Here is a 57,671-nt window from a genome sequence, read left to right on the forward strand (position 1 = left end):
TATTAAAGAAGGTGAAGAGAAGAGCTTCGCTATTGTTGATGCCGCTATGAATGACCTGCTTCGACCTGCACTTTACTCTGCATGGCAAAATATTATCCCAGTTAAACAAGAAAGTACGGCCACAGCACGCAATTATGACGTGGTAGGCCCGGTATGTGAAACCGGTGATTTCATCGGTAAAGACCGTCAACTTGCTATTGAACCAACCGACCTGTTAGCCGTTAGAAGCGCCGGTGCGTATGGTTTTGCCATGGCATCGAACTACAATAGTCGCTGCCGTCCAGCAGAGATTATGGTAGATGGTGATGCCACAATTGTGGTGCGTGAAAGAGAAATTCTAAAAGATCTCTGGAAAGGTGAGCACAAACTTACGTAAACTAGGGCTAAACTCATAATAAAGATGCGCGGTTAATGCAGGTTCAGTTTTCAAAAATGCACGGTCTGGGGAACGACTTCATGGTGATTGATAATGTCACCCAGAACGTCTTTTTCTCGAAAGACAAAATACAGCAGTTAGCAAATCGAAACTTCGGTATAGGTTTCGATCAATTGCTTATGGTTGAACCGCCTTACGATCCTGAACAAGATTTTCACTATCGCATTTTTAACGCTGATGGCTCGGAAGTAGAACAGTGTGGTAACGGTGCGCGCTGCTTTGCGCGTTTCGTAAAGCAAAAAGGCTTAATTAACCGCAATAAAATAGTGGTGAGCACCAAAGCCGGAAAAATGGTGTTGTACTTGGAGAAAGACGGCCAAGTTACCGTGAATATGGGCAAGCCTGAATTCGAACCGGCTAAAATTCCACTTAAAGCGAACAAGCAAGAGAACACCTATATATTACGGGTAAACGATAAAACTTTGTTTTACGGTGCCGTATCTATGGGTAACCCGCATTGCGTCATGGAAGTGGAAGATGTAGATACCGCTCCCGTTAAAGAAATAGGTCCACTCGTTGAACGCAACGAACGCTTTCCAGAAGGCGTGAATGTGGGCTTTATGCAAATTATTAATGAATCGCACATTCGATTGCGCGTATTTGAACGTGGCTCGGGTGAAACCTTGGCATGTGGCAGCGGTGCATGCGCAGCTGTTGCAATCGGTCAGATTCAAGGTAAATTAAGCAAAGATGTTCGGGTAGATTTGCCCGGAGGCAGTTTACGGATCCGTTGGCCAGGCCCAGATAATGTATTAAAGATGACAGGGCCCGCCGACCATGTGTACGACGGACATATAAATTTATGAGTGATTTATCAGGACAAGCTAGCGCATCGTCGGTAGTAGAAGTGTTTTCAGGCGACAGCGATGTTTCCTCAGAGCAGGTTCGCGCTTTTTTGTTAGAAAACCCTGATTTTTTCGCTCAACATCCCGAACTACTCGAAAAACTCAAAATTCCTCATTCGCACAAGGGCAGCGTCTCGCTAGTTGAAATTCAAAGTGAGCAGTTACGCAAAAAAGTTCGCCAGTTGAATTATAAGCTTACGCAACTGGTGAGCATTGCCAAGCAAAACGAAAAAATTTACCGCGTGTACACCGACCTAAACGTACAACTGCTGCGTTGCGAAAGTGTGGCAGAAGTTCAGTTTACCCTTGAAGACGTATTGCAAGAACGCTTGCAGTTATCTTCTGCAGTGATAAAAAGCTTCAAAGGCCCCCACGCCATACCTGAATTACAACGCAGGCTATTTACCGAAAAGCGCTTTAAGACGTCGAACTTCTTTTTCGGGCGATTATCGCAGCACGAACGTCAGTTATTGTTTGGTGATAGCAGCGCAGAATCTGTTGCCCTCATGCTATTGGGCGACAACCAAGAGATTGGTATTTTGGGTATCAGCAGCAGTGATGCAAGCCATTTCACACCTGATATGGATACTTTGTTGTTACAACAGTTGCAGCAGGTGCTTAATATTATATTGCCTGAGATGATGGGGTACTAGTTTTCGTGACAGCGGAAACCGCCCTTAGCGAACCCTGTCATCTGTGGCTTGAAAAATTCCTGCTTCACCTACAAGTCGAACGCGGTTTATCGCCGCTTACTATTAGTAACTACCGTAGACAACTCACCAGTATTGCTATCACTTTAGGGCTTTATGAGTGGTCGGGTATGACGCCCTCTGATGTAAAACGTGTAATGGCCGCAGCAAAAATGGACGGGCATAAACCCCGTAGCATAGCATTGCGCCTGTCTGCTTTACGTACCTTTTGCCAATACCTGATTGATAACGAGCAGCTCTTCAGTAACCCCGTGGAAGGCATTCAAGCACCTAAACAAGGTAAGCCATTACCTAAACAGCTTAGTGTTGATGAAATGCAGCAGTTGTTGGCAAATGAACAAACCGTTAGCGGCGATATCGATGAAGGCATTATTTGTCGTGATGTAGCCATGTTTGAATTGCTCTATGGCTGCGGACTACGATTAAGTGAACTAACCGGCTTAAACTTAAGTGACTATCCTAAAGATGGCACTATTAAAGTGACCGGTAAGGGCAGTAAACAACGGATTTTGCCCCTAGGCCGACAAGCGCAAAAGGCGCTCCATGCTTGGCTTAAAGTTCGCCCTGCTTATGCGTCTCCCTATGAACCCGCTATTTTTGTTAGCAAACGCAAAACGCGCATATCAAATCGCCAAGTGGCCAATCGGCTTAATCAAATGGCTGAATTGCAAAGCCTGAGTCAAAAAGTTAGCCCCCATAAACTGCGCCATTCTTTCGCCACCCACGTATTAGAGTCGAGCGGCGATTTACGTGCGGTGCAGGAATTACTCGGCCATGCCAATCTATCAACCACGCAAGTGTACACTCATTTAGATTTTCAGCATTTAGCCAAGGTTTATGATGCCGCGCACCCCAGAGCACACAAAAAATAATCATAATTTGAAAATAGGCCTTTAACTATTATGCAGTTCTTCAGAGCTATTAGTTCCGTGAAGGCAATGACCTTCGATCTTGACGACACCTTATACAACAACGAACCTATTATTCGCCAAGCAGAAGCGGCCTTAAATGCGCATTTAAAGCAGCATCACCCTAAAACGGCTGCCTTACCCCCTTCTCACTGGCAGCAACTAAAGCGCGACGCCATTGTAGCCAATCCTACTTATTCATCTGATATGGGAAAGTTGCGTTTAGCAGTGTTAAATGCGGCATTGATTCACGATATTCCAACCCACGACAGCCATGCATTAGAGGCTGCTGTGCAAGCATGTTTCGACTGTTTTTACCATGCCAGAAGCGAGTTTGAGTTGGCTGATGATGTGCATAAAACCTTATCGATTTTAAGTGAAAATATGACTCTAGTGGGTATTACTAACGGCAATGTAAATGCCGACCAAATAGGCATTACGCCCTATTTCGATACTATTTTACATGCCAGCACTAGCCGCCCTATGAAGCCTTCACGGGCTATGTTTGATGAAGCAGCAAGCTTTATAGGAGAAGCGCCTAAACACATACTCCACGTGGGCGATAACATTATTAAAGATGTGTATGGGGCAATAAATGCAGGGTTTCAGTCAGCGTGGTTTGCATGCAATCGAGAAATGCATCTACCCCGAGAGAGAGCGTCTGTACTCCCTCACGTGGCACTAGATTCGTTAGACGAATTAGCTTACTTCTTATAAATAATGCAGTAAGTAGCGCTGGCTCTTTTGCTATGTAATCTTAAAGTACTAGCACTTAAGGCTTTTGCGAATAAGGCTGGTTGTCTTCCAATACGTTTTGACGCATAGAATCGCAAGGGCGCTGGCATACCGGGCGCCCAACTACTTTTGCAGGTACACCCACTACAGTAACGTGAGGTGGAACGTTGTCTAGCACAACACTACCCGCGCCCACTTTAGACCCTTCGCCAATTTCAATATTGCCAAGAATTTTAGCACCCGCGCCAACTAACACGCCTTGGCGAATTTTAGGGTGACGGTCACCCGACTCGTTACCGGTTCCGCCAAGGGTTACGCTTTGCAAAATAGACACGTTGTCTTCTATAACAGCAGTTTCACCCACTACAATACCGGTGGCGTGATCGAACATCACGCCTTTGCCTATTTTAGCGGCAGGGTGAATATCTACGCCGAAGGTAGCCGAATTACGGCTTTGTAAGAACAAGGCGAGTTGATGTCTACCATGCAACCACAAGTAGTGCGCCATACGATGAACTTGCACGGCATGAAAGCCTTTAAAGTGCAGCAATGGCACTAAGAAGTCATCTACTGCCGCGTCTCGAGCACGAATCGCGTTAATATCTGCCATTGCCGACTCACTAATCGACGGCTCTAACAAGTAGGCCTCATCGAACACTTCACGAATGGCAATAGCTGGCATCACTTCATCAGCCATTTTGCTTGATAGTATAAAGCTTAACGACGACTCAAAATTATGATGGGCTGAAATACAGGCGTGAACATAGCTTGCTAATAGCGGCTCGCTTTCTGCCACAGTTTGCGCTTCTTTTTTTAACGATAACCAAAAGTCAGTCGATGGAGAGAGTGCGTGCATGAGGCAGTTCCTGTAAAAGTAAAGTTCAAACCCCGTTTGAAAACGGGTAAACGGCGCAAGATGGTAAAAGGCCTAGATTCTCGTAGGCAGCTTAATGGCTCGAAGTGTACATGAGCCATACTAAAAACAACACCTATAGACTACGCTTCAAGCGTGAAAATTGTTCAACTTATCGATAACCCGCCTTTGAATACAGCCGGTATCACCTAAACAGGGCAAAATTCATCGCAAAAGTTACCCCCTAGCCGCTAAGCTTCATCAAACAAGCCTGTATAAATTCACAGTCAGCTGGCATAATGTTGCAGCATTGAAACTAGACAAATTAGGTTGACCATATTATGGATGTATCCCGACTGCTTGACGAGCTTAACGACAAACAACGTGAAGCGGTAGCAGCCCCTCTTTCTAACGCCCTCATATTAGCTGGCGCAGGAAGCGGTAAAACTCGGGTGTTAGTGCATCGCATAGCATGGTTAATGGAAGTGGAAAATATTGCCCCCTTTTCCATTCTGGCCGTAACCTTTACGAACAAGGCCGCCAAAGAAATGCGTGGCCGAATAGAATCGTTGATGGGCCGTGGCCTTAATAGCATGTGGATTGGTACTTTCCACGGATTAGCCCACAGGCTGCTTCGCGCCCACCATGCAGAAGCTAATTTGCCTGAAAACTTCCAAATTCTTGATTCAGACGACCAATACCGTTTAATCAAACGTATCTTAAAAGCCATGAATTTAGACGAAAAGCACTGGGTGCCCCGTCAAATTCAGTGGTATATCAACGGTAATAAAGACGAAGGTTTACGTCCTCAGCATATTGAAACCCACAACGATCAAACACAACAAAAAATGCGTGAAATTTACGCCGCGTATCAAGACGCGTGCGACCGCTCAGGGCTTGTGGATTTTGCCGAGTTGTTGTTGCGTGCTCACGAGCTTTGGGCTAAAAACCCCGAAGTACTCGCCAACTACCAGCGCCGCTTCCGCGCTGTATTAGTGGACGAATTCCAAGATACCAATAACATTCAATACGCGTGGCTACGCATGTTGTGTAGCGGCAATCAAAACAACATTATGATTGTGGGCGATGACGACCAATCTATTTACGGCTGGCGAGGCGCGAATGTTGATAATATTCAGCACTTCTTAAAAGACTTTAATAACCCCACAACCATTCGATTAGAACAAAATTACCGTTCTACTGGCACCATCTTGAAAGCCGCCAATACGGTTATCGATAACAACACCGGCCGATTAGGCAAAGAGCTTTGGACAGACGGCAACGATGGCGAGCCTATTTCTGTTTATGCTGGGTTTAATGAGTTAGACGAAGCCCGCTTTATTGTGTCGAAAATTAAAGACTGGCTGAATCAAGGCAATGCGCTAAAAGACACCGCGATTTTATATCGCAATAACGCCCAGTCGCGGGTATTAGAAGAAGCCTTGCTTCACCAAGGTACACCGTACCGCATTTATGGTGGCCTTCGATTCTTTGAACGCCAAGAAATTAAAGATGCACTTGGCTACCTTCGCATGATGAATCACCCTCATGACGATGCCGCCTTTGAACGTGTGGTGAACACACCTACTCGCGGCATGGGTGAGAAAACCCTCTCACAAGTACGAGAAGCCGCCAGAACACATAATTGCTCTATGTGGCAGGCTAGCCAACTGCTTATTAACGAAAACGCACTCAAAGGCCGTGCACTTAACGCCCTTCAAAGTTTCGTGCTGTTAGTGACCGAGCTTGAACAAGCTACCGTAGACGAGCCATTAGAGAAACACGCCGATGTGGCCATTAGGCAGTCAGGTTTATACGCCATGTATCAGGCCGAACGCGGCGAAAAAGCCCAAGCGCGCTTAGAAAACTTGGAAGAATTGGTTACCGCTTGTAAACAATTTACGGTACCTGATGAAGCGGAAGAAATGACGCCACTTTCAGCCTTTTTAGCTCACGCCTCGTTAGAAGCAGGTGAAACCCAAGCAGGTACCGATCAAGACGCCGTACAGATGATGACCATTCATACTGCGAAGGGCCTAGAATTTCCTATGGTGTTTATGGCCGGTGTTGAAGAAGGTATGTTTCCAAGCCAAATGACCAATGATGAACCTGGCAGAATGGAAGAGGAACGTCGCTTATGTTACGTGGGCATGACTCGCGCCATGGAAAAGCTGTATATTACTTACGCGGAAAGCCGCCGTTTATACGGGCAAGACAAATATCACACAGCTTCTCGCTTTATTCGTGAAATTCCTGCTGACTGTGTTGAAGAAGTAAGGCTCAAGTCTACTATTTCTCGACCGATACATAACCGATTCAGCCAAGCAACATCACATGCCTCTTTTGAAGAGACCGGCTTTCAGTTGGGCCAAAAAGTGGCTCATCGCAAGTTCGGTGAAGGAATTGTATTAAACTACGAAGGCAGTGGTGAACACGCTAGGGTACAAGTTAATTTTGACGAATTTGGTACAAAATGGCTCGTTCTCGCCTATGCTAAATTGGAAAAAGCATAGTCATCTGGCAAGAAGCCTGAACCCAAGTAGAGAAATATGCCGCAAAACGTGCTGGTGATAGAAAACAGCGATAAAAACTTAGACGTTGTATCAAAACTCGTCAGAAAATCAGGGTTAACCCCTGTTGGCGCTCACTCATTAACGGAAGCGAGCGCACGTTTTGCGCTTATGATGCCAGAGAGTTTTTTGTGCGCCATTGTTGCTCATAACTTACCGGATGCCCCGAATGGCGAAGCCATCGACTTCGCTATTGACGCCTTCATTCCGGCCATCGTTACTACCGATACGTTAGAGGCGAAAACCCGAGACAAGGTCTTAGAAAAAGACGTCGTTGATTATATTCCCAAAGAAAACGCACAAAACTACGATTACTTAAGTCGGCTTCTCTTTAGATTAGAGAAAAATAAATCGACGGGCGTTGTGGTAGTGAGTACTCACCGGTCATCTAGACGAAAAATGCTATCACTACTTTATCGACACAACTTTGTGGTTTACGACTGCCCTACTGCCAGCGATGCTATGAGCATATTGGCTGAGCATGCGCATATCAGGTTGGTTATCACCGATAACGCGCTTCCAGATATGACGGGCACGCAGTTTATTTCAGGCCTGCGTAAAGCCTTTTCAAAAGAGCAGTTAGCCATTATCGGGCTAGCAAGCGACCAACGCCCGCTTATGTCTGCGCATTTCATAAAAAGCGGCGCGAACGACTTTTTGCATTTACCTTACTGTCATGAAGAGTTTTTATGCCGCGTGATGCAGAATATTGAATATATCGAAAGCGTGGAAGCCATTCGCCGCGCTGCCAATACGGATTATTTAACAGGGCTGCCTAATCGCCGTCATTTCTTTTATACCGTTACCGTGCAGTATAAGAAGCTACCTGAGCAACATACGTTAGCGCTTATCGACCTTGATCATTTTAAGCGCATTAACGATACCTACGGGCATGATGCGGGCGATCTTGTGCTCAAAGCAGTAGCTAACCTATTGCAAGTGCATTTTAACGATACGCTGGTTGCACGTTTTGGTGGGGAAGAATTTTGCGTTTACTTGCCTAAAATCGACATTTATAACGCACAAGAGCGGTTAACCAGATTCAGAATGGCATTAGAAAAATTGCCCATTCAACTGGGCGAAGACACTGTGAAGGTAACCTGCAGTATTGGCCTTTGCAATACACCGACGCAAAATATCGAAACCTTGCTAAGTAGCGCTGATAAGCTTTTATACAAAGCAAAACATGCAGGTCGTAATCAAGTTACCCTTAACAGTGAAACTCAAGAAGTTTGAGTTTCACTGGTTTCCTTCGCCGTCTGCAGCGATGCCTTTTGGGCTTTTCGCTGTTTTTTGTAGGCGATAAGAGAGTCGACACTAAATACTGCCAGTGCTAACCACACAAAGCCAAAGGTGATTAGCCTAGCTTCATCTAACGGCTCATCGTACAAGTAAACCGCCAACACAAACATGAGCGTTGGCCCTATGTATTGCAAAAAGCCTAAGGTTGAATACATGATACGCCGTGCCGCTGCGGTAAAGCATAACAAGGGGGCAGTGGTTACAATACCGGCTGCTAAAATAAGCATGTTTAAACTAGCGTCGTTATTGAAAAGGTTGCTGAATTCTGATCCAAATAGCAGCCAATAGCCTAAAGCCAAGGGTGATAGCATTAAGGTTTCGATGAAAAGGCCCGGCAAAGAATCTACCGCGACTTGCTTGCGTAAAATGCCATAAATACTAAAACTGCCCGCCAATACAAGTGCAATCCAAGGCACATGACCGTAAGAGAAAATCAAAATAGCCACGCCCACGATGGCTAATACCACCGCCACTCGCTGAAACGTTCTTAGCCTTTCACCTAGAAAAAGCCGCCCAAGAAACACGTTAATAAGCGGATTGATGTAATAACCTAAGCTTGCATCCAGTATGTGATCGTTATTCACTGCCCAGATGAACAGTAGCCAGTTGGCGCCTAATAAAATGCCAGCGACCAATAACACCTGCATCACCTTTTTGTTGCGAAAGGCAGCCATGACCTTGGGCCACTGATTTAACGCCGCAATTAACCCCACAAGCACTAATACCGACCAAATTATCCGGTGCATTAAAATTTCTGCTGCCGGCAGTACAGTAAGCTGTTTAAAGTAGATTGGCGCTATGCCCCACATAGTGTAGGCCGCAATGGCAAAAATCACTCCGACTTGGGCAGCACTGGCTTGCTGAGCGCGCATAGTTAACTATCACTTTTTAAGGCTGAAAAAAGGCGCACAGTGTTCATTACCTTGCCTAAAATAACAAGCCTATAACGCCCAGAATGGGGTATTTTTCGATAAAGTTTGTTTAGGTAAGTAACTTACTTATATTTCCAGCTACAACAGAAACAGCGTACCCAAGCCTAAGAAAGCAACAAAGCCTACAATATCAGTTACGGTGGTAAGAATAACCGAGCCAGATAACGCTGGGTCTATTTTTAATCTATCTAAAATGAAGGGGACAAACACACCAGCTAGCGCTGCAGCCACAATGTTAAAGAGGATGGCAAGACAAATCACCATACCAAGTAGCGCATCGGCAAACCAAAAATAGGCCACAATGCCTATCACCAGTGCCCATATCACGCCATTTAGCCCTCCCACTTTCAGCTCTTTCATCATAAGTGCACGTAAGTTCGCAGGCGTGACCTGGCCTAGCGCTAACCCGCGCACAATTAGGGTAAGGGTTTGGCTACCGGCTATACCGCCCATACTGGCAACGACGGGCATAAGTACCGCAAGCGCAACAACTTGTTGCAATGTGGCTTCAAACAACCCAATAAACCAAGATGCTAAAAACGCCGTTAGCAAGTTGATACCCAGCCATAACGCACGGTTTCGCGCACTCTTTGCTACAGGCGAGAATAAATCTTCGTCTTCATCCATACCCGCCGAGGCCATCACTTGACGTTCGTAAGATTCATTCATTAATTCACTGGCCGATGCAATGTCTAATCTGCCAATCAGCTTGTTCGATTCATCCACCACAGGTAATGAGGATAGACCTGAGCGCTGCACCTGTAATGATGCTGCGGTAGACTCGTCGGTGCCTACTAGCATAGTGACATTTTCTTCGGCCATGCTAATTAGTGAGCTGTGTTCCTGCGCTGAAAAAAGACGATGAATCTTCACCAGTGCAGTGAATTGTCCCGAACGATTCACTAAGTAAATGCTATCGCAATGCTGAGGTATGTCTCGTCGTAAAAGGCGTAAGCCTTCTTTGACTTTTGCATTGGCCGGGAGTACAAGCAATTCATGACTAACCCAGTGACCTACTTGTTCATCGGGGAACTGAGTTGCTTCGCGGAAATACTTACGCTCTTGGCTATCAAGTGCTTCGTACGCGACATCAACTAAGCGTGTGGGTAATGAGTCGAGGAGTTCAAGTAAGTCTTCTGCGTCTATATCTGCGAAAATTGACGCCCACTCGTTATGGGGGGTGGCGTCGATGAGAATTTCACGAGGGTCGCTTCGCATTTCCACCAGCACGCTAAGCTTGCGGTCACGTGGAATGCCTTCCCAAACGACAAGACGTCGCTCTAGGGGTAACGATTCTAATAAGGAGGCAATGTAGACAGTATCCTGCCCACTTAATGCGGTAAGAATAGACGCTGGGTCATCACCCATACCATCTGTTACAAACTCTTCGATAAGATCGGGTAATGGCTCCGCCACTCAACACCTCCAAAATACGTTTTCTACCGGCTACCCCAACATATAGGTACCCGTACCAAAGGCAATATGATCGCCTTTTTCATTGTGAAGCTCCATCCTACAAACCGCCAGCTTGGCACCACCGCGAATTACCTTGGCCGTAGCGATGAATTGCTCACCACGACCTGGCCGTAAATAATCAACGCGCATATCTACGGTGCCCATTTTCGGTAAACGGGTTTGCAAGCTTGCTAGGTCGGCATCGTTAGTTCGTTTAATCGCTTCAATAATAGCGACCAAGCCGCCTATGGTATCTAGCATAGTGGCTGTTACGCCGCCATGAAGAATTTTTTGCAGTGGATTTCCGGTTAAGGCTTCACGCCAAGAAACATGAAGTTCTATGCTGTCACTTTCTAACCCTTCATTCGAGCGAATGAACTCTAGCCCTAATAACTGGTTAAACGGCATAGTATCACGAAATAAACTAATAACATGTGCAATCATATCGTTGCGGCTAGGCATATTTTTATTGTCTGAAATGCGCATATTGCATCCTTTCTTATGAGTAGCATTACTTCGACGTTAGCCTACTTTAAAGGGCTGCACTGTTTTTATTTGTTATACCTTTTCATATGACTTCTGAATTTTAGTCCAGTTTTTGCGTTTGTTTCGTGAAGAACGATGGAAAAACGCGTAAAATCCCCCGCCATGACTACTGTAATTGCCGACACCACTATTAGTTCTCCCGTTTGTGATGCGCTAACCCCTGAAAACGTTTTAAAAAATGTGTTTGGGTACGACGAATTTCGCGATGGACAAGGAGACGTCATCCACCATGTGTGCAAAGGTGGAGATGCACTTGTTTTGCTACCTACCGGTGGTGGAAAATCAATGTGCTACCAAATACCAGCGCTGATCCGCCCGGGTACCGGTATTGTGGTGTCGCCGCTTATCTCGTTAATGCAAGATCAAGTAGAACAGTTAAAGGCCTTAGGGGTAAAAGCCGCTTACCTGAATTCAACACTTAGTCAGGAAGAGCAAGCCAACATTTCCGAGCGACTGGTATCTAACCAGTTAGACTTGCTGTATGTATCTCCTGAACGCTTGCTTCAATTTGGCTTTCAGCAAACTCTTCGTACTACTGATGTCGCCTTGTTTGCTATCGATGAAGCGCACTGCGTGTCCCATTGGGGGCACGATTTTAGGCACGACTACCGTGCCCTCGGCCAGATTAAAGCCCGCTTTCCTGATATTCCTGTTATTGGGTTAACGGCTACAGCTGACATCGCCACGCAAGGTGATATTCTCACCCAATTACAACTTAATGAACCCTTGGTTTATAAAGGCAGTTTCGATAGACCGAATATTCGCTATCGGGTGATGTCAAAGTACAAAGCCTTTGAACAAGTCGTTACCTACGTTAAACAACAAGAAGGCAGCGGGATTATTTATTGTAATAGTCGCGCCAAAGTAGACGACTTACATGCCAAGCTATTCAAGCAAGGTTTTCGCTGCGCGGCTTATCATGCGGGTATGGATGCCGATGAACGAGAACTCGTACAGCGCCAATTTTTGAACGATAAAATTGATATTGTGGTGGCCACCGTCGCCTTCGGCATGGGTATTAATAAGTCGAACGTGCGTTACGTTGTGCACCACGATGTACCTCGAAGCGTTGAAAGCTACTATCAAGAAACAGGGCGCGCAGGACGAGATGGCCTTGAATCAGAAGCCATGCTACTGTTCGACGAAAAAGATGCAGCGCGGGTACGTCAATGGATAGAACAAGGTGAGCAGGCCGATAGAAATGCCATCGAACTTCAAAAGTTTGCGGCCATGGAAGCATTTTCTGAAGCGCAAACTTGCCGTCGACAAGTACTGCTTAACTACTTTTCTCAGTTTAGTGATAGCGCGTGTGGCAACTGTGATATTTGTTTAGATCCACCCACCATGATTGACGGCTTGGTCATTAGCCAAAAAGTGCTTTCTTGTATTCTTAGGCTTTCGCAGCAAGCATCTACGCAGTATCTTATTGATGTACTGCGCGGCAAACAACTAAAGCGCTTGCAAGAAGCCGGGCACCACCAGCTTTCAACGTATGGCATTGGTAAAGACAAGTCAGACAGCTACTGGCACAACATGATTAACCAGCTTATTCATAAGGGGTTAATTAGGGTAGATATTACCGCTAACGCAGCGCTTCGGTTAACCGAAGCGGCACGCCCGGTGTTGAAGGGTGAAGTGGCGGTACAACTCGCGGTACCTAGATTAGAATTCAAACCAGATAAAAAGGCCAAACAAGCACCGGCTAACTACGACCGCACTTTATTTATGCGCTTGAAGCACTTACGTAAAGTACTAGCAGAGGAAAACGAAGTGCCGCCGTATGTGGTATTCAGTGATGCTACGCTGGTAGACATGGCCGCTAAGCTACCGACCACCCGCGACACTATGCTAGATGTCAGCGGCGTAGGCCAAACCAAACTATCCCGCTATGGCGACGCCTTTATGCAGCTGATAAACGATTACATTCATCGCGAGCAGTAGCGGCAGTACTTGATTAGCTCTAGCGTGTCGCATTAGGCATATGCGTACTCGCCGCCTTTTTCTAGCGCTTGCTTATACGCAGGCCGTGCATGTACCCGTTTCACGTATTCCCGAATAGCAGGGAAATCTTTGGCATTCCCACTTGCCACTAATGACTCTAGTGGGAATATCATTTGTACATCAGCACCCGTTGGTTGTTCACCCGCAAACCACGTGTGATGAGCAAGGTAAGACTCTACGTAGCGCAAGCTCTGGGCTAAGTTCGGCCCATAATAGGCATTCAAAATACCATCAATTAACTTGTTCGTGATGGGTTTAATAAAGAAAGGCTTAGCACCTTTTTGACGGGCTTTTTCCAGCACTAATCTGGCTACCAAGGGTGGCATTAGCGAGCCTTCAGCAAAATGTAACCAAAATAAATACTGCTGCAGATTTTCACCACTCTCAGGAGAGGTAAAGCTTGTTTGCCCGTATTTGCGTACTAAATACTCAACAATAGCACCGGACTCAGCAATAGCACCATCTGGGGTAGTCAGTACAGGCGAGCGACCTAATGGATGAACTGCTCGCAACGAATCTGGTGCAAGATTAGTGGTGCTATCTCGCTGATAGTGTTCAATATTGTAATCAACGCCTAGCTCTTCCAATAGCCATAAAATACGTTGAGATCGAGAATTATTTAAGTGATGTAACGTGAGCATAATGCTTCCTTTAGACCCAAATAAGGCCGTTTTTTATTATTGCTGGCTTGCGTCTTTTATACACCCTTTGTAGAGGGGAAGTTTAATTTTAATCTGTGATAAGTTGCACTGTGTCTCACTGATGTAAATGACACTTTTATTAGCCCTCACATTTTGCTACTTTCCGCCCTATAGATTGTGACACGCTATCGGGAAACAAGTAACAAATGGGTTTATTAAATCGTTATGCTGAAACCCTATCGGAACTGGGTAGTTTTGTACTTCCAGCCCCGCTTAAAGACATGCGAGTTGGCTTGTTTAACACTACGCTAGCTAAGGAGCTTGCGCTTCCAGAGCCCTTGATGCAGTCTCAAAGCCTGCTTGATTGGCTACACTCCCCTGTTACGCCCCTTACACAACGGGCATTTGCGCAAAAATACGGTGGTCATCAGTTTGGTCAATGGAACCCTGAATTAGGCGATGGACGAGGGCTACTTTTAGCCGAAGTTATCGATTTAAACGCGCAGCCCCAAGATCTTCACTTAAAAGGAGCAGGCCCGACGCCCTACTCTAGGCACGCTGATGGGCGAGCCGTACTGCGTTCTACCCTAAGAGAATATATTGGCGCTGAGGCACTGCATTATTTAGGTATTCCTTCTAGCCGTTCGCTGTGTCTTTTTACCAGTGCTGATACCATATACCGAGAACGCGCCGAAACCGGTGCCATGATGATAAGAACAGCCCCTAGTCATATACGCTTTGGTCACTTTGAATATTATTTTTATGCTAGCCAAACTGATAAGCTACAACGCTTGCTCGATTTTACCATTGAGCATCATTTTGCCGAATGCAAAGAGGCGACAAACCCTTATGCAGCGTTACTAGGCGCGGTAGTAAGGCGTACCGCTAGATTGGTCGCGCTGTGGCAAACCCACGGTTTTGTACATGGGGTAATGAATACAGATAATATGTCTATTCATGGCATTACCTTTGATTATGGCCCATTTGCCTTTTTGGATAGCTACGAGTCTGGCGCGGTCTTTAATCACTCTGACCATCAAGGCCGTTATGCCTTTAATCAACAGCCAGGTATTGCCCTTTGGAACTTAAATGCCCTTGCCCATGCCTTTTCAGGTCATTGTTCGGTGGATGAAATAAAAGCCGCTTTATCTACCTTCGAGCCCAATTTCATTTCACAATATCAACACCTGATGCTCTCTCGTATGGGTCTTGAAACTAGTGAACAAGAGCAAAGCCTTGCGCTAATGCAGTCTTGGCTACAAATACTTGAAACCGAAAATCAAGATTACACTTACAACTTTCGTCACTTGGCATTAGCAGATGTAAGCTGTATACCGTGTCCTTTTCGCGATACATTTGTTGACAGAGAAAAACTAGATACATGGTGGGAAAGCTACCGGCAACTGCGTTTGGTAAGAGAAGATGAGCCTCAGCTATTATCGCTAAACCCGGCGGTCATACCTCGTACACATTTGCTGCAGCAGGCGATTGAATTAGCCGAAAAGGGCGACTTTTCACTTTCTGAAGCCTTGTTAGAAGCCACAAGCACACCTTTTGATACAAAATGGGATATACATCCATTTTCAAAACCACCGTCATCATCAACACACACGAGCTTGTCATGCAGCAGTTAACTATTCAAAATCTTAAAGCGTTGTCTAAAATAAATGGCCACGCTTTGTTTATCGATACCTCACTTCCTAGTACGCCTTTAAAAACTCAGCAGTGGGAGCAAACCTTCTGTTCACTTTTTAATTTAACGGCGACAAATCAAGAGTGGGGCGCCGATCGCTATCAAGTTACTTTAAGCAACGGCGGCTTCAGCTGCATGTTATTTATTGAGTGGCTCTGTGAAGCCATTTGGCTTGAACCAATAGGAAGTAGCGAAAGTGCGCAAGACCTTCATGATTATCTATTTAATGGAAAGTGAGTGAGTTTTTGTTATTTCTTTCCCCAAAATCAAAATCTTCCGTTACTATTAGTTTACTGATCTTTGAGAATTTACGTTAATAAGGTAGCTATGCCATTCACAAGAAAAGGAATGTTGGCATTCTTCATTGCTTGTATCACCTTATGTACATGGGCGTTAAGTGACGCTATCCAAAATTCAGCTGTTGCGTCAGAGCTTACCATTGACCAGTCTTTTCGTGTTGCCACTATTAACGAAAGTAGTTCTTTTTTTGTCGCACATAAATCAATGACGTACTTAGATGTACTCCACCCTTCTAGCCCCTTAACCAGCAGTATTCCGCTTAATAGAAATAATAGTCGACTCTGGATTTCCAATGAATTGACGAACGAGGGATTTAGCACTATTCCCCTAGTGCTAAATATAGACAGGCTCAATATTAACGACCTGCAAATCTACTTGCTTGATGGTAACGCCCGAATAATAAAATCTTACCGTTACCAAGCAGGTAAAGGGGATTTTTCTTTAAAAAAACCCTTCTCTGCAATTCGCTTAAACTTCTCACTCACGCCACAAGAAAATGTCAGGCTTGTTATTGGCGTGTATGACGATGGCCTTCGATACTTCCCTATTTCGCTATGGGAAAAAGAAGCGATTCAACAGTACGATGAAACCATGTTGATTCTGCTAGGTATCGTATTAGGTATGCTCACGGTATTGACTGGCTATTTCCTGTTATCGTACTTATACCAGCGAACCCCTGCCCGCTTCTGGTTGGCTGCGACTAATTTTGTTTTATTTGCGTTGTTCTTTATGGCCCAAGGTGGACTTGCGACATGGCCTTCCTTAACCAACGCAAGCGAAATAACCTTTGCTGTGCTCATTAGCCTTAGCTTTGTGACGCTCGCGAAAGTCACCCATAGTTTGTTTTCTCCCATTCCATTAGTGCTAAGAATACTTACCTTTGCATTACCTATTGGTATGGCTATCGCAGCATTGGCAACTAGTGCATACGATGCAACCCGCATTCTTTTTGCCGCCAGCCCGTTTATTGCGGCGTATCATATTGGCTTAGCCTTCATATTTAAGGATAAACAAAATTTAGCATCGAGTCGGCTATTCGCTTTTGCCTGGGTGTTCGTATTCATGCTGTATGCGGTATTTGTTAAAATCGCCTTCGACGATGCGTTTTATACCGCGCCCATTGTCATGATTATTCTAACTCTACTGACCTTGTCTTTGCTTTGCATTGGCTTTGCCGTTGAATTAAAAGAGCGGAACATGAGCAGGCTACAATTGTCTGAAAGTGAAGCTACTATTAGTAGCCTTCATCACTTTTATGATTTGTTTAGAAATTCCAGTGAAGGTCTATACACCTCAACCTTAGACGGTGAATTAAAAACGGTTAACCCTGCCATGTGTGCCCTCTTTGGCTATCCAGATGAAGCGAAAATGTTAGCCCAGGTGAAAAACACCAAGCAGTTTTACGCCAACTCAGAAGACCGCGACGTATTGGTAGGAGAGCTACTTCATAGCGGGCAGGTAGCGGCGCGGGAAATTAAAGGTATGCGCGCCAACGGCAGTGCATTTTGGTTTTCTATATCTTGCCAAGTACGAGAAAACGACAGTGGTAGCTTTTTGTATGGCTCTATTATCGACGTAACCGAGAAAAAGCAGTCAGATACTAGCCTACAATTTATGGCTACTCACGACTCGCTAACGGGGGTTTATAATAGACGACAGTTTGAAACTACGCTTACCGCTAGGCTAAGCGAAAAGTCTCCCATTCCGCCGTGCGTGCTGTATTTGGACTTAGATCGCTTTAAAATTGTTAATGATACCTCTGGTCACAAAGCCGGCGATGCCCTGATTAAAGACATTGCCCACTTGCTAGAAAAGTCACTGCCCAATGAGGCAATGCTGGCGCGTATCAGCGGCGATGAGTTTGGCGTAATATTTGAAAATCAGCCTGAAGAACAAGCTTATTTGCAGGCAACCACATTGTTAAATGCCGTTCAGGCTTTCCGCTTTTCTTGGGAAAACCGTATTTTCAGCTTAGGGGTTAGCATTGGTATGGTAGTGTGTACCGACCCAGATGCCAGTGCCGAGCAATACATTTGCATGGCTGATGCCGCCTGTTATTACGCTAAAGATCAGGGGCGTAATCAAATTCATAAGTACAGCAAAGACGATGAAAGTACGCTGCGCTACCAAAATGAGCTTGATTGGGTAAACAGCATTCATTCGGCATTATCAGAAGACAGGTTCCTACTTTACTACCAGCCGCTTAGACCATTAAGCCGACCTAATGACGGCCATTATTATGAAGTACTTCTGCGCATGAAAGAAACCGACGGTCGCATTGTTGAGCCCGCCGCATTTTTGCCTACCGCTGAACGTTTCGAGATGAACGTTAAGATAGATAAATGGGTCATTGTTAATACCTTTAGTTGGCTAAATGAGCACCCCGAGCATTTGGCTGAATTAAAGCGCTGTAGTATTAATTTAAACTGCCATTCCTTAGCCGACAGAGACTTTAAGCTCTTCGTGCTAAATGCGTTTGAACGTTACAACATTCCGTACGATAAAATTTGCTTCGAGATGATTGAGTCTGTCGCGATTATTAAAATGGAATACACCATCGACTTCATGCGTACCTTCCATCGTTTGGGCTGCTCCTTTGCATTAGACGATTTCGGCAGAGGGTTTGCGTCATACGGTTATTTGAAACATCTACCTGTAGATATTGTCAAAATTGACGGTACTTTCATTAAAGACATGCGAGCAGATCCTGTTGATGTGGCTATGGTGTCTTCCATTAAAGATGTGGCAAAAGCCTTAGGAATGCAGACCGTAGGTGAATTTGTAGAGTCTGATGCCACTATGACGCAGCTAGGTAATATGGGCATCGATTTCGCCCAAGGCTACGGTGTAGCTGAGCCCGCTCTGCTTGACGACTTCAAACCGTTATAACCTAAAACCGATTAGGCTATGGTATTGCTACACTTTAAAAGGGGTATATTGTAACATTCGCGGATTAATGAATGGGGAGCTGTACCTGTCTTAAGTCCTTGTAAAAGGCAAGAACACCCCCACATAACGCTTATGATCCAGGTGTAGAAGTAACATGAGCAGCAAACAACCTAAATACGAATATGTCAGTTCCGCAAAATTACCTACTCGTCATGGTAATTTTAAAATCCATGGTTTCGTTGAAACCAGTGGACAGGAGCACGTGGCGCTTTCCTATGGTGAATGGAAAGAAAACGATGTGGTACCCATCCGCATTCATTCTGAATGTCTAACGGGAGATGCCCTTTTCAGCACCCGTTGCGATTGTGGTTTTCAGTTAGAAAAAGCCATGCAGAACATTGCCGAAAATGGTTTTGGCGTTTTACTTTATCTTCGTCAGGAAGGTCGAGGTATTGGGTTACTGAATAAAATTCGCGCTTATAATTTACAAGATAGCGGCATGGATACGGTTGAAGCCAATGAACATCTAGGTTTTGATGCCGACTTACGTAGCTATGATATTTGTAAGCTAATGCTCGATACCTTAGCTGTGCATCGCGTTGAGTTGATGACCAATAATCCTAAGAAGCTAGCGGCATTAAAATCGTTAGGCATTGATGTAGTGGCACGTAAGCCTATCGATCACGGTATTACGGAAGACAATAAGAACTACATCAAAACCAAGACTGAAAAGCTTGGTCACGCATTCGACCCCCACTCTTTCAAATAAGTCACTTTTCCATTCAATCTATTCCAACCTGAATGACAATAATTCAGGTTGGTTCAGGTTACGTTAATAACCGATGGGCTATAACAGATACAGACTTTGTGACATTGCCTGTAAAAGTGCTTAGTTTAAGCACTCTCATGCAGAGTAATGTAAGGAGAACGTATGAGAAAACTGACTTTAGCTTTACTCGTAGCCATGGGAACTCTATCAACATCATTCCCCATGCTCGCATCGGCAACGGTTGAGCCAGAAACTAGTGTAGATAACTACCAGTATTCAGACGCTGAGCTAGATAGCCTACTTGCGCCCATTGCGCTCTACCCTGACACCTTGCTTACTCATATTATGATTGCGGCCACCTACCCTCTTGACGTAGTGGCAGCAGACAGATGGCGTCAAAGCAATTTGCACCTTACCCCTGAACAAATAGAGCAAGCGCTAGATCCGGTTACTTGGGATCCGAGTGTAAAAGCCTTGGCTGCATTTACCGATATTCTGCACACCATGGCCGAAGATCTAAACTGGTTACAAGCGCTTGGTGATAACGTGCTAATTAGTGAAGCCCGTGTACTGGATAGAGTACAGTTGCTTCGCCAACACGCCCTTAACACCGGTAACTTACAATCGAATGATTACCTTGAAGTAGAGCGTGAGATAGAACAAGAACGTAGCGTGATTGTTATCGCACCTCGCCATAGAGATGTGGTTTACGTGCCTTACTACGACCCGCTTATTGTATTTGGGCTTTGGTCTCATGCCATAGCGCCTGTGCACTGGCATCATAGGGTCAGCTACCGTCATCGCGGGAATTTTTTCTGGGCACCGCAGGTTAGGCTTTCAAGTTTCTTCTATTTTGGCGGTATTCGTTGGAGCAATCGACATGTAGTGATCCACAGAGAGCCAGTGCGTCACTATTACAGAGGCACCCCAAATAAACGCGTTTATAGCAAAGGTTATCAGCGCTGGCAGCATAATGCTGACCACCGTAGAGCTCGCTATTCTAACCGCGTGGTACATAGTGCGCCTAAACGATATAGCGCCACTCGCTCAGTGAAAGTAAGAAGCCACGAGCGTGGTAACACTAGGGTTATCAACGCTAAGTCTTCAAGGCACACGCAGACAAGCGTCTCTCAAAATAATCATCGAAACATACAACACAATAACCAACTTAAAGGACAAACTTCGCGCAATGTAAATGTGGCAAACAAGCAGTTAAAAACACCACGAACGGTGACTCCTAGACATAGCACTACGACGCGAACAGTCACGACCACTAAAACCGTGAAGCGTGAGAGTAATAAGGCTTCAGGGCAGAAGTACCAGCAAGGCGCTTCTACCCATGTAAAGCGGACGCAAACTAGCGCTAAAAACACGCAAGCTAGGGATACTCGTACAGCGTCTAACCGTCCGTCAATGTCGCAACAACGTACTACACGGAATGTTGATCGCAGCGCGAGTCGCGACAGAAGTGTAAGCCGTGAAAGGAGCGTAAGCAGGCAAAGCAACGTTAACCGTAACAGAAGCGGGCAAAGTAAATCTCATTCACAGAAGTAGGTTGAGACTAAATCGGTTGGGGCAAACACGCCTCTAACCTAAAAGCCAAACGCGCCTTGTTCATACAGGCGCGTTTGTTTTTGATGGCAAGCGGCTATATCTGTGCGTAGTATGAGTTAACTTTTTCTGATGGTAATGGGTTATATGCACGCAGCCACACCTCCTCAAGCCTTGTTATGGGCTTATTTACTATCTCCCAATGGTGACGTTACAACCATTGAAGCGAAGGCTATTCCCGACGCCTTAGCACAGTGTGCATCCAGCGATAATTACCTTTGGCTGCATGTACAGTCAGATGCTGAAGACGCTGGCGCCTTGTTGCATTCTAGTGGCTTACATCAAACCGTGATAGACAGCTTACTTGCGTTAGAAACAAGACCAAGAGCCATGACGCTGCATCAAGGTACCTTAGTGTATTTGCGAGGCATCAATAAAAACCCTGATGCCGACCCAGAAGATATGGTGTCGCTACGTACATGGTACAACAGCCGCATTATCGTAAGTGCTCGACGTAAAAACAGACGATTAGCCTCCATTCAAAATCTTCGCGATGAAATAGCCTCTAAACAGGTGCCAATAAACCCACCCGCCCTTCTGCTTAACATGATCACAAAAGTTGCTGATACCATTTTAGACACCGTTGATGAAATGGACGAGAGCTTAGTAGGATTTGAAACCCGCGAACAACTGCGAAAGGAAGATAGGCAAAATCTATCTATCATAAGACGCCAAGCTGCATCTATCAGGCGCTACCTTGCGCCACAGCGAGATGCGTTAGATGCCCTACACCGCTTACCTGATACCCTGTCTCAAAACCAAAGCTTTGAACTGCGAGAGCAGACCGACCGCATGAGTCGGTATGTAGAAGATATGGATTTGTTACGTGAAAGGGCAATTGTGCTTCAAGACGAATTACGAAACCGAATAGCAGAGCAACAAGGCGTGCGTATGTACGTATTATCGATGGTAACGGCGATTTTCTTGCCCTTGTCGTTTTTAACGGGAGTGTTTGGCATGAACGTTGGCGGATTACCTGGCACAGAATCTGCCAATGCTTTTCTATATTTAATCCTTGGAATGGGTGCACTAAGTCTCTGCATGTTGGTCGCAATGCTATGGAAGCGATGGCTTTAATAGCGCGTATCTATCCTATCAAATTCATTAAAAATAATTAATTTTCAAGGTATTAGTATAAAGGCTAATAGATTTTAATTTTTTTAATCGTATGATTGGTCAAAATAGCGCTCTTAGCATTTTTTGCCTACACTTAGGCAAACTGCTTTAGTGGAGAGAAAACAATATGCAGTACCCTTGGATACAAGAAGGACACAAGATCTTTCGAGTAGTTATACTTATTCAATTAGTCATTTCTTTTATCATAGGCTTTGTGACAGGCGATATCATCACAGCCGTGGTGCTTGGCATTCCTATCGCTGCTCTGCCTCTATACTTCAGCTTTCAGCAGCCTCAGTCAGTTATCAGCCGTCATGCAGTAGCCATTGGCATACAATTACTCACAGCGCTGCATATTCATCAAACCTTCGGGCTTATTGAAATGCACTTTGAAATATTCGTGACATTGGCGTTTCTTTCTTATTTCAGAGACTGGAAGGTAATTGCGACAGCCACTGCCGTGGTTGCGGTACACCACATCAGCTTTTATATTCTGGCTACGCAAGGTGCTCCTGTATTTATCTTCCAAGAGGGAGATCTAACGTTCCCTATTTTATTAATGCACGCGGCTTTTGCATTAGCGGAAGGCGGCCTTTTGATGTACATGGCCAAACAAGCCCATCAAGAAGGGGCTGGCGCCGCAGAATTACGTATTGCTATAGAAAATATGCAGAGAACTGAAGGGCAAATAGATTTATCAGTATCCTTCGAGCGAGAAAACGAGATACTTCGTCCATTTGGCGAACTTATTGACCAGGTTAAAGACTTAGTTGCTTTAGCGTCTTCATTAATGAATGAGGTCGTTAAAGGTTGTGAAAAAATGGAAACTGCGGCGAGCAATATGTTCGAAATTAGCCGTAATACCGACCAAGAAATTGCCATGGTGTCAGCTTCGTCTGAAGAAATTGCGCAAACCATGCAGATGTCTGCCGAACAGACAACACGAGCTAGCGACAAAGCGTCTGCGGCAGAGGCCTCTTCAGGTTCAACTCGCGACTCTATTGTCACCACCAGCAGAACCATAGATTCGCTGCGTAGCACGCTAAATAACGCTGCAAAAACTAACACTGCACTTAACGAACAATGTTCGCACATTTCAGAAGCCATGCGCGCCATTACTTCAGTGGCAGAGCAGACTAACCTGTTGGCGCTTAACGCGGCTATCGAATCGGCCCGTGCTGGTGAGCACGGTAGAGGGTTTGCTGTGGTTGCCGATGAAGTACGTACCTTGGCTATTCGTTCAAAAGAAAGTGCTGACCAAATTACCTCGGTTACCGAGCAGTTAGTAAGTCAAACGGCAAGTTCGGTCGACCAAATGCAAACCTGTATTCAGCTTGTTGATGAAGCGGTACTATCGGCTGATACTGCCACCCAGGCAATGTCTGAAATCACGACGCAAATTCAGTTTGCCAGTGAGAGCATGACAGAAATTGCGACCTCTGCCGTTGAGCAAGAAACTGCATCGGCTTCCATCGCAGAAAGTACAGCACGATTAAGTGAACTGACTTCTGAAGAGCTAGCTACGGCGGAATCGTTATCAGCAGAAGTGGAAATTTTGTCTCAAATTTCACAACAAATGCGCGGTGCTATAGGTCGCTTTAAGCTGTAATGTCGAAAAAGGGAAGTTGGACGCTGCTGCTTGTATGGGCAATCAGCTTACTAAGTGCTGTTTTGTTTTATAGCCAGCGTCAGATTTCTGAGTTCGATCCTAAAGGCACTTTACTGCATCAATCAACAAGCGTCACCTTTGACGCTTCTTTGATAACGCTGCTTAAAAACTATGATGTGCCTGCTGGCAGTATTGTTCATGTGGGTACGCAGGAAAATTGTTACTGCGACACCCTTACCGATCCCCATCAAACTCAGCTGATTAACAAACTAGGTCAATTAGACTACAGCGGTTTTAGGCTAGACATTGAAAATGTGCCAGAACTCGCCGCTATATTGCCTTCTGTACCTGCACTTATGGTTGTGGACACCCAATATAACCTTCGCTACTTGGGCCCTTATGCAACAGGCTATGGCTGCTTCACCGGCAAAAATTTAGTGGACGAAATTAGTGGGTATGCATCAAATTCGTCTTACATAAATGCTGTGGTAAAAACCGAAGCCGATGGGTGTTTTTGCAACTCGCACCGTTAGGGGTGAGCTAGCCCTTTTAAATGTGCTACCACACTGCGCCCCAGCGCACTTAAATCGTACCCGCCCTCAAGCGTGCTCACTATACGGCCATTACAGCATATATCAGCAACACGCCTGATTCGCTGGCTTACCCAAAAATAGTCATCTTCGGTAAGGCGAAGGTGCGCCATAGGGTCTTCAGCATGGCCATCAAACCCTGCCGATATAAAGATAAGCTCGGGCTGAAAGTTCTCTAGTGCATTAAACCAATGGGAGATTTTTTCTCGAAACACCTCGCCGGTAGAACCCGCTTCAATTGGCACAGATAAAATATTACTTGCTGACACAGGCGCACCGCTATGAGGATAAAACGGATGTTGAAAGCTAGAGCACATCATAATGCGCTGATCCCCTGCAATAATATTTTCAGTACCATTGCCGTGATGCACATCGAAATCGATAATAGCGACGCGAGAGAGTTGATAGTTTTGTAAGGCATAGCGAGCAGCAATAGCCACGTTATTAAACAGACAAAACCCCATTGAACCGTCGTAGGTAGCGTGATGCCCTGGCGGACGAGCCAAACAGAATGCCTGTCTATCATCACCCTGCATAGCCCAGTCTACTGCATTGCAACCCGCCCCTGCCGATTCCAAAGCGGCAGGCAGGGTGTATTCCATCAACCCAGTATCATCATCTAGCCAAGTAACTGGGTTACTGTCGTTATGATTTACATCGGGATGTGCCTTTGTGGCTGCTGACAAGTGTTGTGCACGGGAAAACACACTTTTCACATACTCTGGACTATGTGCCAAGGTGAGATACGCTTCAGCAATAGGCTTTGCATCAGCGTGTTCACACACCATTTCTAAACCTGACGCTAATAGCTGGTCGTCTATTGCATACAATCTATCAGGCGACTCAGGATGCTCTGGCCCTAAGTCGTGCTTAATACCATGTTTTGTGCGATAAATTCGAATGGTCATGGTAACTCACTCACGTTTAAAACTAATTCAACGTCACTGGGGTCATCGGTAAAAAGCCGCTTAAACTGCATTTGTTCAAAGATTGTGATCATAGGGGTATTTTCTCCCCTAACATAGGCTACCATCTGATTTATTTCACGGGCTTTCGCTATACGAATAAGCTCGTTCAATAGCCTACTTGCCATGCCTTTACCTTGCTGTGTTTCTCGGGTAACAAATGCTACCTCACAGGAGTTATTAACAGCGTTGTAGTAAAAGCGTCCGACAGCATGAATAGTAATTCGAGACCCTTCTTGGCGCACGATACACAGCGCCACATCAGAGGTTTGATCTACACTCACCAAATTACACGACTTCTCTCTCGACATTTGTTTGGGGTCGTAGTTGTAGCGAAGTCGCAAGGTTTCTTTGGTGTGCGAATAAAAGAACTCTTGAAGGCGGCGTTCGTCAGCGGGATTCAGCGGGCGCATATAAAACTTCTCGCCCTGAATATTCAGCCGTTTAAGCTGAATTGCTCCCAACTCTGGAATATCAGTGGGGTACTTTTCTTGATAATGCGGCACCCAATAATGCTGTCTGACTTCTTCTAATAGCTGAGATCTGAACTTAGGGTGCGCCACACGTATTAACTCTAGCGCTCGTTCGCGAATGCTTTTCCCTTTAAGAGATGCAATACCGTACTCAGTAACAACATATTGTACATTTCCTCGCGAGGTCACTACACCAGCCCCTTCGGCAATACGAGGGGTAATGCGAGATACAGTTTCATTTTTAGCCGTGGATGGCAGTGCAATAATAGCTTTGCCCCCTTTGCTAATAGATGCACCGGTGACAAAATCGACCTGACCGCCAATGCCACTATAAAAATCATAACCCAATGAGTCGGCAACCACCTGCCCCGTTAAATCAACTTCTAAGGCACTATTTATCGCCACCATATTGTCGTTTTTGGCAACATTGGTAGGTTTGTTCACATAACTGCTAGGGTAAAATTCAATATGTGGGTTGTTGTCGATTAAATCGTAGAGCTTTCGGGTACCAATAGCGAAACTGGTTACTACCTTGCCAGGGTGAAAGGTTTTTTTCTTATTCGTCACTGCACCAGATGCTAACAACTCGATAATACTGTCGGTAAGCATCTCGCTGTGAATACCCAAATCTTTGTGATGACAAAGGTACTTAAGCGTGGCACTTGGAATTTTACCAATACCGAATTGCAGAGTAGCACCATCATCAACCAACATTGAAACGTACTGCCCGATACGTTCTGCCACACTATCAATAGGCGGAGGCATAACTTCAACTAAGGGCTCGTTTGCTTCAATACATGCAGTAATTTCGCTTACGTGAATATAGGAATGGCCGGCGGTTCGGGGAACTTGTGGGTTTATTTGAGCAATCACGTATTTGCTTTGGCGCACTGCCGACATGGCAATATCAACCGCCGCTCCTAATGAGCAATAGCCGAATTCATCAGGGGGACTAACATTAACGAGTGCGGCATCTAAAGACAGCGTGCCATCACTAAACAAACTTGAAATTTCAGACAGGAATACGGGGGTGTAGTCGGCTCTGCCTTCATCTACGGCTTGTCGCATCGCCTCACCACCAATAAAGAAGGTATTGGCTTTAAAAAGATTTTTGTACTCTTCTTTTACCCAGCGAGTATCGCCGAGTGCAAGCATGTGTACTAACTCAATATCACTAAAGCCATCGCTGTGCTCGATTAAATGTTCAATTAGTGCATATGGTACTGATGCGTTGCCACCCACAAATAATCGACAGCCCGATTTTATCAGCGCTTTCCAATCTGGTTCAGACGGTAAACCTATTGCCATACCCTCGGCCTTATTCCCGCTAATCTGTACCACTATAATGACACATTTTTCCCATTGTGCGTTACCCAGCTAGTAAGACAACGGGAAAAACGTTAAAGCAGCACTGCTTCCATTAGTTCAGTGTAAACGGATGCAGCCAATTGCGAAAGAACGGCGATATGGCAAACATGCTGTTTGACAGTCTGTGACCATCTTCAAGCAGCAACAGTTGGGAATTACGCAGCTTCGCGTAATCAATACTATGGGCAACGGGAATGACATCATCATTCCAGCCGTGGATAACACTGGTTTTACCGGTGTAGTTGTACTCTTGCACTTCATAGTTTGGCATATACAGCGCTGGCGCTAATAAGAACAGTCCCCTTGCAGACACTCGCTCAGCCGCCACCAAAGACACGTAACCGCCCATACTAGAACCTACTAAAATAACTTCGTCGCCTTGCTCTTGTACCGTATCTACCAATCGGGTAATACGGTCTTCGGGCGACGGTAAATCTTGGTAATCCACACTAATAACATTAAAGCCAACATCGCTAGCCACGTTAGACAATGTAGTGATCTTACTGCCCCAAGGGCCACTTTCTTTTCCATGAGAAAAAATGACAGTAGTCATCGTAAAACCTCAACGTCTAATTTATTTATCTTGTTTATGAAACAGCTTTTCAACCATCACGTAGAACATAGGTACAAAGAAAATCGCTAAGAAGGTGGCAGCAAACATGCCCCCCATTACCGCAATACCTATCGCGTTTTGGCTTGCTGAACCTGCACCGCTAGCCAATGCCAGCGGTGTTACACCGAGTATAAAGGCCATAGATGTCATTAATATTGGGCGAAAACGCTGAGAAGCTGCGTTTGATACCGCCGTCATTAAGTCTATGCCTTCTTCATATTGGTCTTTTGCGAACTCAACAATAAGAATAGCATTTTTCGCCGCCAGACCCACCGTAGTCAAAAACGCAACTTGTAGGTAAACATCGTTTGGCAGATTGAATAAAAACGCTGCTGTCACTGACCCTAGAATACCTAAAGGCACTACTAGCATAACGGCAAATGGCACAGACCAACTCTCATACAATGCTGCTAAACATAAGAATACAATGAGAATAGAAATAGCATACAGCATCGGCGCTTGCGAGCCAGCTTGTTGTTCTTCAAAAGATAACCCTGACCACTCAATGGCATAACCGTCAGGTAATTGAGCAACCAGCTTCTCCATTTCTTCCATGGCTTCACCGGATGAAATACCTTCAGCAGGGCTACCTTGAATGTTGACCGACGAAATACCGTTAAAACGCTCCAGTTTAGGCGAGCCATAAACCCATTGGGTAGAGGCAAAAGTACTGAAGGCCACCATGTCACCGTCGGCGTTGCGTACAAACCACTTATCTAAATCGTCTGGCGACATGCGATATTGAGCATCCGCTTGCATGTACACCCGTTTAATACGGCCTTTATCAATAAAGTCATTAACGTAGCTTGAACCCCATGCGATTTGTAGCGCACTGTTTATTTCGCTTAAATTTAACCCCAATGCAGATGCTTTTTCACTGTCTATATTGACCTTAAACTGAGGTACGTCGCTTAATCCATTCGGGCGAACACCCGCAAGTTTAGGGTTTTGTGCGGCCATACCTAACAACTGATTACGGGCATTCATTAAGGCTTCGTGGCCGTTGCTTCCGCGATCTACAAGTTGCATATCAAAACCTGTGGCGTTACCCAATTCCATAATCGGCGGCGGTACAATAGGAAATGCTGAGGCATCTTGAATTTGACTAAACGCACCAAATGCACGGCCCACTAAGGCGAATGCTGAGTCGCTTTCGTCTCGTACGCTCCAGTCATTCAAGTTAACAAAACCCATACCCGCGTTTTGTGCTTGACCAGCAAAACTAAAACCAACGACCGTAAATAAGCCGTTTACTGCACCTTGCTCTTGGTCTAAGAAAAAGTCTTCAGCTTTTTTAACCGATTCCAATGTACGACCCGCTGTAGCCCCAGGCGGTGTGCTAATTAGCACCATTAAGCGGCCTTGGTCTTCATCTGGCAAAAACGCGCCTGGTAGTTGCGCAAAAATATAAGCCATGCCCGCGACTAAGATGCCGTACACTGCAAAGTAACGTTTTGCGCGCTTTGCCATATGTGTGGTGGTGCGCTGATAACGGTCCCGCCCTTTGTTAAAGGTGCGGTTAAACCATCCAAAGAAACCTTCGTTTTTGTCGTGTTCTGGATCGTGTTGTTTTAACAATGTGGCACATAAAGAAGGTGATAAAATGATAGCCACTAGGACTGAGAATCCCATGGCTGATACGATAGTAATTGAAAACTGACGATAAATAGCGCCTGCAGAACCACTGAAAAAGGCCATAGGAATAAATACTGTCGACAAAACTGCCGCAATTCCTACTAACGCACCAGTGATTTGAGACATAGACTTTTTAGTCGCCTCAGCAGGTGGCAAGCCTTCCTCTTCCATTATACGTTCGACATTTTCTACCACGACGATGGCGTCATCTACCAACAAGCCAATGGCCAATACCATAGCAAACATCGTTAGCACGTTAATGCTGTAACCAAACGCAAGCAGTACCGCAAATGTACCGAGTAAAACAACAGGAACCGCAATGGTAGGGATAAGGGTAGCGCGCCAATTCTGCAAAAACAGAAGCATAACGAAAAAGACCAATACCACGGCTTCAATTAGCGTGTGAACTACCGATTCAATTGATAGTTCGATAAAGGGTGATGCATCAACCGGATAAACAACTTTTACGCTATCTGGTAAATTGCTGCGAAGCTCTTCGACACGTTGTTTGACGGCATTAATCGTATCAAGCGCATTCGCACCTGACGCTAAACTTATCGCCATGCCCGAAGCAGGATGACGATCGTAACGAACGATGACATCGTAGCTTTGTGCACCAAGCTCAACCCGCGCCACATCACGCACACGAACCTGAGAACCATCGGTATTAACTCGCAACACAATACTTTCAAAGTCGTCCACGGTTTGCAGACGAGACTGTGCTTGAATAGTTGCGTTAATCTGCTGACCCTGAATAGCAGGTAGCCCACCTAATTGACCGGCTGACACATCAGTATTTTGAACTTCTACCGCACCTTGAACATCCACAGGCGTTAGGTTGTAGCTATAGAGTTTATCTGGATCTAACCAAATACGCATTGAACGCTGGGCGCCAAAAACACGTACGCTACCGACACCATTAACTCGAGATATTGGATCTTGAAATTGAGAGACTAACAAGTCACTTAAATCATATTGACTCATTTGCCCTGTTTCGTCATAAAAACCAACAGCAAGTGAGAACGCAGAGTTAGATTTGGCAACGGTTACACCTTGTTGTTGCACTTGAGTAGGTAACAAAGGTAGTGCAGATTGCACCTTATTTTGGGTTTGAACCTGGGCAATGTCTGGATCTGTGCCTGGCTCAAACGTAAGGCTGATGGACATACTACTATTTGAACTACTAGCCGAAAAATAGCGCAGGTTATCTATGCCTGAAAGGTTCTGTTCAACCACTTGTGTTACTGAATTTTCAACGGTTTCAGCTGACGCACCAGGATAAGATGCCGTAATAGTGACCGTCGGCGGAGCGACTTTAGGGTATTGTTCAATAGGCAGGGAAATTATAGCAAGTACACCTGCCATCATGGTAATGATGGCAAGTACCCAAGCAAAAACAGGTCTGTCGATAAAAAAGCGAGCCATAGTAAACTGATCCTATCTTAACGTGAGCCGCGTGACGGTGACTGCCACTCGCTGGTGTTTACTTTGCTACCGGGTTTCACTTTTTGGTAACCAGAAACAATTAATCTATCGCCTTCTTTAATACCCGATGTGACAATATATTGGTCTTTATAGATGTCGCTCGTTTTGAGTGCGCGAGCTTCTACTTCGTCATTACTGTTCACTACATATACAGATAATGAGCCGTCTTGTTGACGCATGGTGGCGCGCTGAGGCACTAACAACGCTTGTTCTGTACCCGTAATCACATGACCTTTCACGAATAAACCTGGTAATAACAAGCCATCTGGATTTGGCATTTCGGCGCGAAGGGCAACTGACCCCGTACTTTCATCTACGGTCACTTCTGAAAACTTCACACTACCTGTGTGTTCGTATTTTTTACCTGTGGCTTCATCAAGAGTTAGCTCAACAGGCATAGAGCCTTGTTCTTGCATGGCCTGGCGAAGGGTGAGTATGGCGCGACCCGACTCCTGCATATCTATAAAGATAGGGTTTAACTGAGTGATTGTGGCAAATTGCTGAGTTTGGTTAGTCGTCGCTAGTGTACCTTCAGTGACGAATGAGCGACTGATACGACCGCTAATTGGCGCATACACCTTGGTATAGCCTAAATTAACTCGCGCTAAATCCACCGCTGCTTCAGCAACAATAATGGCGGCTTGTGCTTGTTCTTTTTGCGCAATCACATCGTCGTATTCTTGGCGACTAATTGCATTTTGTTTAATAAGGTCGTCGTAGCGACGAGCTTTCGCTTCTAACGTTTTCAAATTCGCTTCGGCACTTTTAACATCAGCAATGGTACTGTTTAACTGAGCACGATAGCGTGCATCATCAATTTGATAAAGCTGCTGGCCTTTTTCAACTTGTGCACCTTCTTCAAATAAGCGATCTGTAATTACCCCATCCACTTGAGGACGCACTTGAGACTGACGAGACGGTGTGACCCTTCCAGGAAGAATCATTTCATGGGTTACCGATTGGCGAGCAATCGTAAGTACCGACACAGACTGTGGCGGCATACCTTGCTGCCCTGCACCCGCCTGTTCAGACTCAGTCGAACACCCAATCGCACCTACCAACAAAGCGAGGGTAGTGATGATATAAAAAACGCGTTTCATAATAATTTCTCGAATTTTAAAAACTAACGGTTACCGGCAAACGAGAACGTTTAACCCATAAACTTAAATTTTGAACCTGTCTCAACTTAGGTAGCATTCATGCGCTGAACTATAAATACCTTGGCATTACTCAGCGCGATCACATCAACTGGACTAATGAGATCGTACGCTCCAAATGCAGCGTGACATTACAGTAATTCAACAATGTAACAACCTGCTGTGACGAAAGGGTGATTTACCTGCCAGCATGAACGCTGGAATATCCTTACTCGCGTATATACCTGACACAAGTTTTACATTGTGTGCGCTTATACTTAAGATTAAAAGTAAAGGGAGTTGAAGATGCTGATCTTGTCGGTCAGTTGCATCGTTTTTATACTATATCGCACTATTAAGCATGTAAAACTCGCTTTTCATTCAATTTTTAGCGTTAGAGCCCGTAATATCGCAATAAAGTTTGATACGCTGAAATAACACCTTGCGCCGCTTCATGGCTGCCCCCCTTGTCTGGGTGCGCCGTTATTAACTGCTTCCTATACTGCCTTTTGAGGGTGGTTAACGTAATAATTTCTGCCTCATCGATACTGAGTATCGCATGGCAGTGCGCAATATTTTCTTTTGAATCATAAATAGGCTCACCGCCCATCATTTGCTGCCAAAAACCATTCAATAAGGCTTCTACATCGGCTTCACCAGTACTGATTAAGTTTTGCCAGTTCAGATAGTAATCAGCAAGTGAATCGCTTTTACCCAATGTGGTGGCGTTACGCTCACCGTCGCTTTGACTACTCGCTTTTAAGGGCAATAGCACTATACGGGTAGCATGAATATCTAGCTCGCCCACCAAGGCATCACGCCAAAGGTTTCTTAGTAAATATAGAGTATGAAACAAGATGAAGTGCGTATTGAACAAAGCGAGGGAGTCGCGCAGCGCATTGTCATTAAACAACTGATAAGGAGGTGACTTAAGCTGCGAAATTAGCGCGTACTCTGTCATCCCTTCTTCAAACTCTGCTTTTTTGGTGGAAAGTATGTCTAACAACAACTCCACTTTTTGCGCATTAGTCGCGTTAAAAGAAGGTATCTCTTGAGCATTCCCCATGGTAAACCTCATGTTTGTATCAGCCTATAGCATAGCAGAGGATGCTTACTTCCCCTTATCTAAAAACGCACTTGGGCTTCTAGTACCTTTGTAATTTCACTGCTTTATATGATTTTTGTAATATATCAAAAATTCCTCTTACAAATTTAGTTGAAAATTTGAACCAAAATAGCCAAATGGCTGTTAAAGTTATGTTATTCAAAGCAACAATAATAATTAGGAGCTCACTTGAAAGCACTCATTGCATTGACCAGCATTATTGGATTTTTAATGGTGGTATTACCAGGCCCGCTATATCAATACGCAGGCGTCGATTTAGGCATCGCATTTACCTCGCTGCGCTATGGCGTATATGTGGGTGGTGCAGCCATTATACTTATCATTCTACAAGTACTAATAAAACGTAAAAGCGTCAGCTGGGGAAGTACATTTGTTTTCGCTGTATTAGCGTTAATTGCCGTTGCCATGCCAGTTAGCATGATGGGCAAAGCCAGTACTGTACCGCCTATTCACGATATTACTACCGATGTGACCAACCCTCCGGCGTTTGTGGCTATTGCACCGCTGCGTGAAAATGCACCAAATCCTATTACTTACGAAGGTGGTGAGGTAACGCGTCAGCAAATCGATGCTTACCCTGAAATTAGAACCCAATTATTGGCGCAAAGTATTGATGAAGTCTTTGCCGCTAGTGAGCGTACTATTGACGCACTAGGCTGGGAGCGTGTTGCCGATGGCGCACTGCCCTACACTTTGGAAGCGACTGATACCACCCAGTGGTTTGGATTCAAAGATGATGTGGTTATTCGCCTTAAAGCTAAAGACGATAATACCCTGGTAGATATTCGTAGTAAGTCTCGGGTTGGTAGAAGCGATTTAGGTAAAAACGCCGAGCGCATCGATACCTTTTTAACTGCACTTCGCGCCCAACTAAACCCTAGCTAGGCGCTAACTAATCGTTACCCTTAGGCTATACACAAAAAAGCTCAGGTACTACCTGAGCTTTTTTATACCCGACATTCTGATAGTGGTATTAGTGGGCTAATTTCAATACCACCACGCCTGCCACGATAAGAGCTGCGCCAAAGTAGCGCGCGATAGAAGTAGGATCGCCATAAAACACGACCCCAACTAAAAACGTTCCTGCTGCGCCTATGCCTGTCCACACAGCATATGCAGTACCTATGGGAATATTTTTTTGCGCCATCCATAGACAAAAACCACTGGCCGCCATAAACCCTATCGCTAACATTATCCCCATCACGCGGGTTTCAGCTTCTTGAGACAGCTTCAATCCTACAGGCCAACCTATTTCCAATAAGCCCGCCACAATCAAATAAACCCAGCTCATTTCTTCTCCTTTTACCCTCAGCTTTTCACCAATCGCTTTCACTACTGGCTTTGCACTACAAGCTAGCCAATTGAATGCTTACCGCCCCTAATACTGCTGCGTTCAAGCGGTTGAACCAACGCCAAAATGACGGGCGCTGCATATGGTGCGCGAATTTAGCGGTTAGGGTACTTAGCCCAACAAACCATACAATAGATGCCCAAATTGCACCGAAGACAAACCACCATTTATCCAGTTGCCACTGGCTGGCCAAATTTCCCATCAACAACAGCGTATCTAAGTAAAAATGAGGATTCAACCATGTCACCGCCATGGCAATAAGGAACGCTCGCTTAAATGACGTTTGCTTCTTCGACATTTCAAGCACAAGCGCATCATCAGCCATAGAGGCTTTAAGCTTGTTAAACGCAAACCACAAAAGAAACACAACGCCGGCCCACTTAGTTACTGATACCAACAAAGGATATTCTTGTAACAGCAACCCGAACCCCATTGCTCCTAAGCTAATAGAAATGGCATCGCTCACGATAAACAGCAGTACGAACAACCCTGTCCATTGACGCTTCAAAGACTGTTCGATTAAAAAACTATTTTGTGCACCAACGGCAATTATTAGGGTACCGCCCATCACAAAACCACTCAACGCTGCCGCAAACATGAACTAGACCTCAAAAATTGAAATGAATGAATAAGAGGCGTTGATTTTAGCCACTCTTTTATACTAAATTAAATTAATAATTTTTCTTTGTTATTAAATTAATTAATACCACTGTAAGTGCTTAGTTATAAAGAGAACGAGCCTTTATCATGCTTGATTACGCCGCCCTACATAGTTTTCGCGAAGTACTACGCTACGGCAGTTTTGAGCGCGGTGCACAAGCGCTCAACCTGACTCAGTCGGCAGTTTCACAAAAGATAAAGCGACTAGAACAACAAGTGGGCGGGCCGGTTTTAGTACGAATTAAACCGTTAAAAGCCACGCCACTTGGCGAACAACTCTTGTCCCACGTGCAAAAAGTGAGTGTATTAGAAGAGCAGTTAACCACACGCAGCGGTGCCGCGGACAGTGCGTCACCACTGAGTGTGGCAGTCAACAACGATGTATTGGCTACGTGGTTTACTGAAGTGATGGCAAGGTTCAGCGAGATACGTTCTAACCCCGTACATATTTATAATGCTGATCAAACCCAAACCCGCACCCTATTGCAGCAAGGTAAAGTCATGGCCTGCATTAGCCAAACTGGCACTCCCATTACCGGCGGGCAATCAGCTAGGCTGGGTACCATGAATTATCAACTCTATGCATCACCTAGCTTTATAGAACGTTACCTTAAAAATGACGTAAGCCCTGAACGGGTAATGGGCACACCGGGCTTACTTTATGACGAATTTGATGCCACCCTACTCACCGATTATCAGCGAGAGTGTTTAGACTTCGCACCGTCACTCACCACATGTCATTGGTATCCGTCGTCTCATGGATTTGCAAAAATGGCCGTAGAAGGCGTAGCGTGGGCGTTATTGCCAACCTTACAAGTTAAACAAGAAGTTACATCGGGCCAGCTCATCTCGCTATTTCCTAGCAAACAATTAGGTGTGCCTTTGTTTTGGCATTGGACAGAACAGGCATCAAGCGCCCTTGGCGATTTTAGCCAAATGGTTAAACACATATCAAAAGAACAGCTAAAACCATGAAGTACAATAAACACATCGCGTATTACCACCAGCATGCTTCAAAGCTTGCTTCACAATACACTAGCGTTGCATTTGAGGATGTACATGGCGATTGGTTGTCACATATACCATCGCTAACCCATACCACTATATTAGACATAGGTGCGGGGGCAGGCAGAGACGCGAAAGCCCTGGCTGATATGGGAAATCACGTTACCGCTATTGAGCCTGCAAGCGCGTTAATGCAATCGGGCATGGCCTTTACGGGAGAGTCGGTAACGTGGATTAAAGATACCCTGCCCTTACTGACATCACAGAAAAAACAACACTACGGGCTAATTTTAATTAGTGCTGTTTGGATGCACCTAACCCACGTTCAGCAACAACAAAGCTTGCAACGATGTAGCCAATTGCTTTTTGCCGAAGGACATTTAGTCATTACTTTGCGACACGGTGAATTTGATGACGAACGGGTAGCTAACCCGGTGAACGCAAGTGACACCATCGAGTTCGCGAAATCTTGCGGTTTAACCTTAATGCATAACATCGCCTCTAGTGACAAATTGCACCGCCAAGGGGTAAGTTGGCAAACATTGATATTTACAAAATAAGCAGAAATGTGGCTTCACTCCGAACACTTTTCATACTAACCTAGTGCTCGATTGAAGGTTAATTAAGCAACGTAAATCCAAGCGACGTTATTCAAGCACAGTTAATTAAGCAAAGTTGTAGCCATTCGGGGGGCTTTTTTTGGCTGTAGTACATAGACGTACCTGTTTCTTAATATTTTTCGCCGCTTTGGGGGTGCTGTTTAGCCTTTCTTTTTCTGTGTCTGCAAGCTCTGATACTGCAACTACCACTACGCCGGTTTCTGACACTACATCAGGCTCAATTAGTGAGAATGCATTGCCTGATTTTGAAGAGGCTATTTTTCTACACCCTAAGCAGACCTACCGAAAATTAACCACACTCGCGCAAGCAAATGACTTTAGCGAAGCAGGCAGAGTTTGGTTACTGCTGCGTAAAGCCCAGTCTGAAAAAGTTTTAACCCTATACAAAGAAATGGATGCCACCCTTGTTACTGTTGCACCGTTTGCCAATATAATGACGAACAAGCAACATGCGCTGTGGCTTTATTTACAAGGGAGCCGGATGCACCAAACAGGCAATATTTCTGACGCTATCGACACCTTAAAGAATGCAGTTGAAGTCGCCAAAGAAGATACTAACAGTACTATTTATGTGCTCGCTATTAGAGAATTAGGCTACGGGTTTGCACTTTCCGGGGACTATTACCGCGCCACCCTCGTACTGCAAGAAGCTTATAAAAATCTCGTTACTTTAAACAACCCCTTTTTTAATGGGTTGTTAGAAGAAAGCCTAGGCGACACCTATAACTATTTAGGTAATTACACCAAAGCCATTGAGTATTACGAAGGTGCTATTGCCTTCTTCGAATCAATTGGCTACCAGCCCCATGTTGCCAGTACCTTGTTGGGTTTAGCGATGGTGAACCGGAAACTCGAGAATTGGGATGATGCACTTTCCTATTTTAACCGTTACGAAATAGCACTTAGTTTTACTGATAATCACAGCGAAAATTTCTATTTGCATTATGGGCGCGCCATGACAATGGCAGAAAAAGGGGAGTGTAACCTTGCTATTGGTGCTATCGATGATGCATTGAGCTTGTCGGGGCCCATTGACTACAACGCAGAGCTTTACAAAAAACGCGCCCTATGCAATTTAACCCTTGATAACTTGCCTGCAGCTAAACAAGATTTATCGAAAGCACGCACTATTTTTAACGGCATAGAAGCATTGCACAATACGCAGTGGCATTTAGAGCTTGATTACATTGCAGGTTTAGTGGCATTTAAAGACAATCGCTTTGAGCAAGCTTTTAAATTTATTCACATGTATTACAAAGACTTTCTTGAATTGCAGCGGTTAAACAATTCAGACTATGTCACCCAAGTACAGACCACGATGGAGGCCGAGCGTAAAGACAAAGAAATAGCTCTATTAAAACAACAAACTCAACTGCAAGCGGTAACGGCAAGAGAACAATCACTGAAAGTACGGCAGAAAAATATGATGTTAGCAGGGGTAGTACTTATATTCGCCTTGTTACTTATTTTTGTGGTTTTCCAATATAAAAACTCAAAAAAGCTACTGGCCCTTTCTATTCGAGACGACCTTACTGGTTTACATAATCGGCGTTACTTCTTTGATTATTTTGAGCATAACCTTGTTAAATTAAGCCCTCATCACGTGGGATTGGCGCTCATTTCTTTCGACATAGATAACTTCAAACACATTAACGACAACCTTGGTCATCACGTGGGCGACGAAGTCATTAAATCCGTGGCGCAAACTGCGGCAAATACCCTACGTACTAATGACGTTATTGCACGTATTGGGGGAGACGAGTTTATTATTGCCCTTCCCCGCACCACGCTATTACAAGCCGAAGACATAGCCAAACGAATCCTCGAGAATATTAGAAGTCACCGATTTATCACGAAAGAAGGCGCAGATTTTAGTGTAACAGCCAGTTTAGGCGTGGCCTACCATGATCAAAATAAGTTTGTTGCCTTAGACGTGAAATCATTGATGGAGTCTGCTGACACAGCGCTATACCAATCTAAGCGTGCTGGCAAAAATCGCTTCACGGTTGCAGCTTAGGAAAAACGCGTCTAACGCTTTATTTCTGGCAAAACTTACCTATTATTTAGGTAAGCTTCAAGAAAGGGACGTTATGATCAAAGCGATATTGTTTTGCCTAGGCTTTTGTTTAATTTCATTTTTCAGCTGTGCAAACACAGGCTCTCGCCTAACTGCAACGGGCGGCATAACTGGGTTTGAAGGTACCGCTGGTGGTGGTATCACCCCTTGGGCTTTTATTAGCGGCTATGGCAGTAAAGAAGAAATTAACGGTACCGCCAATGTTCAATACCTGCATTTAAACGACTACACCTTAACTTCCTTTGGTGCCAGCTTAGGCATTTACGACCGCATAGAATTAACTGTGCAGCGCCAAAGCTTGGATATTTCATCTGGCATTACCAGCAATGTTTTCAGTTTACTCACCGATGGGGCAATTAGCGCCGCACAATCTACCCGTATCGACATGGATATTGTGTCTGCAAAAGTGAAAGTGTTGGGTGATGGCGTATTTACTCAACGTTCTTGGATGCCCCAGGTGGCTGTTGGTGCCCAATATAAAAAGCAGCGAGATTTTGATACCACCCTTCTATTGCCTGATGGCACCGGCCCACTTCCTAATCAAGGCGTAGCACGCATACTGGGCGCTAAAGATGATAGCGGTACTGATTTTTTTGTTTCTGCTACCAAGCTTTATTTAGGCCACATTAACGGCCTTAACTTATTGACCAATTTAACCGCCCGCTATACCAAAGCTAACACCTTTGGCTTACTTGGTTTTGCTAGTGAGAATGACGATAGCTATAAATTGGAGTGGGAAGGCTCCTTAGCGCTGCTAACTAGCCCTTCAACCGTAGTCGGCGTTGAGTTTAGAACTCAAACCAATCGCCTAGGCGGGTTAGCTGAAGAGGATACGGTAACCGACGCCTTCATTGCTTACTTTCCCAATAAGTCATTTTCCCTCACCGCAGCTTATGTAGATTTGGGCAACTTGCCTATGCAGCCTAGTTCGACAGGCTTCTATCTAACTGCCACTGCTAATTTTTAAGTTGGTGATGATGAGTAGCTATTTACAGAAACCAAGAATAACAACAGCCGTAATCGCGTTACTTTTAAGTATGTTAGGAGGTATCGGTGGGTGCGCTTCTACGCAAACGGCAAGCAAAACTTCTGCTAGTCTGTACGATGAAATAGGTGGCAGTAAAACCCTTAACACTGTGTTTGGTGTTGCTATTAATCGAATATATAAAGACCCTGTTATAGGACATTATTTTAATGGCGTGCCTAAAAGTCATTTACGCAAACAACTGGTATCACAAACTTGCGAGCTTATTGGCGGCCCTTGTGTTTACGAAGGCAAAGCCATGTTAGAGACCCACAAAGATTTGAACATCAAAGAACGAGAATTTTATATTTTAGTAGAATATGTACAGGGCGCTATGCGAGATGTAGGCCTAACCTATCAGCAAGAAAATCAAATATTGCAAAAATTAGCCCCGATTAAATACGAAACAATTTACCTGTAATTGTTGAGAAGGCGCCGAAGACAGTTGCCTTGTAAAATATAAATGTTAACCCTTGCGAATAAAAAAGCTGCGTCCAATACGTTATCTTACGCGTAAGGTTAATATCGCCATTAAAAAAGACAACTTTTCATGTATTTACGTTTTGCTCAATTGCCTTTACGTTTCTCTTCTGTCTCCATTGCGCTTGCACTGTCATCAACACTTTTCATACCCGTTAGTTACGCACTAGACGATCCCGACGCGGTACCAGAACAAGATGTAGAACGCATCCGCATTCAAGGCAGCACGCAAACACAGAGTGGACAATTTGTTTCAGCCTCTCAAGGTTGGGTGTCTGGCGATACCTTAGTCGAGCGCCCCATGCTTCGCACGGGTGAAATGCTAGAGTTTATTCCGGGCATGATGGTGACCCAGCACAGCGGTTCAGGTAAAGCGAACCAATACTTTTTACGCGGGTTTAATTTAGATCACGGTACCGACTTCGCCGTCAGTGTAGATGGCATGCCAGTAAATATGCGAAGCCATGGCCACGGACAAGGTTATTCAGATCTTAATTTTGTTATTCCTGAAATGGTAGACAACTTAAGCTATTTTAAAGGCACCTACTACGCCAACATTGGCGATTTCTCTAGCGCCGGTGGCGCGTATTTTAGTTCTAAAGATAACCTTGAAAGTAACCAACTACTTGTAACCTTGGGTGAAGATAACTATCGCCGTGCCGTAACCTTAAATTCAGCCAGTATTGGTAAAGGGACGGCTATTGCCGCTTTGGAATACCAAACGTATGACGGCCCATGGACAGACATCAACGAAGACGTAAAGAAAAAGAACGCTAATTTACGTTATATAGTGCCTTTATTTGATGGTGAATTGGCCATTAGCGGCATGGCTTATGAAAACAATTGGAATAGTGCCGACCAAGTTCCTGCGAGAGCGATTGAAAGCGGCCTAATAGACCGTTTAGGCTCGATTGATACTCAGGTAGGCGGTGAGTCATCGCGATACAGTTTGTCAGCGCAATACAATAGCGACACGATAAATGCATCGCTATATGCTATCGATACCGACCTTACCCTTTTTTCTAACTTCACCTATTTCTTAGATAAACCAGACACCGGAGATCAATTCGAACAAGCTGATGATAGAAAAATCTATGGGGGTGAACTATCAACAACACTTCCTCTTTCTACTCCATTCACCGTTGGCGACGGAAGCAGTATTACCTTGGGGGGGCAATGGCGATATGACGACATAGACAATGTGGGGTTGTATCGCACGCAAGACTTGCAGCGTCTAGGTACTAATGGCGAAGATACTGTTGATGAAAGTACTGTTAATGAAAGTACCATTCGTGAAGATGCGATAGAAAGTAGTTCATACGCTGCCTTCGCCCAATCTACAATAATGCTCTCAGATGCGCTTTCTTTATCGCTAGGTGGGCGTTACGACTACTTTGACGTAGAGGTAGACGGCCAAAGTGAAAACAGCGGTAGCGAGAGCGATGGTATGTTTAGCCTAAAAGCGGGCTTGAAATATCGCGTCGCCGACACGGTTACCACCTTCGCTAACATAGGCCAGGGTTATCATTCCAACGATGCCCGAGGGACTACCATTACCCAAGACCCGGTCACAGGTGAAGCCGTAGAACCCGCACCGTTGTTGGTTCGCTCACTAGGTTACGAAACCGGCATTAACTGGACTGACGACAAGACCTACAATATTTCAGCCGCCCTTTGGCAGCTAGAATTAGACAGTGAGTTAGTATACGTAGGTGATGCAGGGTTTACTGAAGCTAGCCGCCCCTCTACACGTTACGGGGTGGAGCTAAGCGCTTATTACTGGTTAAGTCATCACCTTACTGCCGATGTAGAAGCGGCATACACCAAGGCACGATTTAGCGATAACGTTGATGGTGAAGGTGATCACATAGACGGCACAGTACCTGTAGTAGTAAGTGCGGGTGCCACATGGTACCAGCGAAGTAATCAACAAGGCTTCAGTTATACCCTGCGTGCAAGGTACTTAAGTTCACGCACAGTAGACAGCTTTGATGTTATTGAACCGCCCTCAACATTTTTGCTTAACACCCAAGTTGCTTATCAACATAGCGATTGGCAAGTGGGTTTAGAGATATTGAACCTGCTTGATAACGATGCACACGACATCGATTATTACTACGCCTCTCGTTTACCTGGTGAGCCAGAAGAAGGGGTAGAAGACTTACACTACCACCCTGTAGAACCAAGAACCGTTAGACTTACCTTTGGGATTAAGTATTAGTTTGAGAATGCCGCGCAAAGTACTTGTTTTAATGCATAATTCATAAAGTACTTTGCGCCGCTTAAAAACAAGTTTATCGCTATTCATTATAAGTAGAAATGTCTTCTTTTAACCTGAACATTGATTAACTTAGCGTTCATTTTTCGTTCATCTCATATCCCCTATTCTTCTTATTAGTTCTCCCAACCTAATAAGGATATTCAATGTATAAACTACTTATAGCTCCAACCTGTTTTTTAGCAGCCAGTGCTGTATTTGCGGCTGACAAACCTATTAATAATGCCCCCTCTTACGACTTTGCGCAGGTTTCATTAGTGCAAACAGAATTTGCCGATATAGATATGTTTACCCCGAAGGGCTTTGAATTTAAGGCAAGTAAAGAATTTGGCATGAACTTCTTTGGTGAAGCCACCTATTTTATGGCTGATGACAAAACCCAAGGGGTAAACATGGATGTGGATCGCTGGAAAGTTGCACTTGGCTACATTCACCGTTTTTCGAACCGCACAGTACTCGACGGTAAAATTGGCTATGGTGAAATTGATATTAAAATAAACGACAGTGACAATGCCGTTTCAGCAGGAACCGAGTACTTTACCGGTGAAGCCAATATTCGACATATGATTACAAACAATCTGGAAGTCTATGGCGGATTAGAATGGCAGAAGTGGGATGAAGGTTCTGATCAAAAAGCCTATAAATTAGGCACGCAATACTTTTGGGATTCAATAGCAGTTGGTGGTGAATATACCAAATTCTCCGATTCTGAGGTATTTGCCGCCTTTGTTCGCTACACCTTTTAAATACATATAACACTCTGAATATTATAACTAAAGCAGCGAAAAAAGGCTTTTTTTCGCTGCTTTTCTTTCATAACTTCATACTATTGATGAATACCTTTAATGTCGATTATGACCTATAACATAGCGGCTTGAAGCACCCTTACGAATCTTTAAAGAAAAATCAATCGTTATGAGGAATTTTAACATGGAAGAATTTATTGCATCACTTGATGTTGATCAGTATCTCCCTGGCGCACTAGCGTGGGCCACCAATATACTACTTGCGTTACTTATATTAATTATAGGCATGTGGGTAGCAGGTAAAGCCTACAAAGGCATGGTTGCACTAGCCGGTCGATATCCCCAATTAGACGACACCCTATTTAAGTTTTTTGGTAGCGTCATTCGCTACACCATCTTAGCGTTTGTGGGCATAGCCGTACTTAACCGCTTTGGTGTACAAACCGCTTCTATCATTGCATTGCTTGGCGCAGCGGGGCTTGCCGTAGGCCTAGCGCTACAAGGTACACTATCTAACTTAGCCGCTGGCGTTATGCTACTTATCTTCCGTCCATACAAAGTAGATGACTTTGTAGAAGCAGCAGGCAAGTTTGGTAAAGTTACCGAAATAGATATGTTCACAACTATCTTGCAAACCTTCGATAATCAACACATTATCATTCCAAATAGCCAAATTTGGGGCGAGCAAATTACCAACCATTCACACCACGAAATTCGCGGTGTAGATATGACCTTTGGTGTTGCTTATGGTGAAAGTATTGATGCTGCACGCGCCGTTATCGACAAAGTACTTGCTGAACACCCGCATGTACTTAAAGAGCCAGCACCGTTTGTTGAAGTTGAAACCTTAAACAACAGTTCGGTAGACTTCATTGTACGCCCGTTCTGTGAAGGCCAGCACTACTTCGACATTCGTTACTCAGTGCCTGAGCAAATTAAGAAAGGGCTTGATGAAGCGAACATTGAAATTCCATTCCCACATCGTAAAGTTATTTTGGTTAACGAAACTAATCAGTAACTAGCTTTGATGTGAGGCAGATAAGCACAAAAGTAGCTATGTAAAAAATAGCTAAAAGCGACTGTTCAATATAACTGAACAGTCGCTTTTTTGTATTTCTATAGCAACTCGTTAAATTTCCAATAAACCCTATGTGGGTTTAGCTTGATAAGTGCAGCTTTTAAATTAGAAAATAGAAACACTTCATTACTTATTTCTCCACCATAGAATATCGAGTTCTTTGGCACAGACTAGCCTTTTGAGGTACCAAATATTACCGCCACATATAAAAGCATTTCGCTTTTATATAGGAAAGGGTGACTACTGGGTACTTCACCAAAGTATCTTTAGCATAAGTTATCAAAACATTCTTATCTTATCTTCTAATTCTCTTTTGGCTTCACGGTCTATCTGCTGGTTAATGTTGTCAATAAAATAAGAGGCCCAATTTCTTATGTTAGCGTTTTCACTTTGCTTTAGAGGTGTTATCACATCTTTATCCGATTGCAAATGTGGGATTAAAGAGCCGACCCAAGATCTACTTGAAAAGTTTGCAGATATTTCATTAAGGAAGCTCTTGCTATCGTAAAATTCAGCTATCAACATGAGTATTAAAGGATTTACGACCCGTTCCTCTCCACGATTTATAAACATGGAGATTGATCTCGCCACAATTAGAAGTGCGAGTTCATCATTACACCAATCTACAACTGCATTTGCTTCAAGGATATCAAAAATACAAGTATCTCTTCCTCTATGAGAATTACCGCTCCCTAATAATTCTAATAACTTGTACCTATTGGAAGAATACCGATCTGTGAATCTATCTTTTATCTTAGGCCAGATATAACTGCCATTAACTTCAAAAGCTTTGTAGAAAGCTTCTCTCAAATAGTCCCATACTTCTGAGTAGCTAACATCGCTGCTGTTCACTTGATTAATGATATGGACGCAGAGCTTTAGTGAAAACTCAGCATTTTGAGATTTCAATAGTTGATTAACAGATTTAAGCCAATGGTAACTCCCCACCTGACGGACTCTGTCATTCTTATTGAATGAAACATGCAAAACAAGGTGAACTGTTGTCGGCGCTATCTTTGTAAAGTCGATGTCATTGCGCCCATGGGCGTATATATTTACTATTTCAAGAGCAACCCAAGTGCCTATTGCATCAACTTTACTTAATGAACTACAAAAGTTAGCAACATCTTTCTCTGAAAGATGTTCAGTAGCTTTGCCATATATAAGTATTAGTGCAGTATGGCTGGGAAGACTACCTGCCTTAATTAACGCAATAAAAACATCCAAATTAGAAACTTCTAATTTTCCTGTGACTATTGCATCAGGGTAATATTCTATAAGCTTCTCTTCTGTTCCAATTGCCTCAATTAAAACCTTCCACTTTTTTAAATCCTTACTATAGAGGCCAGATAGCAATCCAGAAAAAAACCGAGTAATTACCCCGTTATGGCTTCTCAAATACTCTAAAACCTCATCAAAAAACTCATCAACACTATCTATTTCAGCTATTAATTGTTTTCCAAATATCCAACTTTGTTTTTGCTCTGAAAAAGTCATAAGCAAATTAAAATACTGATATAATCCAGTAAAATTACTTTTAAATTCCTTCGCTAACTGTATCGCATCCTCAGCAGCCAGATCTCTATATTCGCCACTGTCATCCTTTATGTATTCTTTTGAAGGATCGAGTACGATCAATTTCAATTTTTCTTCAACGCTATTTTTATCTGGGGCAAGCAATTCGCCCCAAGACTCCAATAGCGCTTTTTGCTCTGGCTTCATTCCTTCTATATCGTAATGTAAGGCATGAGTTATAGACTGTGCGGCGGAAGGCCAGTATTTTCCCGTAAGAGCTACTACTTCTTTTACAAAGCTATCCAATCGTTCTGGCATGCTAAATCTGATTAAGCCCCTTATCGACTGACCAAATGCATCTTTTACTTGTTCAACTAAGCGCTCACGTCTGACAATTACAACCAGTATGATTAGTAAATTCTGCCAGTAGTCATAAATTTCTTCATACCTTTTTGGCATCCATTCTTCAAGCGCAGCTCTAGTACCTTGAAATTCAGCGCCTATCGTTCTAGAACCTCCCCTATTATCAATAGCAGACTTTACGGCCTCTATAATTACAGTATCTGCATTTTCTATATTTAAAGCCAAAGCTCTATTCAAAACAGTAAGTCGCTGATTAAAGTCAGCCTCGGTACCCGATAATTGCCAGCGAAACAATTGTGAAAACTGCCCCTGTGCGTTATTACTAAAATTTTCATTTTCATACTGTGCTAATTTAAATAAGCACCAAGCGGCCTTATCAAAGCAAGATTGATGAAAAACAAGCATCTCTAGGGCCCACACAAGATTTCGCCTTACATCCCCATCAATAGCTGCTATTTCGCTGTCGGTCAAATGCGTGAACACTCTATACAATTGCATATTGGTGACTGCAGGGTTCACTTCAACTAATGCGCGGAAAAGTCTTGAACCCTGCTTAGATAGCAACAGTTCCGCTTGGCCAAAAGGGCGGTTTGCAGAACAAAAGTCTTCTACAAACGATTGAACATTGACCGATGAGTCTAAGTATCTAATTTGGTCACAAAAACTATCAGTGAGCATATCAGGCAGATTTAAAACAATTTCACGTTGTCTATCAAGAGCGCTAGACCTCCACCATTCCATCGCTAAATTAAGAGCTAACGGCTTCGGCACAACACGAGCTAAACTTCCAGTACAATTAATTAACTCTTTTTGATTAAAAGTCGTTATCGTATTTTCAAAGGTGATTTGATCTACACCTGCAATACGTTTCAAGAACTCAGCGTCTTCATTAACGTCTTCACTTGGCGCTTTTTGAAATCTGAAATAATCAAATAATGAAAAAACTTTGAGCAGTTCTCTATTTTTCGCTGAAATAGTTCCATCACCGTTAATCAACTTTTCTACAAGATCAGATTCATCGAAAGCGGTAGTTACCTGTCCTTCTTGTTGAAGTTCCTTAATCGTCATTTGTGCCAAGAGAGGAAATCCTTCAATAAACTTTTCTAGTTGTTTTTTTAAGGATGGAGTCAGCTCGGGTAGGCGAGAGTCGATAATATTAGTGACGCTATCTGCCCCTAATTTTTCTAATTTAATGCGAATACTGTTCTTTAGTTTTTTGGTCTCTTCATGATAAAAATAAGTAGTAACAAGTTTTAGTGGGGATTTATTGATTCCAAATGCATTCGTTGCATAATTATGTAGCTCTACAGAGCAGTTATCTATTATTACAATTCCTTCAGCTCCACTCTCAGATACTGATTTTAACGCGTCCTCAACTGCATGATTATTTTCGGCACCATTGAAAATAACAAAAGTATCGTCCTCTAAATTACTCCTATTTTTATACTCTAGTAATAATCTAGACTTTCCTAACCCTGATAGACCAGTTAACCTTACAAAACAGCTCTCAGAATTCATAGCTGCTGATAATGCTAAAAATGCTTCCCTTCTTGCTTCATCCTCTTCATAAGCTAGTTCGTGCTTGCGTTCATGATATTTGAGCCAATCTCTTATAGGCTTGGCCAAATCTAAATTCAGCTTACCAACAGTGACAGAGTTTTTAATAAATGACTTCAGCAAAAGGACAACTGTTTCGTTTTCCGATGACGGTTTTACTATGGTAGAGTGATTTACATCATTTATCGTTTCGATTTGGTGGTATCTGAACATGCTTTTTGAACTTACGGAAGATACAACTGTTTCGTTTGCATCAATAATGCTAAGAATGTTCAGTTGTTCACTTAATTTCTGGTCGACCCAGTCTTCGTCTAAAGCATCCAAGTCACTAGAGTTATTAACTAAAGACCTTAAATGTCGATTTCTTAAAGCGATGTATTTCCCTATATTTGCTAAACCTGAACCTCCATGAGGAACATCAAAAAAGCATATTTTTTTGATGTTATGCTTGAGCCCGAGTTTACTTAGTCGCACTAAAAGGCGCTTTATAACAACCCCTCCCATGCTATGACCGACCAATACAATTTCATCATTCTCAAGATTACATTGGGCCTTGATGTCGCTCAATAAACCGTTGGCAATGTTTAGGATTGTAGGTCCTGATTTGAAGAATTGCTTTACTAGATGTGGAGATGTATATCCATACTCAATTACTTTATGCGAAATAGTGATGTCATCAATAAGATATTGAGGGAAATTGCCCCAAGTTTTATCAACCTTACCTCCTAAGCCGTGAACAAATATCACAAACTTATTCATAAATTAGTCCTTTAACTCAATTCTGCTAGGCTTAACATAATTAACAACATATCACGTTGTAATTTGAGATTACTATTTCTATTCGGGGTTATTTCTAGTAAAAGCTGAGGAGAAACCAAATTTTCTATCAATTGATAAAATTTTCTCGTTCAAGAAGTTGATTCTCAGACACTGAAATTAATTTTTGCTCCACTAAATGACTGAGCTGGCCCGCGTTTTGAGTTAGGAATTGCGGATGGGAATTTTTAGCTAGCATGTTATTTCAATAGAAGAATCATGTGAAATATGTGGCAATTGTTCGCGAATATCAACAACACTTTCCCTGATGCCAGGTAAGTTACTGGTTCCACAATACTATTGTTCAACCAGTATATATTAATGCACCAGCTTTATTATGCGAACGTAAACTACACTACCTGCCCGGCCGCCCAGCCGCTGCTCCAAGCCCACTGGAAATTAAAGCCGCCCAGCCAGCCGGTTACGTCTACCACTTCGCCTATAAAATACAAACCTTCTACATTCTTAGCCATCATGGTTTTAGACGATAACTCGTCGGTGTTTACGCCACCTATGGTAACTTCGGCGGTTCTGTAACCCTCGGTGCCATTGGGTTTTATTTGCCAGTTTTCTAGCGTATTGGCAATAGCCTCGCATTCACTGTGGCTTAGTTGCTTCACCGGCACGTTGCGCCATTGATGGTATTCAATAAAGCTTTGTACCATGCGTTTAGGAAATACTTTGTTTAAGCACGTTGCTAGTAAGGCATCTGGGGTGTCGGTGCGAGCGGTGTTGATAAACGCCTGCGCATCGTCGGTAGGTAGCGTATTGATACTTAACGCATCGCCAGCTTCCCAGTAGCTTGATATTTGCAGCATGGCTGGCCCACTTAGGCCGCGGTGGGTAAATAGCATGGCTTCACGGAATGAGCTGTCGTTACATTCTGCATTTACGTCTATGGCAATGCCACTTAGCTCTGCTAATACGTCTTTGTCTTTATCTTGCAGAGTAAAAGGCACCAGCGCGGCGCGGGTGGGCAGCACGTTCAAGCCGAACTGCTCTGCCACTTTGTAGCCAAACGGTGTGGCGCCTAGCTTCGGCATGCTCAAGCCGCCGGTGGCAATAACGAGTGACTCACACTGGTATTCACCCATAGAGGTATTGAGCGTGTAACCTGTTTCGGTTTTCTCAACGCTTAGTATTTCACAGCGAGGTGTAATGGTTACACCGGCTTTCTCACACTCTTTTAGCAGAAGTTCTACAATGTCTTTCGCGCTGTCGTCGCAAAATAACTGACCTAGGGTTTTCTCGTGGTATGCAATGCCGTGCTCGGCAACCAATCCAATAAAATCCCATTGGGTGTACCGGCTTAGGGCCGACTTACAAAAGTGCGGGTTTTGCGATAAGAAGTTTTCAGGCCCAGCGTACATATTGGTGAAGTTGCAGCGCCCGCCTCCTGACATGAGTATCTTGCGCCCCACTTTTTTGGCATGATCGAGCACCTCTACACTGCGTCCACGGGCGCCAGCTTGCGCTGCACAAAACAACCCAGCTGCACCAGCACCAATCACAATTACATCACGCTGTTTCACACTACTCACCTCTAATTGCTGCACTTTTAATGGCTGCACCTTTAACTGCTATACCTAACTTGACCTAGCGAACTTATTGCCTTGCCAGTTAAATAATCAGGCATTAGGGCAAAACGCGCTGAATTATACGTCATTAGGTAGTCCTCTCAACGTTTGCCTGAAGGATTGTGTAAATTAAGGTGGTTAAAAGTATCTTAAAGTCTACTGTCGCTTCCAACACTATGTCGCTATCCTTTTAAAAAGCTCTCGATATGGCAGCATTATGGCTATTCAAGCAAATTTAAGTTTATTAGATCGGTCTCTTCGCGGCGCTATAGGTATCTGTGTAACCGCATTTGCTTTTCTTAACGGCGATATTATCGATGATGTATTCATTGAAATATTACTAGGCATTTTTGGGGGGCTTAACCTAATTTCTTTGTTTTCTGGTTGGTGCCCGGTTTACCAAATAGCCGGAGTAAGTACGAAAGAAAGCTAAAGTTTAGGTTTTGGAGTCATAACTCTATATGCAAAAAGTGCCTATACTCCTTCAAAAAACAGCCATTCGCACTAGGCTTATCTTTGCGTGCCTTACGGTTTCTATTTTAGTTTCGGCTATTTACGTTACCGTGTCTTATCGCCTTGCCGCTGATGTTGGAATTCAAAACGAACTAGCTAGAATGTCTCGTGTTGTCACTTTCTTAAAAAAAGAAATACAAACAAACGAAGACGCGTTTTTTAACGGCAATTACACTTTTGATCCTCAAAACCGTTTAGCAGACCCTTCTTTACCTACGCTGTTCCACGTAAATGCACCGCAAAACCAGTGGACTCAAGCACACCTTATAGACTCACTATCCATTCGTAATATAGTAAAACGTATAGACTTATTATCTGAAGATAGTTCTTCTATCCTTACATTAGACGACCGAAATTATCTTTGGTTGAACGTGACGTTTGGTCAATATAATATTTTTTATTTTAAGGAAACAACGTTAATTGATGCGACACTTCAACTTGTTGCTAAACGCCTCATTATTACCTCTGTAATCGTATTTTGGATAACCGGTTGGCTAGCCTTAACGCTTTCATCAATAATAGCAAAACGTGCTGATGAGATTAACGCTTCACTTGCAAAGCTTGCTACGAACGATCCTTTAACAGGTCTTGCAAACCGTCTCTATATTACTGAAATCTTACATGAAATTAGCACTAACGAGCACAAGAGAAAAATGCTTTCACAGGCATGCTTGTTCGTTATTGATCTGGATAAATTCAAAGAAGTTAATGACTCTTTTGGTCACAACACCGGTGATGAGTTATTGGTAGAATTAGCGAACCGCATGTCTGCAATTTTAACACTTCCTAATGAACTTATACGGATTGGTGGAGACGAGTTCATAGTATGGGCACCACATTGTGATGCTAAAAAGGCGGAAGCACTTGCACAAGCGCTTGTGCAGGTATGCGACACAACGGTTCCTCTTCATGGCTTAGAGATTAATACGGGCGCCAGTGTTGGGTTTGCTCACTACCCTTCACATACTAATAACCCTGAAACGCTTATTTCATGCGCTGATACCGCAATGTACAAAGCAAAAAAACAGCGAAGTGGTTGGGCAATTTACGACAACCAAAATGTGCTTGTTAACGAGCGTGACGTTATGCTCAGAGCCGATTTGAATAATGCAATGTTAAACAATGAGTTGATCCTACATTTTCAGCCAAAAGTTGATATGAGAAATTGCGACATTGTTGGTGTCGAAGGGTTATGCCGGTGGCAACACCCTAAATTCGGCTTATTGACGCCTTTTGCTTTTATCCATTTGATAGAGCACAGCGGTAAAGTGCAAGATTTTGGTCGTTACATTATCAAAAAAGCTATTGAGCATGCGTCCTCATGGCGAAGCGAAGGCTTTAGTACTCCTATTGCCATTAACCTTTCTCCCTATAATCTTTTAGATCCAGGTTTATCCACTTTTATACAAGACGAATTAAATCAACATCAATTGCCCGCAAACTTACTTCAAATCGAGCTGACAGAAAATGAAACTTGCCTCAATATAAAATATATAGAGTCTGCACTAAGGAAAATTCGGCAACTTGGAATAGCAATCGCTATCGATGATTTTGGAACCGGGATGAGCTCATTGGCATATCTCAATAGCCTAAAAGCAAACACCATCAAAATTGATAAAACGTTCATCACTGATATTGAAACCAATAAAGGTCATCGTGCTATCGTTTCTTCTACCGTCACGTTAGCAGAATCGTTCGAATGCGATGTTGTGGTGGAAGGTGTAGAAACAAAGCGCCAAGCAGACTTATTATTATCATTGGGTTGTTTTATTGCACAAGGTTACTTCTACGCCAAGCCAATGCCAGAATACGATATGAAATGCCTTTTGAAAAACGGGATGAAGTTAGATACTTCTGTTTATGCGGCTAGTATCTTTGAGAAATATTAACGACTTGCAAGCCGCTTAACGCATTACTCGTTTCGTGCGAAAACGGCCAAAGGGTGAGATGTGATAAGTTGCATATTAGCTCTGGTTCCAGGCTTAATTGCGTTTTCGTGACTGACACGAACCTTTAATTGGCTACCGCTGTCTAGGGTTACCGCATAAAGACGGCTTTCCCCTTCGTAACGCACCCAATCTACGGTGCCATTCGGTGATTCATGCTGCGCACTTAAACTTAAATCGTCTGGGCGCACCAATAAATCTACTTTGCCAGTAGCACCGTCTACCGAAGTACCTGGCACTGTGCCAATGTCAGTGGTGACAGTGTCGTTAGTAAAGGTACCAGGAATGAAGCTCGCCTCACCCATAAAACGTGCTACAAAGCGACTAGCAGGCTCTGAGTAACAGGCCTCTGGAGTAGCAAGCTGCTCTAGTACACCTTTATTTAGAATGCCGACTCTGTCGCCTACGCTAAGCGCCTCTTCTTGGTCGTGAGTTACCCAAATAGCAGGCACGCCAGCAGTTTTAAGCGCATCGCGTATTTCCCAGCGAAGGCTGTCTTTTAAGGCGGCATCTAGGTTTGAAAGCGGTTCATCTAGCAGAACAAAAGCGGGTTCATGTGCCAAGGTACGGGCCAATGCGACCCGTTGCTTTTGACCGCCCGATAAACGTGCGGGTTTAGCATCACGAAAATTTTCAAGGCCAAGAAGCTTCAACCAATGATCGGCAAGTTTAGTATCTTTCAACCGAAAGCAGACATTTTGCTGAACGGTTAAATGCGGAAACAGGGCGAAGTCTTGAAACACCATACCCACATTACGTTTTTCAGGGGGAACGGTTTTCTTAGGTGTGGCGGTCCAATTACCTAGGGTCATTTGCCCTTCAGAAATAGGAATAAGGCCTGCTAAGGCCTGTAAGATAGTGGTTTTACCGCAGCCTGTTGGACCTACCAGCATAAGAATTTCGTCTGAACCTAATGCTAGGTTTAGCTTATCCACTACACGGGTAGCACCATAATCAACTGACAACTCACTCACTTTAAGCATTAACTACGATCATCCTCGGAAACGGTAAACTGGGCGCGGCGTTCGCCAGAAAGCATTAATATTAAGCCAAAGCCCGATAACAATACCAGCAATAAACCCGGTACAGCAGCGCGACCAAAATAGCCCGCTTCGTATACTCGCCACATGTAGGTCGCTAGAGTTTCAAAGCCCGTGGGCCCTAGCATTAAGGTGGCCGGCAGTTCTCGCATGGCTTCTAAAAACACCAACGCGGCACCGGCTACCATGCCTCTTAAGGTAAGTGGCAAGGTAATGCGCATGAAGGCTTCACGTGGGCTTGCACCTAATACTCGTGCGGCTTTCACTAATCCAGTATCTAAATTTTCTGCGGTACTACGTACACTGCCCACGGCAAGAGGTATAAAACGCAGTACATACGCCATCACTAACAACCCTAAGGTTTGGTACAAATACGGTAATTGAAGCCCAACGTAAACCAAAGCGGTACCCATTACGATACCCGGTACGCCAAAACCAAAATAGGTAATGCGCTCCATTAAACGCCCCGCTTTGCCTGCAATTGCCGCGTGGGCAACAGGTATGGCTAACATCACCGCCACGATAGCCGCAAGGAATGATGCGTAGGCTGAATTCCACGCGTAGCTAAATTCAAACCCACCAGTACCTTCGCGAATTAGCCACAAAGTAAATACCGCAAGAGGCAATACAATAGCCAGCAATAATATAGGCATTGCTGCTAATAACATAAGGTTACACTGCCAACGGGCAGGCCATAGGCTTAAATGTCGCCCAGGGCGTTCTTTAGCGCCGCTAATACGGCTTTCTATAAATAAGATTAATCCAACAATTACCATTAGCTGCAAGCTGAGCATGGCAGCTTGGCTTAAACCAAAGGCATTGTATTCAACAAAAATAACGCGGGTGAACGTGTCTAATCCCATAATGGCAGGGGTACCAAAATCAGACAGCGCATAAAGTGCAGCTAATAAAGCGCCGGCAGCAATACTGGTCGCTACGCGGGGCAATACCACGCGCCACAAACTGGTATATAAAGATACGCCAAGCGTGCGAGCAGCGTTAATTAGGCTAGCATCAAGGCTTAGCAACGATGCCCGTGTGGTCATCATTACAAAAGGATAGGTGTATAAGGACATGACGAGTGCCGACCCCCACAGCCCCTCAATACTGGGTGTGGAAATTCCCAATACATTTTCTATTTCGCCGCCCCGACCAAATGAAAAGTACATGGCAAAGGCGCCAATATAACTGGGCAGGGCTAAAGGTGCAGCTAATAAAATTAACCAAAACCGCTTGAAGGGCATTTGAACATAGGCAGTAAACAGCGCTAACGGCACGCCTATTAGCACCGAGCCAATAATGGTTAACACCATAAGGGATACGGTGTTCCCGAGTACGCGCAAGTTGTGGGTGTCGAAAATTTCTGCGCTATCTGATGCTAACGAAAATAAAACGCCTACCGGCAACAGTGCCATTAACGCGATAATTAAAGCCAGCGGATACGACTTTGGCCAGTTGCTCACAGCACCCCGACTTTTCGCATGAGATTAAGCGTAGGGCGTAAATCTGCTAGTTTTCTCAGGTCCATATCAGGTGGTGATATCTCAGATAATGCAGGTAAACCTTGCGGCGGTGTTACGCCTTGCACAAGCGGAATTTCATACGCTTCACTGGCTAAGTAACCTTGCACTTCACGGCTAAGTAAATAGCGAATGAAGTTCACCGGTAAATCGCCTTCGCTTAGTGCCACAATGCCAGAGGCATTCACTAAACAGCCTGCGTCATTTTGCGTATAGGCAAGAGCAACATTCGCGTTTGGCTTACCGGCTTTTAAGCGCAGTGTGTAGTAATGGTTTGCAAAGCCCATATCCACTTCGCCGCGTTCAACGCCCATGACTACACCCAGTTCGCCTGCGTACTTTTTCGCTTTGCTATTAACGCCTTTAAGCCAATCGGCGGTGGCTTTTTCGCCTTCTAAAATGCGCATAGCAGTAACGAATGACTGGAATGATGCATAGGCCGGAGCCCAACCCAACGCTAAGTCGCTATCGGCTAAGGCCATTACGCTATCTGGAATTTGATCAGGTGTTACACGTTCTGTGTTATACGGCAATGTACGAATACGGCCAGTAACGGGTGTCCAGCTAGGATACTGGAAACCGTCTTTCAATTGAGTGGTTAAGTCGGTAGGTAACGGCTTAGCTAAACCTGAATCGGTTACCATGCCGATACTACCGGTATCTACTGCCCAAAATAAATCCGCGCGTTTCACCCCAGCTTTTGCTTCCGCAGCTAGGGTGTTAGCTAACGCGGCTGAAGCGCCGCGCCTAATTTTTAAATTAAGCTTTGGATTTCGTTTTTTAATGGCATCGAGCACATTTTCATACAAACCACCTTCACCACGCCCCAAATAAAGGGTGAGATCACCTTCCAACTTAGGCAGTGACTCTACCGACACACTTGCGATAGTGTTGGCAAAGCTCAAACTGCTGATAGGTAAACTACCTAACGCACCTGCGGCGGCTAAACCTTGTAAAAATGTTCTACGTTGCATTTGAAAAAACTATTCCTTAGAAAACGTCTTTACGACTTTTTTCTGCTTCTACTAACAAGGAACGTGCGCGATCTAATTTCGTTTGCATAGTTTCCACTACGCCACGCACCGCTTCTACGCCTTTTCCGCCAGTAATTGCTTGTGGAAGGGTTACGTTGAAGTCTTTCTCTAAGTCTTCAACTAGGTCAGCGTCTAATTCAATTAACGCCCCTTCTACCCCTTCAAAACGCTGTAAGTAAGTATCGTGAACCAATGTGGTGGCAACTTCAGTTAGTTGCTCTGCCGACTTAGCCACTACGCGATCTAAACGCTTTTTAATATCGTCTATAACTTCAGGCGCTGTGGTTGGTTCAACTTCAGTGGTTTGTACTTTGGCAACCAAACCCTGCTTTTGATATTGTGACGCAAGTTTAACTGCGCCTAACGCTTGCCACAAGGCTTGATTAAGTTTGGTTTGCTCTGCGCGAACATCTTCTACTGATTTACCGTTTTCGATACCCATTTTGATGCCATAGATACCTTGCCAGATAGATGCGTAAACAGGCACGTACTGGGTTTCGATAGCAGAATGAAAATCGACTTCTTCCCAATATTCAATGAGTGCGTCTGTGTCTACGTTCTTGCTGTCTTTTTCGTAAGCATCCACAACACTGCCGAATTTTTCTTCTAACCAGTGTACTTCTTCTGTGTACTCACCAATATGAGCCTGAAGGTTGTTTACATGTTCGCTGATCACACCATTTGCAAAGGCGCTGCTTGTGCCAAATGAAAAGGTCACTGCCAATACTAATACCGAGGCACTTAGCTTCTTAAGTGTTGTTGTCATCATTTTTCCTAGTACTTTTCTAATTATGCAAATGATACTTATTATCATTAATTAAGTAAAGGTAACTCAACGTATGATTATGTCATACTTTCGCATTACCAAATTGGCTTTAAAGTCAGTAACTACGGTGTTTGCGGTGGAAATTGTATTAAGCAATTCATCGTATAACCGCCATTTGCTGGCTGTTTACAGCATAGTTATATTACATTTTAACGACTCAATGCGATCAACTTTATTGATGCCAAGCAATCGTAAAAATCTATTGATACTTTTTATAATGATCACTAATTTAAGCTATTAGGCTAGGTTCAATTGAGATGGGCGGGTAAATATTAATAAGATCAAAAAAGGCCTGAGCATCACTTCACATTATGCTCAAGCCTTTCAATAGGT

The 57,671-nt window shown here is 44.1% G+C and carries 46 protein-coding genes (1 of these 46 only partly in view); 27 read left to right on the top strand and 19 right to left on the bottom strand.

Going from position 1 to position 57,671, the window contains the following annotated elements:
• The 5 genes in view from lysA to R1T43_RS19640 are tightly spaced (at most 35 nt apart) and all read left to right on the top strand, a layout consistent with a single transcriptional unit that may run on beyond the window.
• Window positions 1-376, top strand: the end of a protein-coding gene (gene lysA, locus R1T43_RS19620) for a diaminopimelate decarboxylase (protein ID WP_317351254.1). 875 nt of this gene lie to the left of the window's left edge; 376 of the gene's 1,251 nt are visible here — the last part of the coding sequence; its start codon lies off the left edge, out of view; it ends in the stop codon at window positions 374-376.
• Window positions 377-411: 35 nt separating this feature from the next.
• Complete coding sequence (gene dapF, locus R1T43_RS19625) at window positions 412-1,242, top strand: diaminopimelate epimerase (RefSeq protein ID WP_013785917.1); 831 nt, start codon at window positions 412-414, stop codon at window positions 1,240-1,242.
• Window positions 1,239-1,934, top strand: coding sequence for a DUF484 family protein (locus tag R1T43_RS19630; RefSeq protein ID WP_317351258.1), 696 nt, complete (start codon window positions 1,239-1,241; stop codon window positions 1,932-1,934). Before dapF ends, R1T43_RS19630 begins: the two co-directional genes overlap by 4 nt.
• Window positions 1,935-1,939: 5 nt before the next feature.
• On the top strand, window positions 1,940-2,863 hold the full coding sequence (locus tag R1T43_RS19635) for a tyrosine recombinase XerC (protein WP_317351260.1): 924 nt from the start codon (window positions 1,940-1,942) through the stop codon (window positions 2,861-2,863).
• Window positions 2,864-2,893: 30 nt separating this feature from the next.
• Window positions 2,894-3,616, top strand: coding sequence for an HAD-IA family hydrolase (locus R1T43_RS19640; RefSeq protein WP_317351263.1), 723 nt, complete (start codon window positions 2,894-2,896; stop codon window positions 3,614-3,616).
• A 55-nt stretch (window positions 3,617-3,671) separates the two neighbouring features.
• Here R1T43_RS19640 and cysE read toward each other — a convergent pair whose 3' ends face one another.
• Window positions 3,672-4,490, bottom strand: a complete 819-nt coding sequence (cysE, locus tag R1T43_RS19645) for a serine O-acetyltransferase (RefSeq protein ID WP_013785921.1) — start codon at window positions 4,488-4,490, stop codon at window positions 3,672-3,674.
• A 338-nt stretch (window positions 4,491-4,828) separates the two neighbouring features.
• On the opposite strand from cysE, the gene uvrD reads away from it, so the two are divergent.
• Window positions 4,829-7,000 carry a DNA helicase II gene (gene uvrD / locus R1T43_RS19650; RefSeq protein ID WP_231517504.1) on the top strand — a complete coding sequence of 724 codons (2,172 nt, stop codon included), beginning with the start codon at window positions 4,829-4,831 and terminating at the stop codon, window positions 6,998-7,000.
• Between the two features lie 36 nt (window positions 7,001-7,036).
• Window positions 7,037-8,293: a diguanylate cyclase gene (locus R1T43_RS19655; RefSeq protein WP_317351269.1), complete on the top strand. Its 1,257-nt coding sequence runs from the start codon at window positions 7,037-7,039 to the stop codon at window positions 8,291-8,293.
• Here the strand turns inward: R1T43_RS19655 and rarD are convergent.
• The 3 genes from rarD to R1T43_RS19670 all read right to left on the bottom strand — a co-directional run bounded on the left by rarD (window position 8,281) and on the right by R1T43_RS19670 (window position 11,232).
• The gene (rarD, locus tag R1T43_RS19660; protein WP_317351271.1) at window positions 8,281-9,231 is read right to left on the bottom strand and encodes an EamA family transporter RarD; all 951 of its coding nucleotides are present in this window, start codon (window positions 9,229-9,231) and stop codon (window positions 8,281-8,283) included. The two genes, R1T43_RS19655 and rarD, sit on opposite strands and share 13 nt — an antisense overlap.
• Before the next feature lie 138 nt (window positions 9,232-9,369).
• A complete protein-coding gene (locus R1T43_RS19665) occupies window positions 9,370-10,707 on the bottom strand; it encodes a magnesium transporter (protein WP_317351273.1) in 1,338 nt (445 codons plus the stop codon).
• Between the two features lie 30 nt (window positions 10,708-10,737).
• Window positions 10,738-11,232 carry a thioesterase family protein gene (locus R1T43_RS19670; protein WP_211069139.1) on the bottom strand — a complete coding sequence of 165 codons (495 nt, stop codon included), beginning with the start codon at window positions 11,230-11,232 and terminating at the stop codon, window positions 10,738-10,740.
• Between the two features lie 162 nt (window positions 11,233-11,394).
• Between R1T43_RS19670 and recQ the strand changes: the two genes are divergently transcribed.
• Window positions 11,395-13,233: a DNA helicase RecQ gene (gene recQ, locus R1T43_RS19675; RefSeq protein ID WP_211069298.1), complete on the top strand. Its 1,839-nt coding sequence runs from the start codon at window positions 11,395-11,397 to the stop codon at window positions 13,231-13,233.
• A gap of 32 nt (window positions 13,234-13,265) precedes the next feature.
• On the opposite strand, the gene R1T43_RS19680 is transcribed toward recQ, so the two are convergent.
• Window positions 13,266-13,934: a glutathione S-transferase gene (locus tag R1T43_RS19680; RefSeq protein ID WP_317351276.1), complete on the bottom strand. Its 669-nt coding sequence runs from the start codon at window positions 13,932-13,934 to the stop codon at window positions 13,266-13,268.
• Between the two features lie 206 nt (window positions 13,935-14,140).
• Here R1T43_RS19680 and R1T43_RS19685 point away from each other — a divergent pair, with 206 nt between their 5' ends.
• From R1T43_RS19685 to R1T43_RS19720, 8 genes are all read left to right on the top strand, one after another.
• The gene (locus R1T43_RS19685; RefSeq protein ID WP_317351277.1) at window positions 14,141-15,568 is read left to right on the top strand and encodes a protein adenylyltransferase SelO; all 1,428 of its coding nucleotides are present in this window, start codon (window positions 14,141-14,143) and stop codon (window positions 15,566-15,568) included.
• The gene (locus R1T43_RS19690) at window positions 15,556-15,864 is read left to right on the top strand and encodes a DUF3630 family protein (protein WP_317351279.1); all 309 of its coding nucleotides are present in this window, start codon (window positions 15,556-15,558) and stop codon (window positions 15,862-15,864) included. Before R1T43_RS19685 ends, R1T43_RS19690 begins: the two co-directional genes overlap by 13 nt.
• A gap of 111 nt (window positions 15,865-15,975) precedes the next feature.
• On the top strand, window positions 15,976-18,816 hold the full coding sequence (locus R1T43_RS19695) for an EAL domain-containing protein (RefSeq protein WP_317351280.1): 2,841 nt from the start codon (window positions 15,976-15,978) through the stop codon (window positions 18,814-18,816).
• A gap of 154 nt (window positions 18,817-18,970) precedes the next feature.
• Window positions 18,971-19,585 (top strand): GTP cyclohydrolase II, encoded by a 615-nt coding sequence (ribA, locus tag R1T43_RS19700; RefSeq protein ID WP_211069143.1) that lies wholly within the window; start codon window positions 18,971-18,973, stop codon window positions 19,583-19,585.
• A gap of 162 nt (window positions 19,586-19,747) precedes the next feature.
• Window positions 19,748-21,139 (top strand): DUF3300 domain-containing protein, encoded by a 1,392-nt coding sequence (locus tag R1T43_RS19705; RefSeq protein ID WP_317351283.1) that lies wholly within the window; start codon window positions 19,748-19,750, stop codon window positions 21,137-21,139.
• 144 nt (window positions 21,140-21,283) lie between these two features.
• Window positions 21,284-22,273 carry a zinc transporter ZntB gene (locus R1T43_RS19710; RefSeq protein ID WP_317351286.1) on the top strand — a complete coding sequence of 330 codons (990 nt, stop codon included), beginning with the start codon at window positions 21,284-21,286 and terminating at the stop codon, window positions 22,271-22,273.
• Between the two features lie 166 nt (window positions 22,274-22,439).
• Complete coding sequence (locus R1T43_RS19715) at window positions 22,440-23,921, top strand: methyl-accepting chemotaxis protein (RefSeq protein ID WP_211069146.1); 1,482 nt, start codon at window positions 22,440-22,442, stop codon at window positions 23,919-23,921.
• Complete coding sequence (locus R1T43_RS19720) at window positions 23,921-24,454, top strand: DUF6436 domain-containing protein (RefSeq protein ID WP_317351290.1); 534 nt, start codon at window positions 23,921-23,923, stop codon at window positions 24,452-24,454. Before R1T43_RS19715 ends, R1T43_RS19720 begins: the two co-directional genes overlap by 1 nt.
• Here the strand turns inward: R1T43_RS19720 and R1T43_RS19725 are convergent.
• From R1T43_RS19725 to R1T43_RS19750, 6 genes are all read right to left on the bottom strand, one after another.
• Window positions 24,451-25,419, bottom strand: coding sequence for a histone deacetylase family protein (locus R1T43_RS19725; protein ID WP_317351293.1), 969 nt, complete (start codon window positions 25,417-25,419; stop codon window positions 24,451-24,453). The genes R1T43_RS19720 and R1T43_RS19725 overlap by 4 nt on opposite strands.
• Window positions 25,416-27,257, bottom strand: a complete 1,842-nt coding sequence (locus R1T43_RS19730; RefSeq protein WP_317351296.1) for a GNAT family N-acetyltransferase — start codon at window positions 27,255-27,257, stop codon at window positions 25,416-25,418. Before R1T43_RS19730 ends, R1T43_RS19725 begins: the two co-directional genes overlap by 4 nt.
• 112 nt (window positions 27,258-27,369) lie before the next feature.
• Window positions 27,370-27,870 (bottom strand): alpha/beta hydrolase, encoded by a 501-nt coding sequence (locus R1T43_RS19735; protein WP_317351299.1) that lies wholly within the window; start codon window positions 27,868-27,870, stop codon window positions 27,370-27,372.
• Window positions 27,871-27,891: 21 nt separating this feature from the next.
• Window positions 27,892-30,990, bottom strand: coding sequence for an efflux RND transporter permease subunit (locus R1T43_RS19740; protein ID WP_317351302.1), 3,099 nt, complete (start codon window positions 30,988-30,990; stop codon window positions 27,892-27,894).
• Between the two features lie 17 nt (window positions 30,991-31,007).
• Window positions 31,008-32,150 carry an efflux RND transporter periplasmic adaptor subunit gene (locus R1T43_RS19745; RefSeq protein WP_317351303.1) on the bottom strand — a complete coding sequence of 381 codons (1,143 nt, stop codon included), beginning with the start codon at window positions 32,148-32,150 and terminating at the stop codon, window positions 31,008-31,010.
• A 430-nt stretch (window positions 32,151-32,580) separates the two neighbouring features.
• Window positions 32,581-33,264: a DNA-J related domain-containing protein gene (locus R1T43_RS19750; protein WP_317351305.1), complete on the bottom strand. Its 684-nt coding sequence runs from the start codon at window positions 33,262-33,264 to the stop codon at window positions 32,581-32,583.
• Window positions 33,265-33,480: 216 nt separating this feature from the next.
• Here R1T43_RS19750 and R1T43_RS19755 point away from each other — a divergent pair, with 216 nt between their 5' ends.
• The gene (locus R1T43_RS19755; protein ID WP_317351307.1) at window positions 33,481-34,197 is read left to right on the top strand and encodes a DUF1499 domain-containing protein; all 717 of its coding nucleotides are present in this window, start codon (window positions 33,481-33,483) and stop codon (window positions 34,195-34,197) included.
• A gap of 88 nt (window positions 34,198-34,285) precedes the next feature.
• On the opposite strand, the gene R1T43_RS19760 is transcribed toward R1T43_RS19755, so the two are convergent.
• Together R1T43_RS19760 and R1T43_RS19765 are read right to left on the bottom strand one after the other, a co-directional pair.
• A complete protein-coding gene (locus tag R1T43_RS19760) occupies window positions 34,286-34,603 on the bottom strand; it encodes a multidrug efflux SMR transporter (RefSeq protein WP_317351310.1) in 318 nt (105 codons plus the stop codon).
• A gap of 55 nt (window positions 34,604-34,658) precedes the next feature.
• Window positions 34,659-35,261, bottom strand: a complete 603-nt coding sequence (locus tag R1T43_RS19765; protein ID WP_211069154.1) for a LysE/ArgO family amino acid transporter — start codon at window positions 35,259-35,261, stop codon at window positions 34,659-34,661.
• Between the two features lie 149 nt (window positions 35,262-35,410).
• Between R1T43_RS19765 and R1T43_RS19770 the strand changes: the two genes are divergently transcribed.
• The 8 genes from R1T43_RS19770 to R1T43_RS19805 all read left to right on the top strand — a co-directional run bounded on the left by R1T43_RS19770 (window position 35,411) and on the right by R1T43_RS19805 (window position 44,571).
• The gene (locus tag R1T43_RS19770) at window positions 35,411-36,298 is read left to right on the top strand and encodes an ArgP/LysG family DNA-binding transcriptional regulator (protein WP_317351312.1); all 888 of its coding nucleotides are present in this window, start codon (window positions 35,411-35,413) and stop codon (window positions 36,296-36,298) included.
• Window positions 36,295-36,888 carry a class I SAM-dependent methyltransferase gene (locus R1T43_RS19775; protein ID WP_317351315.1) on the top strand — a complete coding sequence of 198 codons (594 nt, stop codon included), beginning with the start codon at window positions 36,295-36,297 and terminating at the stop codon, window positions 36,886-36,888. The genes R1T43_RS19770 and R1T43_RS19775 overlap by 4 nt, the downstream gene beginning before the upstream one ends.
• A gap of 139 nt (window positions 36,889-37,027) precedes the next feature.
• Complete coding sequence (locus R1T43_RS19780; protein ID WP_317351318.1) at window positions 37,028-38,965, top strand: tetratricopeptide repeat-containing diguanylate cyclase; 1,938 nt, start codon at window positions 37,028-37,030, stop codon at window positions 38,963-38,965.
• 73 nt (window positions 38,966-39,038) lie between these two features.
• Window positions 39,039-39,992: a DUF3034 family protein gene (locus R1T43_RS19785; RefSeq protein ID WP_317351320.1), complete on the top strand. Its 954-nt coding sequence runs from the start codon at window positions 39,039-39,041 to the stop codon at window positions 39,990-39,992.
• Between the two features lie 70 nt (window positions 39,993-40,062).
• Window positions 40,063-40,470 carry a group 1 truncated hemoglobin gene (locus R1T43_RS19790; protein WP_317351323.1) on the top strand — a complete coding sequence of 136 codons (408 nt, stop codon included), beginning with the start codon at window positions 40,063-40,065 and terminating at the stop codon, window positions 40,468-40,470.
• 129 nt (window positions 40,471-40,599) lie between these two features.
• Window positions 40,600-42,750, top strand: coding sequence for a TonB-dependent receptor (locus tag R1T43_RS19795; RefSeq protein WP_317351325.1), 2,151 nt, complete (start codon window positions 40,600-40,602; stop codon window positions 42,748-42,750).
• Between the two features lie 203 nt (window positions 42,751-42,953).
• Window positions 42,954-43,553, top strand: a complete 600-nt coding sequence (locus R1T43_RS19800; RefSeq protein WP_317351327.1) for an outer membrane beta-barrel protein — start codon at window positions 42,954-42,956, stop codon at window positions 43,551-43,553.
• A gap of 184 nt (window positions 43,554-43,737) precedes the next feature.
• Window positions 43,738-44,571, top strand: a complete 834-nt coding sequence (locus R1T43_RS19805; protein ID WP_057794772.1) for a mechanosensitive ion channel family protein — start codon at window positions 43,738-43,740, stop codon at window positions 44,569-44,571.
• Between the two features lie 339 nt (window positions 44,572-44,910).
• On the opposite strand, the gene R1T43_RS19810 is transcribed toward R1T43_RS19805, so the two are convergent.
• Entirely contained in the window at window positions 44,911-48,825 is a 3,915-nt protein-coding gene (locus R1T43_RS19810; protein ID WP_317351332.1) for a hypothetical protein, read from the bottom strand.
• Window positions 48,826-49,232: 407 nt separating this feature from the next.
• The gene (locus R1T43_RS19815) at window positions 49,233-50,414 is read right to left on the bottom strand and encodes an NAD(P)/FAD-dependent oxidoreductase (RefSeq protein ID WP_317351335.1); all 1,182 of its coding nucleotides are present in this window, start codon (window positions 50,412-50,414) and stop codon (window positions 49,233-49,235) included.
• Between the two features lie 262 nt (window positions 50,415-50,676).
• Here R1T43_RS19815 and R1T43_RS19820 point away from each other — a divergent pair, with 262 nt between their 5' ends.
• The gene (locus R1T43_RS19820) at window positions 50,677-50,892 is read left to right on the top strand and encodes a DUF2892 domain-containing protein (RefSeq protein WP_062085563.1); all 216 of its coding nucleotides are present in this window, start codon (window positions 50,677-50,679) and stop codon (window positions 50,890-50,892) included.
• Window positions 50,893-50,920: 28 nt separating this feature from the next.
• Complete coding sequence (locus tag R1T43_RS19825; protein ID WP_317351340.1) at window positions 50,921-52,861, top strand: putative bifunctional diguanylate cyclase/phosphodiesterase; 1,941 nt, start codon at window positions 50,921-50,923, stop codon at window positions 52,859-52,861.
• A 23-nt stretch (window positions 52,862-52,884) separates the two neighbouring features.
• Here R1T43_RS19825 and R1T43_RS19830 read toward each other — a convergent pair whose 3' ends face one another.
• From R1T43_RS19830 to R1T43_RS19845, 4 genes are read right to left on the bottom strand one after another with little or no spacing between them, the layout of a single operon-like run.
• Window positions 52,885-53,901: an ABC transporter ATP-binding protein gene (locus R1T43_RS19830; RefSeq protein ID WP_317351343.1), complete on the bottom strand. Its 1,017-nt coding sequence runs from the start codon at window positions 53,899-53,901 to the stop codon at window positions 52,885-52,887.
• The gene (locus R1T43_RS19835) at window positions 53,901-55,421 is read right to left on the bottom strand and encodes an iron ABC transporter permease (RefSeq protein WP_317351346.1); all 1,521 of its coding nucleotides are present in this window, start codon (window positions 55,419-55,421) and stop codon (window positions 53,901-53,903) included. The genes R1T43_RS19830 and R1T43_RS19835 overlap by 1 nt, the downstream gene beginning before the upstream one ends.
• On the bottom strand, window positions 55,418-56,452 hold the full coding sequence (locus tag R1T43_RS19840; RefSeq protein WP_057794778.1) for an extracellular solute-binding protein: 1,035 nt from the start codon (window positions 56,450-56,452) through the stop codon (window positions 55,418-55,420). Before R1T43_RS19840 ends, R1T43_RS19835 begins: the two co-directional genes overlap by 4 nt.
• Window positions 56,453-56,468: 16 nt before the next feature.
• A complete protein-coding gene (locus tag R1T43_RS19845) occupies window positions 56,469-57,278 on the bottom strand; it encodes a hypothetical protein (RefSeq protein WP_061996851.1) in 810 nt (269 codons plus the stop codon).
• Window positions 57,279-57,671: the final 393 nt, after the last annotated feature.

Source organism: Alteromonas sp. CI.11.F.A3 (assembly GCF_032925565.1).
GTDB lineage: Bacteria > Pseudomonadota > Gammaproteobacteria > Enterobacterales > Alteromonadaceae > Alteromonas.

Coding starts and splice junctions, on each gene's coding strand:
- dapF (WP_013785917.1), top strand. CDS start 412: ATGCAGGTTCAGTTTTCAAAAATGCACGGTCTGGGGAACGACTTCATG.
- R1T43_RS19630 (WP_317351258.1), top strand. CDS start 1,239: ATGAGTGATTTATCAGGACAAGCTAGCGCATCGTCGGTAGTAGAAGTG.
- R1T43_RS19640 (WP_317351263.1), top strand. CDS start 2,894: ATGCAGTTCTTCAGAGCTATTAGTTCCGTGAAGGCAATGACCTTCGAT.
- cysE (WP_013785921.1), bottom strand. CDS start 4,490: ATGCACGCACTCTCTCCATCGACTGACTTTTGGTTATCGTTAAAAAAA.
- uvrD (WP_231517504.1), top strand. CDS start 4,829: ATGGATGTATCCCGACTGCTTGACGAGCTTAACGACAAACAACGTGAA.
- R1T43_RS19655 (WP_317351269.1), top strand. CDS start 7,037: ATGCCGCAAAACGTGCTGGTGATAGAAAACAGCGATAAAAACTTAGAC.
- rarD (WP_317351271.1), bottom strand. CDS start 9,231: ATGCGCGCTCAGCAAGCCAGTGCTGCCCAAGTCGGAGTGATTTTTGCC.
- R1T43_RS19670 (WP_211069139.1), bottom strand. CDS start 11,232: ATGCGCATTTCAGACAATAAAAATATGCCTAGCCGCAACGATATGATT.
- recQ (WP_211069298.1), top strand. CDS start 11,395: ATGACTACTGTAATTGCCGACACCACTATTAGTTCTCCCGTTTGTGAT.
- R1T43_RS19680 (WP_317351276.1), bottom strand. CDS start 13,934: ATGCTCACGTTACATCACTTAAATAATTCTCGATCTCAACGTATTTTA.
- R1T43_RS19685 (WP_317351277.1), top strand. CDS start 14,141: ATGGGTTTATTAAATCGTTATGCTGAAACCCTATCGGAACTGGGTAGT.
- R1T43_RS19690 (WP_317351279.1), top strand. CDS start 15,556: ATGCAGCAGTTAACTATTCAAAATCTTAAAGCGTTGTCTAAAATAAAT.
- R1T43_RS19695 (WP_317351280.1), top strand. CDS start 15,976: ATGTTGGCATTCTTCATTGCTTGTATCACCTTATGTACATGGGCGTTA.
- ribA (WP_211069143.1), top strand. CDS start 18,971: ATGAGCAGCAAACAACCTAAATACGAATATGTCAGTTCCGCAAAATTA.
- R1T43_RS19705 (WP_317351283.1), top strand. CDS start 19,748: ATGAGAAAACTGACTTTAGCTTTACTCGTAGCCATGGGAACTCTATCA.
- R1T43_RS19710 (WP_317351286.1), top strand. CDS start 21,284: ATGCACGCAGCCACACCTCCTCAAGCCTTGTTATGGGCTTATTTACTA.
- R1T43_RS19715 (WP_211069146.1), top strand. CDS start 22,440: ATGCAGTACCCTTGGATACAAGAAGGACACAAGATCTTTCGAGTAGTT.
- R1T43_RS19720 (WP_317351290.1), top strand. CDS start 23,921: ATGTCGAAAAAGGGAAGTTGGACGCTGCTGCTTGTATGGGCAATCAGC.
- R1T43_RS19725 (WP_317351293.1), bottom strand. CDS start 25,419: ATGACCATTCGAATTTATCGCACAAAACATGGTATTAAGCACGACTTA.
- R1T43_RS19730 (WP_317351296.1), bottom strand. CDS start 27,257: ATGGCAATAGGTTTACCGTCTGAACCAGATTGGAAAGCGCTGATAAAA.
- R1T43_RS19735 (WP_317351299.1), bottom strand. CDS start 27,870: ATGACTACTGTCATTTTTTCTCATGGAAAAGAAAGTGGCCCTTGGGGC.
- R1T43_RS19740 (WP_317351302.1), bottom strand. CDS start 30,990: ATGGCTCGCTTTTTTATCGACAGACCTGTTTTTGCTTGGGTACTTGCC.
- R1T43_RS19745 (WP_317351303.1), bottom strand. CDS start 32,150: ATGAAACGCGTTTTTTATATCATCACTACCCTCGCTTTGTTGGTAGGT.
- R1T43_RS19750 (WP_317351305.1), bottom strand. CDS start 33,264: ATGAGGTTTACCATGGGGAATGCTCAAGAGATACCTTCTTTTAACGCG.
- R1T43_RS19760 (WP_317351310.1), bottom strand. CDS start 34,603: ATGAGCTGGGTTTATTTGATTGTGGCGGGCTTATTGGAAATAGGTTGG.
- R1T43_RS19765 (WP_211069154.1), bottom strand. CDS start 35,261: ATGTTTGCGGCAGCGTTGAGTGGTTTTGTGATGGGCGGTACCCTAATA.
- R1T43_RS19770 (WP_317351312.1), top strand. CDS start 35,411: ATGCTTGATTACGCCGCCCTACATAGTTTTCGCGAAGTACTACGCTAC.
- R1T43_RS19775 (WP_317351315.1), top strand. CDS start 36,295: ATGAAGTACAATAAACACATCGCGTATTACCACCAGCATGCTTCAAAG.
- R1T43_RS19785 (WP_317351320.1), top strand. CDS start 39,039: ATGATCAAAGCGATATTGTTTTGCCTAGGCTTTTGTTTAATTTCATTT.
- R1T43_RS19790 (WP_317351323.1), top strand. CDS start 40,063: ATGTTAGGAGGTATCGGTGGGTGCGCTTCTACGCAAACGGCAAGCAAA.
- R1T43_RS19795 (WP_317351325.1), top strand. CDS start 40,600: ATGTATTTACGTTTTGCTCAATTGCCTTTACGTTTCTCTTCTGTCTCC.
- R1T43_RS19800 (WP_317351327.1), top strand. CDS start 42,954: ATGTATAAACTACTTATAGCTCCAACCTGTTTTTTAGCAGCCAGTGCT.
- R1T43_RS19805 (WP_057794772.1), top strand. CDS start 43,738: ATGGAAGAATTTATTGCATCACTTGATGTTGATCAGTATCTCCCTGGC.
- R1T43_RS19810 (WP_317351332.1), bottom strand. CDS start 48,825: ATGAATAAGTTTGTGATATTTGTTCACGGCTTAGGAGGTAAGGTTGAT.
- R1T43_RS19820 (WP_062085563.1), top strand. CDS start 50,677: ATGGCTATTCAAGCAAATTTAAGTTTATTAGATCGGTCTCTTCGCGGC.
- R1T43_RS19825 (WP_317351340.1), top strand. CDS start 50,921: ATGCAAAAAGTGCCTATACTCCTTCAAAAAACAGCCATTCGCACTAGG.
- R1T43_RS19830 (WP_317351343.1), bottom strand. CDS start 53,901: ATGCTTAAAGTGAGTGAGTTGTCAGTTGATTATGGTGCTACCCGTGTA.
- R1T43_RS19840 (WP_057794778.1), bottom strand. CDS start 56,452: ATGCAACGTAGAACATTTTTACAAGGTTTAGCCGCCGCAGGTGCGTTA.
- R1T43_RS19845 (WP_061996851.1), bottom strand. CDS start 57,278: ATGACAACAACACTTAAGAAGCTAAGTGCCTCGGTATTAGTATTGGCA.